Source organism: Phyllobacterium brassicacearum (genome assembly GCF_003010955.1).
Lineage (GTDB): Bacteria > Pseudomonadota > Alphaproteobacteria > Rhizobiales > Rhizobiaceae > Phyllobacterium > Phyllobacterium brassicacearum.
The window spans coordinates 54764-106727 of sequence record NZ_PGGO01000008.1 but is presented as its reverse complement, the minus strand read 5'-3'; the positions used below and the strand labels follow the sequence as shown (position 1 = coordinate 106727).

Genomic DNA, 51964 nt, shown 5'->3' with positions numbered 1-51964 from the left:
AGCGAAACTGTTTCTGTGATGAAGTATGCAGCGGACTTTGGAGGAAGCTTTGTGGGGGTCAGTGGCATAGACGCGACTACCCTCCGCAAGGCTGTCCTGCGCCCCAGCACCCAGAAATCGATCGAAGAAATCGATGCCTCAAAAATTGCGCCTCTCGTCGCGGCCATGTCCGCGTCTGCAGGAGGCCTTTTCGAGGGATTTTTCCAGGGGTGGAATCTCGACAACCTTCCACCGGAGGTCGACGAAGAAGCCTATCAACCCTCTTCGGGTGACCGACGCGAAGCGATTCTCCGCGCGATTCGGGCGCGCAACGGCCAAAGCAAATTCAAAACTGATCTTATCAGACGATATGGCGCCCAGTGCATGATCAGCGCGTGTACGCTGATGCCCGTGGTCGAAGCGGCCCATATCTGGCCGTATCGTGGACCTGAAGACAACCATCCGGCCAACGGTCTTCTGCTGCGAGCCGACCTGCACACGCTCTACGATCTCGATCTCCTGGGCATAAGTCCGGAGACGTTCGAAGTTGAAACTGCAGACGGGCTACTGGGGTCGGATTACGCTTCGCATGTTGGAACAAAGCTGCTCGTCTCAGGAAAAGCGGCGCCATCCCGCGAAGCGCTTGCCCTGCGATGGGCCGCATTTCAGCAAACGAAAAAGGCGCTGCTACCGATTTGACCGGCATGAGTTCCAGTCGGACATCTGACGTTCTTTCACAAGTGAGAGAAAATTCCCGACATTCATCAACCACTCCCGCTGCCTTGGCCTGTATGTCTCATGCATGGCGGCGGGCAGCACAAGCTGCAACCTGGCCTTCTGCATTTCATCGGTCTGCGTCTCGGAAATACCCGGCTCAAGTGTCAGAAGATGTTTGATCTCAATCCGGTCGGCTTCTGCAAGCACCTGCCGCCAGCGATCCCTGCAGGTTGTCTTTGCACCGAGCATGATCAGGTCGGTGGTTGGCCATTCAGGGTCATGATAGGCTGCTTCATCCGGAAACAGAAAATCTGGCCCATTCCGCTTTTCGGTAGTGGCTTCGCGCTTGTGTCTGATGGCATGAAGCCGGAGAATCTCTTCGATGTGATTTCCCAGCGCATAGCCGGCGCGAGACTTCCTCCTATTCTGTACGCTGAGCGAAAATCCGACGAATGCATCAACGTCAGCCTTGCCGTCGAGCATAAAGCCCTGTTCCAGCCTCCTGCTCACAATATGCTTTTCGAGTGTCATGAAGAGACGCTCTTCCAGATCCATCCATTCAACGAGCGCAAGGTCGGGATCGGCAAGCGCGTCGATGCCTCTGGCGGCGTTCCGGGCAAACGTCGAGAACTCGCGCGTTCCTGGAAACTTTTCACCGAATTTTTTCAGAAGCCGATCCAGCCACTGATCGGCGGTCGAAACAACCTCAATGCCGATAAGCTCCAGGATATAGCGGGATGTAAAGTCAAGGCCGCGCCCTGTCGTCTTACGGAGGTCTTGCTGTACGATCTCGAAATCGGCTGTGAGCTGCAGGCCAAACAGCCATAGAAGCTGCTGTTCGATCGAGCTGCCGTGCGCGCACATCAAGGCGAGTAGAGAGCCAGATTTTGGTTGACAGAGGAATAGTGTATCTCCCTCTTTGGCGCGGTAGACAACACTTTCCACCTGCTTCGGGTAGTACAGGCGGTACTCCGGGTCACGGTGATCTTTCTTCTGTCTGCTGTCATACCAGGTTCCGGTCAGGTCGATTCGTTCGGGCACCTCTTCGTCACTGAGCCAGACGTAGCTGACGGGCAGAACGGTTTTTGTCGCCGGCGACCCTAGGAAGGCCCTGAAATCGCTTACTCCCTGAAACTCGTGACCGCGCGAAACCTTGCGGTCAACTTCGGTGCCTTTCAGAACCTTGGCCCCCACGCCGACAAAATAATCAGACAACGATCCCTGCTTCACGCCATTCCCTCTTCGAGGATTGATCGTATCTCCTGACACCGGATGTCTGAAGTTAGCCACCGGACTGTGCGATCGATCGTTTCGTCTAGTCCGATCTGACGGGGACCGCGGATCGCGCATTCCCAAATCGTCAGCTGCCGCCAGTCGAGCGCCTCAATTTGGGCACTGACCACATTGTCCCGCTGCTGGTTACGAGCGATTTTCTCCAACCAGAACTCCTGTCTTGTGCCAGGCATTCTAAAAAGCGAGCAGTTATGCCCATGCCAGAAGCAGCCATGTACGAAGATAGCCGCGCGGTGCTTCGGAAAGAGCAGGTCGGGCTGCCCGGGAAAATTCTTCGCATGGATCCGGTAGCGGAAGCCCCGCGCATGCAGCGCGCTCCGGACCAGGAGCTCGGGCTTTGTGTTTTTCCCCCTGATACCGGACATCATCCGGCTCCGGGTCTTCGAATCTACGATATCAGGCAACAGCCCTCATCTTCCTGCGGGTTGATTTATCCGAACGGACGGCAGCTTTGATAAATGGCTCCATGTGCCGCGCTACAGCCTCCACCACCGGCACTACCACGGCATTACCAAACTGGCGGTAGGCCTGTGTATCAGAAACCTCTATCTGGAACTCCCGTTCGCCGGGCTTTTCGAACCCCATCAGGCGGGCGCATTCGCGGGGCGTCAGACGGCGAGGATTTTTCCGTTTCTGGCTGACAAGTATTTCCGATCCGTCTTTATGATAGCGGGCAGACAACGTTCGCGCCACGTCGGAGCCACCCACGAGGCCAAATCCGAAACCATTACCCTTTAGCCGATGCTTTTCCGCATACTTCTGCAGATAGCTCCAGAGGTGGTCGGAAAGCGTGTAGCGGTCAAGCACCCTCCCCTTTACTCCTCCAATAAACCGCTCATCAGGACCTTCGCTGCCGTCCTCCGGATGAAGGATGGATGCAAGTCGCGGCCCCTGCATCGGATCGGGAACCAACAGGTCATCGAAGTCGAATTCATTGTCATCGCGAAACCCGACGATGAATATTCGCTCACGGTGTTGTGGCACCCAGGACCTTGCGTCGATGGTGCGCGTCTGGATCTGGTACCCAAGATCTTCGGTCAGCGTCTTCATGATGACATCGAAGGTGCGGCCCTGATCATGACTTTTCAGGTTCTTGACGTTCTCCAGAAGGAATGCCTTCGGGCGGTGATGCTTGATAATGCGGGCGACATCAAAGAACAGGGTGCCCTGCATGTCGCACTGAAAGCCATGCGGGCGGTTGAGCGAATTCTTCTTGGAAACCCCGGCCAGCGAGAATGGCTGGCACGGAAAACCTGCGAGCAAAACATCGTGCGAAGGGATCTCCTCAGCCTCAATCTTGGTGATGTCTCCTTCAACTTCATGATCATCATACCGAAAATTCGCCTGATAGGTTTGCTTGCTGAAGCGGTCCCACTCCGAGGTGAAGACACACTTGCCACCAATGGGCTCAAACCCGCGGCGCAACCCGCCGATCCCGGCGAACAGATCAATGAAGGTAAACGCGTGCGTCGTCTGGTTTGTAGCAATCCGGCTGTCCGCCAGTGAACGGAGCGTCTCTATGACTGGCCTGCGCGGCCCTGTCCCACCACTTTCGGGGCGGTAGGCTGAATGCTCATCAAATCCCACGCGCTCGGCGGTCTCCTCTATGGTAGGGCCGGCCTTCTGTCTCAGCTCTGGAAATGTGGACATGGAATCTCTTTCGGCAGGAATCGCTGGGAGTATTTATGACACAGTGACACGAGAACATTTAGGGAACAATTAAAAAGTCAGAAAAGAATCCACAGAGATTCAATGCCTTGTATTCGCAAACGACTCGCTCTCAAACTCACCGATTCCCAGGAACATCTCTATTCCAGACATCCGCACGAAGCCACTCAGACTGGCCAGATGGAATGCATCGGTCCCAAGGCGTAACGTCCGTCAAAACACACCGGGCCTAACAACGATGCCTCTTATGCCTTTCTCAGCCATGAGAGTATTTCGGGTTCACCAAATACAACAAGATGCGCTCGTGCACGTGAGAGGGAAACATAGGCCAGTTCTGGTTCGTCGGCGATCTCGCGCGTTGCCGCTAGAACAACAACCCGTCGCTCGAGCCCTTTAAAAGCGCGGACTTGCTCCACCTGCACGCCTTCCGGAAAGGCGGAACGGTTTCGGATGGAGGAAAGCACGGAGGCATTTACACCGAGAATGGCGATGTCTTCGGGCGCAATTTTTTCCTGGATGATGAGACGGCGGACTGTGTCGACGACAAGACCTGATAGCCTATCGCTGGCACATTCATTCCATTCGACGGCTATGCCCTCAGGGCCATCCGCCGTGACAGGAATACCCCTATAGAACAGCGATGCGGCATTGTGGATATTGCGTGTATTTCGCAAGTTCCTCGTAAGGTGAATCGGAACTATTCTGAATGCTGTTAGTTCACCGACGATATCTCCGTAAACGCTCTGGTTCGTATCGAAAAATGCATGAAGAATTGCGGTTTCCGGCTGTGCCAAAATCTCTTCCAAAGCGATCCACCAGTGAGTGCGGAAATCCTGAGCTTCGTCCACGATTAGCGCCTCAAATCGGAGAGACAAATCTCCTCTTATATGGGCGAGCATTCGTTCTATGGCTTTCTCCAGCTGCGTCTCTCCTTCGCCGCATACTTGCCCGGTGATATAGGCGCAGAGATCGGGGAGAGCGAATACTGCCACAGTCGACTCAGTGTTGGCGAGGCGCTCCTTGATATGAGCTGCCAGCGGCCTGCTAAGGCAGATCAGGGCAGTTTTCAGACCTTGCCGCGCAAGGCGGACGGCGTCTTCGATCGCCACGATCGTCTTGCCCGTGCCTGCTCCTCCGCCAGCTGCCACCCTTGAAAGGTGTCCCACCGCATCGAGGATGTGAAACTGCTGCGGGGTCAGGGTGTTGATGGCGCGATCGTCATCATCGAGGTAATGCCCGAGTGGAGCTCGGAGCAGAAACGGTGACGCCAGAAGCTCTTCGAATGCACGAACGCCGTCGCCTCCGAGATCATCCGCCATACCACCCGAAAGCCGTTCCCTCACCCAGTGATCTATATTGTCCAGTTCATTACGGCAGCAAAAAATTTCGCGTGCACCGTCGGCCCCAAGATTGTGAGGAGGTTCGATAGTGTCCGTAAACACCACCCCATGCCGCATGCGTATCTTGCGTCCCACCGGCCAGTGCTTCTGACGTTTTGCCTGTTTGAGAAGTTCATGCTTTGAAGAAACTGCCTGGCGTATCGGGTTTTTGATGATGCGCCGGATCCGATGGCGATCGGTGCTTAGCCATCGATCGATTTCGGGATCAAAGGAAATTCCACCGCCCTTGACCTCGATAGTGAGGTAGCCGTGCGCAGGATGCAGAACTACGAAATCACATTCGCCGTCCTTTTCTTCGCCTGTGGGCGACAGCCCAAGCCAGGGGCGGCTATAAAACACGACCCATCCGCTGCCAAGTTTTTTTTCGAGCAGATCGTAAACCCGGACCTCTGCGCTGCGTAGTGCATCCTCGCGAATCTGCGCCGGCAACACTGCTGGCCACATACGTGCCATCAAGCGTCCCTTTTGAGAAAGGAAGTGAAGAATCCTGTTTCGACGGAATCCGGTTTTCCCACAAGCATGGCGCGATCGAGAAAGCGGTTGAACTCCTCGCAGGACGTCTCGGGTGCCAGAACACAGGAATGGCATGCCGCAAGTGAGAGGCCGTCATCGGACGTCAGCATGTCCTCAATGCAGAGTGGATCAGATGAACACCATGTCTGCGCCTTCAGCGCCGCACGGATGCTGCGCTCCATGCGCAGAGGATCGCCTTCGCGCTGAAGCCCACCAAGAGTGCCGTCGTCGTCAGTCGTGGCCGTGTACACCAGCACACCTGCCATCGGGCTCTCGCCAGAATCTACGTAGAGACGTTCTCGCAAGGCCGTAGAGGAATAACCGCAATCCAGTGTCAGCTGGCGCATCAATGCGTGTGCAAATGTATGCACCAGAAGAAAACGCGGCGTTATTTCTCGTGGCGATGGTGTGTCAGCTCCGTATCTTTCAATCCATTCCGCTCGCCAGCGATCATCAATTCTGGACGCGCGGTTCTGTACGGAGGTCAGGCTTTCCCAGCGACATAACTCACTTTCGTCAAATTCGAGGAAGACGCCTTCCCCTCGTACCTCTATCGCAGGCAGCCACTCGAGCCTTACCGCTGAGAGCGGCGCCACATTTGGTCCTTTGGCATCTCCAGGTGGTACAATACGGGTGAAACCAGTCATTGCCCGAACTTCGCGTAGGCGGGTCGCCTTCACGAGCCGTGAGAACCAGGGTCGCAGCCCGGCTGGCACGGTCTGGGGACGGATTTCGAATTCTCGATCAAGTCCATGTACCTGAACCCCGCCCGTGAACTGGCGATACTCTTCCAATCTTAGGTTGTCGGTATTGATTGCGTCCTGCGCATTCAGCCGCCGCTCGATTTCCTCGCCCAGCTGATCCGGCGTAAGTTGAAGTTCTGCGAGGACAGGAGCCAGATCGCCCCGCCCTAGCATCCTGATGTACAATGGACGATCCTCGGGTAACGTATTGATGATGGGATCCCAGTGGACGCCGAGAGCTTCCTGGAGGCGATCAGACCAAGGTGGAATGCTCAGGGCCGACTCAATCACGGGGAAATACAGGTTCGAGGCACCGCGTTGTACCGCCCGGGGCTTGTGCTTACACGTCTCATTTGCTCCGGAAATCCATGGACGTCGGCCACGACAGTCGGGAAATCTCCTCCAAGTCTCTGCTGAGAAAATACCGTCCATGGAACGCCGCGATTTGCATTTTGGGCAACTCAGGATGAGTCCTGCCAGACCTGGCTGTTCGGAACGGAGCGTCAGAAATCCCTTACGGTTTCCGCATTCCCCGGTGTGTTGCACCCATGAGTGCCATGGAAATTCATCAATATGGCCAGTTTCACAGGCCATCACGAAACGGACAGGAATGACATAGACATTCTGCCGCCCGGGCGCCTTGCGGGTACATTCCTGGCAGAACCGTCCGGCGCGTCCAGGTTCGTCGCCCCAAAGATCTTCCGGTCCGATGCGGTCACATTGGGGGCATTGAAGCCATGACGGAAACCGAACCGCGACCAGAGCTTTTTCCGCATCCGAGTCTTTCGCGGGGTCCCGGACCGGCGGCAGGCGAAAACCCTTGACCTTTAGTTTTTTCTGAAGCCTTTCTTCTCTGATCGCCTGTTGGTTGAGCATTCCTGCCGGCGCGAAATTCCGATCCCATTCATCGAGGCCCGCGGCCACGGCAGAAATGGTCGCACCACCAGCGCGGAAGTCGATGATAGCCCCCGGTCCAAATGTGGCTGCCGCAGCACTGCGGCGCAGTTCACCCAGATCATTGCGTGGCATCGGGCCCTCTCAGTCCTTCTACAAGCCGATAGTTAGTTGCTGGCTCAACGCCACGCATTGTGTTGGGGGTTGGCCAAGCCTGTCCAACTGCGCGTCCAGCCGCACGCATGGCCGCAGCAAGTTCAGCTGCTTGGAGCAATGAGGTTCTTGGATATTTGCTCCAGTATTGTTGCGGCGAACGGCGGATCCACCTTTGCAGACGGGCTTTCAGCTCAGCCTCCACGTCGGCTTCGAACGGATCGACTCTGCGCGCGCGCGCCGCAATCTGCGCAATCATCCGTTCCGCTGCCTGGATCGAATTATCATCGAGCACTGGACTGCGCAGACGTTGCGGAATGAGATGTCGCACGACCGCGACAAGAACAGCATGCAAGGCGCGATCCCTTGCCCGCGATGCAAACGGCGTAACACTGGTCGCTTCGACCTCGCGGTAAATCGTAGAATGCCACGTTCTGAACGTCTCGAAATGGGATCGATCACGCGGCTTGGCGTTATTTAGTACAGCCACTACCAGGCCAGGTACCCGGCTGCGGCCAACGCGACTGGTAGCCTGAATATATTCTGCCATAGTTTTTGGCTGACCATTGACCACCATTAGTCCAAGCCGCGCGATATCAACGCCGACGCTGACCATGTTGGTAGCAAGAACCACGTCAAGCGCCTCGTCGTGTCCCGCAGGATTTTTGAGGGTCTCAAGCATCTGACGGATTTCGGCCTGTGAAACGCGGGAGGTCAGTTCCTGAACTGATCGCAGCGCGCGCGCCGCTTCGCCGCACGCGTTGGCGAACAGCCGGATCGTGTCATGAACGTCATCCTGCATGAGGACGAGCGCGCCGCCGAGTTCGCGCAATGAGTTGAAATAGGCAACCAGTGTCCAGTAGGCATCTCGCTGGTTTTCCCCGAGGCCGGCCAGTGCCGTCTGGAGTAGTGAAGCGGATACGGCCTGGAGAGTGAACTTGGCTGAGCGGCCAGCCGTGGAAACAGCGAGGTAGCGCCGTCCTGGCAGAATCCTGTCCACCACCGTAAAGCCGGAATTGTCCGCATTCAGGCCGGGAGGAGGAAACTGGCAGGTAGTCCGGTCAAAGAGGGCAAGCACCTGTTCGGATGCACGGCGGATGGTCGCAGTCGAGCCAATGATCTTCGGTTTTGTTCCGTTTGCAGAGAGAATAAGATCAAGAGCCGACTCATAAAGGCCGGACATCGTTCCGAGCGGTCCGGAGATGAGATGCAGCTCATCCTGGACAATGAGCTGGGGCTGCGCAGGCCCGCCCACTGCAAACAGAGATGCGGTCGCCGCATTGCGCACGATTTGCGCGAACTTGTCGATTGTGCCGATCAGAAGTGTAGGACGAAACGCATAGAGGTCTTCGTCGACGGTCCAAACGGGCAGCGTTTGGTCAGAAAGGATGCAGCCGGAGTTCTCGCAGCGGACCATTACAGAATCGATCGGCTGCGCCTGGGTGTAGGCGAGTCTTTCGCTGCAGCACGGGCAGTGGAGCAACTGTTTCGGCGTGGGCTTTGAGGAATCTGTGACGCTATCGAATGCCATCTGACGGCTGTTCGGAGTAGCGCCTTCGCCAACCCAGAGGCCAATGGAAAACTGTTCCTGCCCGAGTTTCCCCGCATAGGGTGTAGCTATTTTCCCGCGACGTATGGCTTCGCACGCGCAGATCATCGCTGCAGCGCGGATAAACTGCTGGGTCGTCAGAAGCCGCAGCGTGTAACGCATAATGACCGCGACGCCCGCACCGTCGTCAGGACTTGACGCGCTCAGGCGTCGATGGAAGGCCACGAAGGCAATAAGACCGAGATATGCTTCCGTCTTTCCGCCGCCTGTCGGAAACCAGAGAAGGTCCATCACCGCGCGATCGGGGTGTGTGCCGTCAGCCGCGCTTTCAAGGGCCAATAAGAAGAAGGCCAATTGGAACGGACGCCAGCGAAGGGGCTCGTGCTCAGACCATTCTCGCTGCGTCGCCATGGCCAGATTGGCGAGACGGAAGGACGCGCAGGCGGCTTCCGACGATGCAAGGAAGTCGATACCCGCAGCCATGCGGCCGAGGACGCGACGAGCTTCCCGAATATGGCCTTCTGCAACGGATACGAAGGGCGCGGAGAGCTCGGAGATCTTTCCTTCCTGAAGCGTGATCCATCGCGCATATGCACGGGTCAGGCGTTGCAGCCCGGCGATGAGGTCTGGTGTGGCCGAACCAGCCAGCCAAGATGCGGAGAGCGGATCTTCGGCATCCTGCGCAATGCCCTGAAACACTTCATCGCCGTCTGGGCTGACGGCTTCTACAGTTGCTTCAGGTATCCAGGCAGTGCGGACGGCGAGCGCCGCTTCCAGATCATCTGGATTGAGTGTCCAGTCTGCGGAACAGGTATGGCCGGCAGCAAATTCGCGTGCCTCCCGGTAAAGGAGCGCTGACGACCAGTCGTCATCATCGACCGGAGCGCGGCGACTGGGCCGGGCGATGAGCCTTGTGCCCGTATCAGGCAGGATTTCGAGCGTCACCTGGAACAGAGTCGACTGCTCTGCGGCGGAGCGGTTACGTTCCTCGGGAGTGAGGTCATTCACGAGCGTCATGGTGGCAAGCATGCCATCCGCGAATGGCACTGAGCGGACGTTGACGCGCAATCCCGTGACTTCACCCGATGAAAAGGAAACGTCGCGCGATCCGGACTCCAAACCGACAGGGATCGGATCTGGAACATGCTGCTCCCGCCTCCATACGCTTTTCCCTTCGTGGTCGATTTCCCGGTACATGCCAAAGGCAAGCTGAACTGTAACCGAAGGACAAGCACCGTCCGGTCCAACCGCCGCAAACGAGACACCAGCAGTGGACGGGCGACGCATCGGAACTGCGTGCGCCTGGGCTTGGTCTTCGGCATCGTCGCTTCCGTCGTCTCCCCCAGGAGCAACCGACAAGCGTTCATCTTCCTCGGGTGCAACGGCAGTATTTCTGGGCCAAAGAATCCCCGTCAGATAGACGTCTGACGGACGCGCTGTCAGGATTTCGTCGGGTGCACGTGGACCAATCAAATCCTCGCGAAGCCGCGTCAATACCGTTTCACGCGCTTGGATTGCCTCAAGGCTCGTCATGTCTTTTTGTCCCCGAGTTTCGTTCGTGAGAAACCAATCAGCATCGGAGCGAGCAGGAACCCACTCGAACACCAGGGCTCATGCAGTTGCTCGCGCCGAGGATCATCCGGCCGGACCGCAATGGTGCGTATGCCTGCAGATCGGATGAACGGCAGATAGCTTGGCGGCGGCCAAGTACCGCTCATATTGGCGATCGTGGTCAGGTCATCTTTGAGCTTCCGTGACAACACGCCGACGCGCTCGTTGTCCCTCGTCTTGAGCGCCAGGTTCCACCCGACGGTCTTGTCCGCGGAAGCGAATAACCTTTGCTGAATTGGCTTCTTGATCAACACTCCTTGCGCCTCAAGGGCATCGGCCTGTGTGGGAAACGCACTCTTTCCAACAAGTCCTTCAGCGTCAATGTCATAAGAACGGCCGACCTCGATTTGCACACCGCCGCGCACGAATTTCCAGACACGGCCCTCAGCTTGGGAAGAATGCGTTCCGGGAGAATCGCCGATCGAAAGGCGTTTACGGGCGCGCGTTGCCCCCACGAACATGACGCGGATTTCCTCATTTGCTTCTTCGTTGCTCCCCTCTCCAACTGTCGGAGGAAGGTAGAGACAGACTTCCTCAGCCTCCCGCCCCTTGCTCGCATGAATGGTGCCAATAATGGGACCTTGCTCCCCAAATTCTGGGCTCGTGAAGGGAACCGGAGGATTCGAACGAGCCAGAACGGCTCGCAGGTGATGAAGATCAATGACCGTATCGCTCTCACCAGCCGCCTCGAATAGCAGCGTCCAGGCCTCGTCTATCGATGGGATACCATGGCCGTTCGCGATCCGCTCGTGCCAACGAATATGGAATTCGCTGCGCGTCAGCTTCCTCGCAATGTGATCCCAGAAAAGCAGGCCAACCCATCGAGGGACGCACGGAGGCAGCCCCGACATGCGTAACCGGTGCGGGACGTCCTGATTGTAGCTGGAGGCTATCAGGACATCGCATCGCCTCCGCATCAGCACGAGTGCAGCCTCTGACAGTTCAGCAAGACGAAGATTTTTTGTAGGCCCAACATACTCGTGTGCCAGACGGACTATTTCTCCACGAACCTGTGCGCCACGCTTAGCGGCCGACACGCTGTCGTCGAGTACTTTCTTTCTGACGCCGATAAAAATTTCGAGCAGTTCGGGAGAATTCGTGCGGTGGACCTGAGATAGCGCGGCCCGTCCGAATCCTCGTGCCACGAGGCCATCCAGCAGCCGCACCCCATTGCTGCCGGACAGAGCGTCATCTTCGGTAAACCCATAGATGGCCTGCGCCTGATCCGCGAATACCGTCACTCCACATTCGGCATTCAGTACATCGACAATTGCAAGTACGAACTCTGCCCGCGGACCGATTATGTCCTGGGCTTCATCAACGATCAGATGACGGGTGCGACGGAGGTCATCGCGGACATCTTCATCTTTGAGGACCTTTGACAGGGTCTTCTGAATGTTATGGTCATAGTTACCTGACAACGTTGCTTCGGCGGAGAATCCCGACTGAATACTCCAAGCGTAGGAATCCAGTGTGGCAATCCGCACCGATTCCGCATCTCCTGCATCCTCAAGCGTTGCGGCGAGACGATTCCTGATTTCGTGAACGGCTGTGCGCGCAAAGCTGACAATCCAGATGCGCGAGGCGGGTACACCATTTTCGATTAACGATGCTACGCGGTGGCACGCGACGTGTGTTTTGCCGGTACCGGGACCGGCATCGACCAGAAGGCGATCTTCTGGCGCAGCGCGAATGACCGTTTTCTGCCCATTGTCAGGATCATCCTGATATCGAGGGTCTGCGGTGACCAGAATCTCTTCCGAACGGACATCATCGTTGCCAACTTGATGGATCGGAAGATTGATTGGATGAGTCATATTACCCCGAAGCGCGGCCAGCGCCGGCTATATTTGGAGGCGATCCACACGCCACCTGCAGGAGGGCCCGCGTTACTCTCGCAAATTCCCTGCCGTCCCGCGTTACAAGTACCTTGGCTACCTTCAGCAAATATGGTCCCCACCCCCCGTCGCCTGTTGCCCGATCTGAGATAACACTACCAGTGGGAGGATTGGCAACTGGCTTCGGCAAATTGCGTTAATTGAAATTCGACCGGTGTCATGTTTCCAAACATCTTTACCAGAGCCCTGCGACCTCCTCGCCACGTGGATCCCACTAAACTGGGCCCCAAAGCGGTCACGCCACTGCAACATGGGGCTGGACGTGGTGCAATCTAATGCCATGATAAATACGCAGGCGGCGTAAGCCCACGGCATGACGGTCTCGAACTGGCCGATGAGCGTGGCGCCGTTGTACTTGGCGGACAGCGCCCAGTCCGCCGCTGTGTAAGCAGTCTGCTCCTGTGCCTTGACCGTTTCCATGAGAACCCTTATTGGCGACGTGAACTGCCCAATCGCCATGAAGGCGAGCCACCCGCGTATGCCGGTCAGCTCACTGTCCGGCGAAGTAGTGTCGATGAATGCCAAGTAACGTCTCCAATTGTTGATAGGGCATGATTGACCTCGGTCACGGCTGCGGACACAGCCGTCACAGTGGTTAATCAGTACGAGCGGCGCATCGCGGCATAAACGCCAAGCCGTTGCCAGCGCACTTGCTCCGCGTTCATGCGGCACTGGATGTAAATGTCGGTGCCTAGCTTGGCGCCGTAACTCTTGCAGGATTTGTCAGCAATTATGTCAGCTGAAACGCACCCTGCCAGCGGCAGGATAAGAAGGATGAGCAGGATCTTACGCATGATCAATCACCGTCGCTATTCAGTTCGCTCAACTCCGAGCTGATCGTATCGAGGTACTGCCAGATGTCAGAGTAATAGCGGCCATGGTCTTCCAGTGCAGTGTCGAGGCGCCCGACGATGAGGTATGTCCTATATGCCAGCTCGTTCCGAAGAGCGGTAACTGCTCCAACCACGAGGAAGAGCATGAGCACGACGACAATTGCCGACATACATATCACCATGCCGACATTGTGATTGATCAGGTCGATCATCTCTTCCTCCACTTGAACAGTTGCTGGATCAGGAAGAACCCGAATCCGAGCGTCGCCCCAAAGAACACGCCACGCTTGTTGATGCTGAGCCTGACCTTGCGGCCGACGGTCATGGAGGGAATGAGCGTCTTGCCGACACTGATGCTGAGGTTGCGCGACAGGCGGACGCGCTTGCGGAATCCTATACGCATCAGCGCTTTCCCTTCGTCAAGTAGTTGATCATGTACTGGCCTGGCACGATCGCCGTGTCCGGTCCGAGCTTGCGGATGGTGAAGTCGGGATCGTACTTGATCGTAGTCCGGGTGCCTTCACACACGTCTGCCAGCACGTAACTGGTGACGCTGTCCATGTTCAGGATGGCCCAGCCGATGATGGCGAGGCCAGCCAGCCCCGCGACCGTTTCGAGTATGTCTTTCATGTGCATTCGCAGAACACCCAGACAGCATCGTGACTTTCGTTACACAGTGGCAAATTGCGGATCATCGTACCTGCCTTCCGTAATGGTCCATGCCCACGCCAAGCCCATAGGCGTTTGGCGTGACTTGCAGCATCGGGTCGTGTGGTACGGCGCGTCCGTACTGATCCATTCCCATGCCAAGGCCGTAGGCATTCAACTGGACGTTGCCGGAACCCAGCCCAGACCCCGTCGTCGGCTGCATGCCATTCATGGCCGTTTGACGGGCAGGATAGTAGCCTGAACCGTTCGCTATGCGATAAGCTAGCGCGTCATTGAGCATGGCCTTGGTCTGCGGGCTGGTGGCGCAGCCGGATAGCGCCACAGCCGCAGCTATGGAAGCGATCATCATTTTCACCTTTAGTTGTGTCCCGTCAAAACCCCTCACTATGAGGGTCAATTGTGCAAACGTGCAGTTCGCAGGCGGACGTTTCCACGACCGCGCGGGTTTCTCATTAGCAGTATGAATAGACTCGCGCTTGCGTTTGGCTGCCAATCTTATGTGTTGAGACGCCAACCGGGGCCTAGTTAGATTCGGCGAATTCGTCGTGCGCTAATGGCGCAATGCGGACAGCTATGTCGGCCTCATGCCCCGGGGTTTGAGCTGTTTCGGCTCGAATTCAACTGCGTCATGCGCCGAAAAGCTCGATAAGTGCAATTACTCGCCCCGAATTGGTGATCTTCTGAACAACGCCTCCAATCGGGTTCATGCTGTCCGTCACCAAAATGCCCACTCCTTTCGGCAAATGCATTTCCGTAGTCACCTTTCCGATCTCGCCTCTTCCTTGCGGCGAAGGAACGCGGCGCAGGTTCATCAACCCACGTGTTTAAACCTTAACTTAGGTAACGGGCGTAAGAATGTTTTTGGACGTTTCGGCAAGATTAGGAGGCTGGCTTTGTCCACCAGGACATCACTTTCGCAAACTCTCCATTGCGGCGGCGTATACTGCGACGGCGTGGAAATCCACAAAGTCAGCGTTTACGTTCGCTAGGTCGGCAGCGGGATACATTTTTTCCCCATATACCATCTTCTGGGCCCATTGAGTACGATTGGCAATCTCGTCGCCTAATAGATTGCGTATGCGAATTTCTGCCCGGTCATAGAAATTGAGATCCCGCTCACGAAGAGCCGCCTCTACTGCTATTTCTAAGTTCGCGCCTCTTTCTCCGCGCATAAAGTATGTTATTCGAGAAAGTTCGGCGATGTTGTACATGGCTGGTCTGATCGCAAGCGTCATTTTGTCGGGTGATGCAGATACTGCAAAAGTAGCCGATGAGGTCGATACATCTATACTTGCCATATTAATGGCAAACGCTTTAGAAATTTTTACAAGCAGATCTGATTTTGCCTGTGCGTTGATATTAGACGAAAAATATACGGTATTCGTGAAATTCACCTTTCCGTGTAATACTTCTTCCACTAAGAAATACTCAGGAACAATACCGGACAGCAGTCCGTCGATTATACTGCACTTCTGATTGCGCTTATCCCAATCCTGAAGGGACGCCCCGTCAGGCTCTGAGCGATCGAGGGACAGCGGTGTAACTGTGATCGACGAGGTGTTTGAAAAACGAGCAACCCCTCCCGCCTGCACATCAGCAATCCGTTTGCTGAGAACGACACCGCCGATTTTTGCATCGACGTTGGAGGAGACGTTCAGGCCTTCGATATAGTCTTGAGTACCTACATAATTCCCAGGTCTCTGCTTTTTATAACAAGTCCTTAGATAGGGCTTTTCATCATCAATTCTGATCACGAAACCCGGGAAGATTGGATTTTCTACAAAAATAGGAAAAGCTCGGTACTTCCAGATAAATATCTTGGTCATTGCCGCCTTGTACTGTTGAATAAGCTCGACAGCGTGTGCCGACCCTGCACTCAAGGTCCTTTCCAACTGGGAACCGTTTTGCTGTGTGCTCCTTCGCCGATGCCACTTCTTCCTTTCGGTAGATGCGCGCAGCGCGGGTGTCATCGAACTCCATATCGATTTCGGCGAGAAAGATCGCTTCGACATGATCTGCACAAATCTGCGCGGGCCGGCCGTCAACGCCAAGGATGCACTCAACACCGTCGCAGGCGCGAACTTTGAAGAAGTTCATGTCAGCTTGGGACAGCCCCACAAACAAGTACCGCGGCATTAATGCGCTTTCCCGCGTAGTGTACGTATGCGTCCGCTTGTTCTTCACTTCCATGCGGCGCCGCGGGTAATAGACGTCGTAGCCGGCCTTGCGGACATTCTCCGAGGCTTTCACTTCCGCCTTCACATTGGTCCGCACGACGTACCAGTGCCTGTCTTTGTCTATCACCGCTTTCATCAAGTCTGCCTGCTACTGAATGAGATTTTGAGCGGGCTTCACCCCTGCCCGTGCCATGATCTCGCGCATCTGCCTGCGGTACCGCACCTCATCGCAGAGCTGTGCCGTTGAGGGACAGAAAGCCTTGTTTGCATCCTTCACCTCGCCCTGGCGGAAGCGCTCCACAGCAGCGAGCACATCGACGCACTCAAAATCCTCAACGGCTTCGAGGTAGGCGCGGAGCTGCAGGTCAGGGTCTGACATGGGCGATTGCGGGAAACTGCCGAACAACTTGGTCAATGATTTCGTCGCCTCGATCTTCTCCGAATTGTTCATTTTCCTGTAGCTCCTGAATGAGTAAACGTGCTGCGTCTGTTGATTTCCGAACATGGACAAATCCATTCGGTTTTCGCGCGTTTGCGCGTTCTGAAAAACCGGCAGGTTTTTCATCTATTCTGTTCTTATCTTTTCTAATAAAGGCGCTTGCCTCAGGCTTGTCTTTTAAACCGTTGTTTTCATTCAATTCAGCTTCGTTTTCGCGCCGATCAGACTGAGATTTCGACCGAGTTTCGTAGCTGTTTCGAGCGGATTTCACGTCTCTTTTTGCGCGCAAATTGGAGAGATAACCGTCTTCAAATTGGATCTTATTCTGCTCTACCAGACCGTCGGTGAGGCTCGTAGCCTTGCGGATTGAACAGCCAAGAATGCCCGCAAGATGTCGATCATCACGCATCGTTTCACCGCCGCGTGCATAAATCAGATCGAGCAGGACAATGTAGGCGCCAATCAGTTCTGGCCCCATTCCCTGGACACCGTCAATGAAGGCTCTAGGCTCGTGTTTGTACCATTCCAAGCCGTGTTTCACGCCGCACCTCGATCACGTTCAGCTGCGCGCCGATAATCGGATGCAGCTTGGTTCAAAACGTTCAGCTCGCGAGAAACACGCTCAATGTCATGATCCGGTCGCTTGCTTCGACCAGCCGAGAAGTTCTCAAGCCAAACATGCTTTCCATAAATGAGCTTGGAAAGCTCGTCAGACATCTCCTCACTGCTCAAGCGCCGCGTCATGCCGCTTCTCCGAACTTGCCAGTTTCATTGCCCCACACCGTCCAACCTGGGCGGTTGGTGCGCGAGAAGAGTTCAATACGGGATGCGTTGGGCATCAACCGCTCGGCCTCCCGATAGGCTTCTTCAGGCTTGCGCGAATGCTCGCGCGCCTTGCCATGGATGACCGACCGCGTTGATTTGGTGAGCTTCGGTTCGCCCCGTTTGACGATGATGAATGGCTCATGGGAACCGCGAAGCCCATAGCCGGTACCGAACGACAATTTGCCGTTCTTGGTCATCTTCACCCAGACACCCTCGGTGCAATACTCGAAACCCCACGCCTTTACGGTCGTGAGCTGCTGCGGAAGCATCGGGGCCGTGCACCAAAGCCATAGAAGACAGTTGGGTGCGGCCAGATCCATGACAGGCATTGCGTTGATTTCTTCCAGGGCCATGGTGTCGTAGCGCGCCTGGGCGCTCTTCCCCTCGCCTTTCGGTGATCGCACCACAAAGCGCCAGGGTGGGTCGGCCATGATCATCTCGAAACTATGGGGATTTATGTGGCCGAACGGCCAATCGAACAGATGCATCAGATTCTCGCGATGAAGAACAAAGGAACGATGAGCCAAGCGATCGCTACGAATAGAAGCCCGGCGCCGACGGCGACGTGCCAGAACTTGGTCGGCTTGTCGGGACTGTACCGGTTGCTCATGACGGCTCCCAAATTGGGGATCCCTCGATCTCGATTGTTGTTATTGGACCTCCGGCTTTTTCATCGTCGAAAACACCAATGACGAGCCTTCCGGTGAACCAAGCGAAGGTGTCGAGGTTCGTGCGGCCAGCGAACAGCAACGGGCCATCCTCAGACTGGTGGTGGCCGTGCACAACATGTCGATTACCGTGTCCGATTGCATAGCCGTCCGGGTAGATCATCCATTGCATTGTTTGTGCGGATTGCTTGTCCAGGGGAATAGTTTCGTCAACACCGGCATGAACAAAGATGCGATGATTATCGACGTAGATGAGCGGCAGAGATTTCAGCCAATCAATATGCTCTTGGGGTATCACGCCAACGTCAGCCAATTCACCAACCTTCTGGCCATATGACATGAGAGTTGCGCCGCCACCGTTTGGTAGCCACCACGAGCCAACCAGTTCTGGCTCCGCACGTACGGTCAGCATTATCTCTTCATGGTTTCCCTGAAGGCAAATCCACTTCCAGCGCGGGTCGGATGGCCCGGCCATGAGCCGTTCAATGACTTGGCGCGACTGTGGTCCTCGGTCGACATAATCCCCGGTGAACACAACCGTCCCGCCAGAGTGATTGCCTTGCTCGATACTTTCGATTGCGGCGAGTAAGAGGTCGTATCGCCCATGCAGGTCGGCTATGGCATAGGTCTTGCTCATTTCACGATCCTCTTTTTTGGCGCTTCGGTCTCCGCGGCCCCAGCCAAATCCGTTGCATCGGTGTGACCGGCAACAAGATCAGCAAGCCACAGAGCTTTCGAATTAGGCGCATGTCGTGCTCTTTCAGTTTCGTAGAGTTGGTCAGCTTTTGCGGATGCCTTCTGATAGGCTTCTGCAATGGATGCGAAGCTGGAGAGCATCATGTCTTTCATGTCGTGCCGGTTGCGCAGGCGAAGCAGAATGGTAGCGGGAGCACCCCATTTCTGTTGCGCTCGATGCGCTGCAGCCTCGATTGTATCACCCATTCCCCGATACTCGCGGCGCAACAGGAAATCGCCCATTACGCGGGCTTCGTTGACGTACACATCACTCATTTTGTCGTCCTCGACAGAACGTTTGTTACCCATGACAAAAACTCTCCGATACGGTTGCTCTCATGGTGAACAAACGCACGGATGGATCGGAAACAGACACAGAAGCGACGACTGAAGTCAGCGAAAGCGATGGGGATCACGACGCTGATGGATTTGAACTGATTGGAGTTCTCGCTGAGTGCATCCTGTCCCGCGCAAAGGCGAGGAAAAAGACGGAGGAAGCCAACGCCGTGGCTTCCTCCGTCAGTTTTTGCAGCCAGCATAGAGGGGAACAGGGAGGAGTTGGCTGCAATTCGGTTGTAAAGGTGGACGTCCGGGCGCGCATTCTCAGGAACGGCGTTAGTTTGGCCGGACACGCCAACGAGAATTTCCGGACGGAACAACCGATCAAATGAGGCGCGGTCCGTCATGCTGCCCTCGCCAAGATCGGTGGAAGGCCATCGGCGATGCGCAGCTCGTCGACAAAGCGCATCAAGCCGCGCCGATCGAACGTGCGACGGAACTTGCCCTTTGAGATGACAAAATTGTAGCGGTGGCCGTTCAGCCTGTAGCCGTGCTTTTCGAGATAGCGGCGAACGGCAAGGAAGTCGCTGTTGTCGCCCTGGGCGAACACGCGAGGACCGCCGTGCTTATCAAGCCATTCGCTGATCAGCGTCGAGGTCGTCATGCAACCTCGCTTTCCGGCGCAATCAGTTTCGCACAGGAGTAGCAATGCTTCAGACCGGAAGCGCCACAAGCATCGGGTCTCTGACAATAAGGACGGTAGTCGCCGATCGACTTCGTCTGATCTTTCAGAAATGCCGGTGGCGCGTAATTGGCGGGGAGGTCAGTCGAAACCGCCTCCCCTTCGCTGCGGCCCTCACGATCCGCAAGCTTCCCGGTACCTGTCCCGGCTTGGGAGGATTCGGCCTGCGGACCTGCTTCCGGGGAGGACTCATCGTCATTCGAGGGCCTCTCGTGTATCTCTGCGGCGATCAGGGCCATACGACCAGTCTCGGTTTGCAAACCGGTGGCAACCGTCTCGACGAGCTTGGCGCTAACCGGAAATTCTTCAGTGTTTTCTCGTGCGCACGCTGGCGCATGCGCCCGCCCGCCGGTTTCGTATGCTGTCAGGTACAGATCGAAGATCGCTTCTCGCTCGTGCATGGTGTCACGGCCGACCTTCTGGACCTTGCGGAGGTGTCCCACCACGTTTCCGAGCGCGGTCTTGTCAAAGCCCCTACCCTTGGCCTCGGCATAGACCTCGCGAATGTCCTCGCCGAGCGTGTCCTGCTCTTCCTTGAGGCGAAGAATGCGGTCGATGAACTGTTTGATTTCAGCTTCCGCGCTCACGCTGCGTTCTCCTCGATCGGGAGAAAGTCATCCGCCGAAAGCTTCAACCCTATGTCATGGGCAGCAGCAAGCAACGCAGGGACATGTTTGAATGGAATGGTGCCGCCGGTTCCGCCGGATTCCTTCGATCGCATCCAATTTGAAACGCGCGTTCGATGAACCCCGGCAATTGAAGCGACTACCGAGGGGCCACCGAGACTTCTAATGATAGTGCGAGCTGGTTCCATATCACCAAATGTAGCGAATATAGCAACAAATGCAAGCGATATTGTAGCGAATATGGAAAACGACAGTTTAACAAGGAACAGCTATGCATTCTACATGTTGTCAGAATGGCTACAAACTGCTCTCAATGATTCTGGAGTATCGCAATCAGAGCTTGCTCGTTTGCTGACGGAACGCCTTGCTCGTTCGATAGACCGTGCTGCGGTCAATAAGATGCTCAAAGGATCTCGCACAATTTCTGGCGAAGAGCTCTTGGCCATAGAAGCAATTACGGGGACTACAGCTCCAAAAGAGATTCACGTCCCTCTCAAAGGAAAGGTCGGAGCCGGGGCTGCTGTGTTCGCGATCGACGATGGTGGCGACGATACTGTCGAAGCGCCGGCCGATGCTCGACACGGCACCGTAGCAGTTCAAGTGTCTGGGGATTCGATGTTCCCTGCCTACGAGGACGGCACCATCCTCTACTACTCGAGACTGCTTCCTCCTTCCGAGCTTGTGAATAAACGAGCTGTGGTGCAGCTGGGCGATGGTCGCATTTTCGTGAAGATAGTCCGTCCAGGCGCCGATACAGCGACATGGACCCTTACAAGCATCAACGGTCAGTATGCCGATATGATGGATCAGGTAGTCGAATGGGCCGCGCCGATCGATTGGATAAAGCCACGATAAAACGCCGGACATGGAATGAACGAAACAATCATCACAACTCCAAAGGAGAAATTATGCCGGACGCGATGAACAGAACAACTGAGGGTGAGCTTTCGGCAATCGTACTGCAAATTCTTGCAGAATCTGCCGACGGTCAAGCAACGTTCGGCATGCTGGTGGACGCGATTCCCGCGAGAATCAATTTGACGGCAGCTGATTTAGTCCAATCCGACACTCGCCCAGCTGAAGCAGTCTGGGAGCAGCGCGTGAGAAACATTAAGTCTCATAAAGATGCTGAAGGCAACTACATCGCCGAAGGATATTTGGAGGAAATTCCTGGAGGTCTTCGAATTACTGAAATTGGCCGCGTCCACGCGACCAATGCAGCTTAACCTTGATAGTCACTCTGCTTTTCTAACTTCTTTCGACATGGCGGCACCCACATCAAGCGAGGGACAACCACGCTTGATGTTTTTTCCCACACGAACCACGCATAGCCTGTCGCAGTCGATGCCTTTTGATCAAGTCGGCCTTTTACCATAGGAACTCGCTCAGAAAACTGAGCAAATGCCGTCGGTGGGTTTTCTCTAAAGATGCCCTCGTAACGCCCCACACTTTCGAGAAATACAGTACGGGCGAGAATTGCCACGCCCTTGCGCGCCACGGTCATTGCTCGATCAACAAATTCTTCTGCAAGCCGAAATGGTGGGTTCGTGATAACCCAGTCGTGTGACATTGCCTCGTAAGGAAACGTCAAGAAATCGCGGACTGGAGCAAATCCGTAGGAATAGGCGTCCGCAGAGTCTACTTGAGAGAAATATTCTGCGAGCGGCCTTGCCATGTATCCCCTGCCTGCAGCTGGCTCCAGACAGGTCAACCCTCGAACTTGATCGACGCCGACGATATGCTCGATTAGCGCGCGGGTGGCCCACGGTGGCGTCGGGAAATCGTCAGCACTATCTTTTGCTTCGTGACGTTGAGCCATTACCGCGTGTGACGTATTTTGCATCTTTCGCTCCTTGAATCACCAATGTGGGCCGATATGGTTAATGACAGATTAGGACCGCCTCCGGGCGGTTTTTTTGTTGTTCGCCTAACAGATATATCGCGCCTATTAGCAGGGCGTCAAATTTTGTTTCTAATATCGCTACACTAAGATTGACAGTATGTAGCGATATACGCTACAACACATCCATCAACAACGGATGGATGCCATGAACACCTCCATAGACCCAATGACCTTCTCGGACCTCGGCCTTCAGGTTGTCGCCGCGATCGCGCTGATCCTCATCTGCGAGTTCGCCAAGCGGAGATTTTCGAAATGAATGTCATCAATCACGAATTCCGTACCGCCGATGAGATTGCCACTGAAACCGGCTTCATCATTGAGAGCATCGCCGACGCGCTGCGCAACTATCCCGACACCAATTCAAAGCGGTTTGCTTGCCTGGCCGCGGCTGATGGCAAGGCTTCGTTCTGGGTCCGGACAGGCTTCGGCAACACCGCATCCGCGCTCTTGACAGACCAAGCCAACCTGACCGGCGATCTGGAAACAGCAATCGCACTGGCAAAGCTGCCGCGCACGTCATGGACGGTTTACCAGCAGCTGGAAGCGCTGATCCCGCTCAACCGGAAGGCAGCGGAACAGATGGTCGAGCAATATTCCATGCTTGGCTACATGCGCGACGTCAAAGAGCTGGCGCGCGAAACTCACATCATCTGCAACGGTTTCAAATCGAGGGTGAACTGATGGCCCGCTCCCAAACTCCCACAGAAGCAATGATCTCAGCCCTGCAAGAGGCGCATGAATACTTCGCCGAGCGCGCCGATGCCGATCACAACGGTATTTCCTACGTTCCAAACGCGGAAATGCGCCTGCAGGTGGAGATCGAGGAAGCCCTTCGCAGGGCTGGCGCTCCGACTACTTCGCTCGCCGTCCCTCTTCCGATCGTTCCTGGCTTCGTCTTTGACGGCGAAGATCGCAGCAGTGAGGCCATATAATCATGTCCAGTCACAGCATCGAATTCAAAGTAAAAGCGTCGGACATAGATGCCGAACTCGCCAAAGAATTGGTTGAAGCGCGTAAGCGTGTCGGTGAACTGGAAAATTCCTTGGTAAACCTCTACCAGGTATCGGACCGGTAGGCCATCTGTGACATCAGCAGAACCAACGAACGCGGCAGCAAGGCGACGGTCTATCCACGGTGGGAATTCAACAGCATCGTATTTACGACGGTTGTTGAATTGCCGGAGAAGGCCGCGACGAGACAGCCCGTCTACATTGACCCGAAGACAGTCAACTTGCTCATGCATGGCAAGCTCTTGACCGATGCGGAGAAGCGCAAGCTGCTCATCAATATCGGCGTCGATCTCAATAGCCTGTCGGGTGAAACGGCAGGTGCAGCATGAACGCGCCTCGCTCCACCACTCGTGACGCCTTCATCCGTGCCGCCATTCTTTGGGCGAACGGGTTCCTTTGGACGGTCTGCTTTTATTTGGTGCAGCGATGAGCGCCGCTACCCGAAGCGTTTCCGATATCGTCCGCGATGCTTTGCAGCAGGAACTGAAAACCCTGCTGTCGCGGTGCACGGAAGCGCAGACCGCTTTCTTCCACAGTCTGTATCCGGGCGGCATCGAAAGCCTGAGCGAAGACAAGCTTCGCAATGCGATCCCGCTCTGCCAGCGCACCATCGCCAGAAATGAAGGTGCGATATGACGGCCGCAGAAATCTGCATCGCCGCCGAACTGGCATGCATCGACCGGCTTTCCCGCGAAGATGGCCTGAAACACATCGAAGACCGCCTGCTCAAAGAGCCGAACGATTCCGTTCGCCGAGCTTTGAAGCGCGCCTATCACTCACTTTTCGAACGGAAGGAACTCGCATGAGCGATGCATCGCACACATTGCTCCGTCAAACAGAGGCAGTGAAGCGACTGCTGGCCAGCCTTCGGGAAAGTGGTGACGCCGACGATCAGGAGATCGTCGAAACCGCCATCGAAGGTGAGACTTCGTTCTTCGAAGCCATGGCTGCTGCGATGGATGCCAATGATGAGGATGATGTCCTCATCATTGGGCTCAAGGCAAAGGAAGAAGCCTACGCCGGCCGTCGCAGGGCCATCGAACAGCGCATCGAACAGCGACGCGCCGCCATGGAACAGGCGATGATGGTCACCGAGCAGGAGAAGATCACCCTGCCGACGGCAACGATCTTCCTGTCCAAGCGCAAGCCCAACATCGTTATCGACAATGAGGCGGACATTCCCGCCACATTCTGGACCCTGCCGAAGGTCGAACCAAAGCTCGACAAGAAGGCGCTCAAGGAAGCGCTTGAGGCCAAGGAAGAAGTTCCAGGCGCTCACCTCGACAACGGTTCCATCTCCATCAACATCAGGAGGAAATAATGAACGCCGTTACTCCTTACGCGCATTCGACCAAACAGATTGCCTTGATCCAGAGCACCGTTGCCAAAGATTGCAACACCGCTGAATTCAATCTCTTCATCGAGGTTGCGCGTGCAAAGGGTCTTGATCCGTTCCTCGGTCAGATCATCCCGATGATCTTTTCCAAGGACAACGCCAAAAAGCGGAAGATGACGATCATCATCAGCCGTGACGGCCAGCGTGTCATTGCGCAGCGCTGTGGCGACTATCGTCCTGCCAGCAAGACACCAACCTATGAAACTGATCCGGAGATCAAGTGCCCGACCAATCCGCACGGCGTCATCTCGGCGACGGTCTACCTGTGGAAGCAGGATCCGAAGACTGCAGAATGGTATGAGGTGGCGGGACAGGCGTTCTGGGATGAGTTCGCGCCGCTGTCCTATGCAGCGAGCCAGTACAACAAGGTCGATACCGGCGAGACTTGGCCAGACGGCAATACCAAATATGAAAAAACGTTGAAACCAGATGCCGTAGCTTCCCTCGACGATAGCGGCAACTGGTGCAAGATGCCCCGCCTCATGATTGCCAAGTGCGCAGAAATGCAAGCGCTACGCGCCGGATGGCCTGAACAGTTCACCGGCCTCTATGACGAAGCCGAGCTCGACCGCGCAAAGATGCTGGACCTAACCGCCTCCGAGATTGTCGAGCATGAGCGCGAGGAAAACCGGATGAAGCTCATTGCCGGTAATGACGCCATCACTGTCACTTGGGGCGATGGATGGGCACTTGAAAACGTACCGGTAGGACAATTCTTTGATCGTGCCGTGCAGTTCATCAACGAAAGCGATCCGGTGACCGTCGCAAAATGGGCTGATGCCAATCGCGAGCCGCTGCGGACATTCTGGGCAAAGTCACCGACCGACGCGCTTGAGCTCAAGAAGATCATTGAGGCGGCCGCCAAACGCAAAGCCCCTCCTTCTAACATCATGGATCAGCCGGAAGCGGTTCGAAACATGATGGCCGGTTAGCAAACCAGACAAGGGGCGCGAATGCCCCGGAAGGGTTAGGACAATGACTGAACGCCCAAAAGTGAATGACGATATGCGCTTGGCTGCAGCTGTACTGATTGCCGAGCAGCTCGTGCAAGCCGGTCACGTCGAAGCATCTGAGCTGGAGCAACATGCTGCCGACCTGGCTCAGTACGGGCGGGATTCGTCGGACGGTTACGAGTTGGCGAAGGATCTAGAAAACCGAGCCTATTGGGACTGCAATCTCGACATGGCGACCATTCTCGACGGCTATTCCAGCGCGCTTCGCAGCGAGGTGGAAAACGCTCAGAAGACTTGGGCTGGTGAGAACAATATCCAGCCTCCATTGCTGATTGGCACCCGGGTATCAATCAGGGGCTTTGACGGCGAACTACAAGGCACCATAGACGGTGTATATGCGCATGGTCCGGCAAAGTTCACCGTAAAGCTCGATGGTGAAACGGGCTCATGTCGGCGCATCATCAACTTTGAAGATGCGAAGGTGCTGGAGACAGCGCCATGAACAGTCGCCCTATCTCATTCCAGTACGAAGGCGAAGGCATTTTCAAGCCGTCGAGCGGTTTTTACGCAAAGCTGGCGGACGAGCATTTCGTCATCGGCGAGCATTACAAGCTGCTCGAGCATCGTGAGCGCTCGGATAATTCACACCGTCACTACTTCGCTTCGATCAAGAACGGCTTCGATAATCTGCACGACTCCATGCTTGGCGAATATCCGACGGTCGAACATCTTCGCAAGAAGGCGCTGATCCGCACCGGATACCGCGATGAGCGGTCGATTGTCTGTGCTTCGAAAGCTGAAGCCGAACGGGTAGCCGCCTTCATTCGCCCGATTGATGATTATTGCGTGGTCGTTCCGCTCAACTGTGTTGTCCACGTCATGACAGCGAAAAGCCAGTCAGTGAAGGCGATGGGCGCCGCTGAGTTTCAGAAGAGCAAGGAAGCCGTCCTCATCTTCATCGATGACCTTCTGGGTGTCGAGCATGGCGCTACGGCGCGAAGCGAGGCTGCGTGACCTCCGTTCCCCTCCACGCCCCCTACGAGTTCAGGCGCTCTCGCAAGCTCGCAGAGCAGTACGACGCAACCCATGCCCGCTTGAAGGGCGAAGTAGCCGCTTGCGAAAGCGTTCTCGCCAAATATCTCGACAGCGTTCTTACTGCTGAAAAGTGGGAGTTGAACTGATGATGCACACCTTCGAAACAAAGCTGGAGCAATCCATCCATTGCGGCGACGATCACTCATTCGATCTTCAAATCAAGTTCGAATTCACGAAGGGCGAGCCCGAATCCGGTGCTGGCTACCTCGCCGATCCTGCTCACTACGATCCGGGATCAGACCATGACGTGACGATCAAGAGCATCATGCTCATTGTTGGCGACCAGCCGGAAACCATTCCGGTCTGGATGGATACCCTGATCCGCAACGATCACGACTTGCGCGGCAGCATGATCGAATACGCGTTGGAGCAGGAGTCGCGTTGATGGCTATGGCAATCCGCAGGCCTGCGACGGCGTTTTCAATCACCAAGCCGACCGTCGCGAAGAAGCCGCGCCAGAAGATCATGGCGCACCTCGCTTTCATCCGAACCCTGCCCTGTCTTGTGACCGGCGCTCGAGACGTCGAAGCCGCTCACATCCGCTACGGAAACATGCGTTGGGGAAAACGCTCAACCGGCATGGCCGAAAAGCCTGATGACCAGTGGGTAGTTCCTCTGTCGACCAGGATGCACCGCGAGCAACACGACTTCGGCGACGAAGAATTGTGGTGGCGCGAAAAGGGTATCGATCCTGTTTTGGTCGCAATGGCGCTGTGGCGCGCGACCGGCGATGAACAGGCTGCTGAATCCATCATCAGAGAAGCGAGGCGAACATGAACTCACAAGCCGCCTTTGACTTCATGCGCCCAGCCTTTGCGGTCAACGAACCGACGAAATTCCGCATTGACCTCACCGACAAGCTCTATGGACCGTACTGCGAGATCTGCGTGATGCAGAATGATGACCGCACCTGGGCGAAGAAGATCGGTTACCAGATAAGCTATATGGGCATGGGCGGACCGTTTTATGGTGCCTACATTACCGCTGAAGCGGCGCTAGAATCCGCTGTCGAGTATTTCCGGCAGTCATTCCAGCGTACTCTCGACAACCCGTGTTCCGTCCAATCTGACAAAGATCGCGTCCATCTGCGCCGATTTTTGGCCTGGCTCGATGAGGTTTCAGAATGACCGGAACCTTCCCCGCCTCGCCGACGCTGGACGAACTGATCAAAGAAGCCAAGCGCTGGCATATCTTCCACAGATCTCGGGGAAAACTGGGCCAGATTGAATCGCTGGCAGCTCAAATACGCATCAGAGCGCTGAATGATGCCAAGGCTGCGGTGGATAGCGGGGACAAACCGCATGGGTAAGATTGACATCATTCGCAACGTGCCGCGCATTGGTCTGAACAGGACCGAGGTTGCGCTTGCTATCGGTGTTGCGCCTAACACCGTGGATGAGATGGTCCGGGAGGGAATGCTTCCCCGCCCGCGTCGATGGCATTCACGGAAGTTCTGGCGTATCTCCGAGCTTGAAGCCGCAATGGCAGAATGGCCTGTCGATGGGGAACAGGAGGTCGACGTTTCGAATTGGAGGACGTCGGCATGAACGACGTGGCGACAATCGATCTACCCTATATCGAGTTCAATCCGAACCGCCACCGTAAAGAACGCTACTATTTTCGCGCGAATGGGAAGCGCTACGGCAGACTCCCCGACAATCCGAGCAGACAAGAATTTACCGATAAATATTGGGAGTTCCGAAACTTATTCGAAGGTGCCTTGGCTTCGCTTCAGGAGATCGCCATCGCCCAGGAAGTGCCGCTCGTTGCCAAGCCGGGAACATTTCACTTCCTTTGTGTCAACTACCTTCGAAGCAAGGCTTTCGAAAAGCTGGATGCAACAACCCAGAACAAACGCCGCTCCATAATTGACAGCATGCTTCTGGAGCCTTTGACCGCCGCCGACCCGCGCCTGTTCGCTCACATTCCCATACCAGCCTTTGGAGCCGAAAGCGTTGAAACGCTGAGGGATCGCAAGAAAGATACGCCTTTCGCTGCTGACGAACGTCTGAAGGTGCTGCGACAGATATTTGAAGCGGGAAAAACCGCCAAGCCACAACCATTGGTCAAAGTGAACACGGCAAAGTTGGTCGAATCGTTTCGAGTAAAGACTGAGGGCCATGCGACCATGCGCGATGACGATATCGCAAAGTACGTCGAGCGACATGGGACACAATCAAAAGCCGTCCTAGGCCTGACCATTCTGATGTACACCGGCGTCCGAGTGTCGGATTTGGCCCTCATCGGTCCACAGCATCGCCGTGGCGACGTTTTGACCTTCCGGGTATTCAAGGGGCGCAATAAGAACCCAACGACGCTGCAAGTACCTGTGCATCCGATTCTTGATGCCGTTCTCAAGCTCCACCCGGTCACAGACCTTTCATACATGGTGACCGAGTACGGACGTCCATTTTCCATCAAGGGATTGGGAAATCGCGTGTCGGATTGGTTCACCCAAGCCGGGCTCCCTCACCTCACCGCTCATAGCGTCCGCAAGGGGCTTGCCACGAACATGGCCGAAAACGAAGCGACTGATTTGATGCTCGAGGGAATGTTCGGATGGAAGGACGCCAAGACGTCGAAAATCTACACCCGGAATGCGCAGCGTGCGCGACTTGCCAGACAGGCAGTTTCGAAGATTGATTGGGGTGAAAGCGGGAACGTTCTAACCGAGGAAACTGGCGATGAATCGGAAAATATGCCAGAAATAGCAAATGGTTCTTGATCTATCTTCATTCCAATATCTTGAAACAAACAAGACGCGCCACGGCGGCGTCCGATACTATTTTCGCCGCTCGGATGTTGGAAGAATTCGGCTTCCCGATCCAATCGTCAGTCCAGACCTTTTCAAAAAACTGCATGCCAAATGCATGGAAAACCCAAGGCCAATTGCTGTGCGGTTGCCTCACCCCACCCGCAAGAAGAAACGACATAATCCACTCTATCGAGCTATCTGGCTTGCCAAGGCCAGGGCAAAACAGAAGGGACGCTCATTCGAACTTACCGCTGGTGGGCTATTGGAGAAGCTTGAAGCGCAAGAATATCGATGCGCTGTCACTGGAATCGAATTCGCAGTTTCAGGTTCCGACGATTATGCATCTTCCCCGTACCGGCCGAGCATAGACCGGATCGACAGTACGAAGGGCTATACGAGAGACAACTGTCGCGTAGTGATTTTGGCACTGAACCTGGCACTCAATGAATGGGGTCTGGAGACGTTTATGACCATCGCTAGGAAGGCCATTTCGGGAACAAATTGCCCCACCTAAAGGGTGGGGTGCGGTTCTAAACTGCCCCACCTAGAAAATTCATAAACAAAATCAAATGCTTGTAGTGGAGGTAAGGTAGGGTGGAGGCCTCGCCCGGAATCGAACCGGGGTGCAAGGATTTGCAGGCTTCTCCCCGATATTGATATTAAAGGGTTTTTTGATGCTATGTCGCATCCATGTTGCACTCAGGTCAGAAGTGCTGTTGCAGCATCGGCCAATTCTCCGCCGTCATCACCTCTCGGGAACAGGTGGCCATACACATCCATCGTCATGACAATCGAGGCATGTCCAAGCCGTTCCTGAACCATCTTGGCAGGCATTCCGAGCCCTCCATCCTCTTTCCGGTTGATAAGCCAGCTCGCGTAGAAATGTCGCAGAGCGTGAAGGCCGGTGTACTTTGCCTTGACGATCGGCTTGCCGTTCCTGTCGATCTTGCCGATATCGATCGTCACCCCTGCCCTGACCATTGCCGGTTGAAGGCCCTTGGTCACGACATTGGAATGTGAGCGGGATTCGCCGTCAGGGTTGGCAAAGACGATCTCCTGCTTGCTTCCCTGCTTGAGCTTCAGTTCCTTGAGCGCATTGGTCACGAGCGGCGGCACCGGAATGGTCCGCGCTCCGGCCTCGGACTTCGGTGGCCCTACTTTCCTGAACTGGTCGACGCGTTGACGGACACTGATCTCACCACGCTTGAAATCGACATCCTGCCAGCGTAGCCCGCGCAGCTCAGATGAGCGCATGCCGGTGAATATCACGGTAACCAGCAATGGCCGCCAGTGCGCGTCCAGAGCGGCAACCAGCGATTTAATCTCCTCGCGGGTGGGTATGTCTGTCCCGACCTCCAGACGGCCCTTCTGTCGCCTCTCTGTGCGTCTCTCGCTGCTGTTCCTACTCCCGCGGATATCCCTTACCGGGTTGCGAGTGGCGAGCCCGCGCTCGCTGGCGTCGGCCAGGATGGACCCGAGCGACGTGATAATCTTCTTTGCCATCACCGATGACCGGCCGTCTTTCCGCAACCTGTCCTCAAAGTCGCGCACTGCCGGCACCGTCAGCTTTGACAAGAGCGTGTCGCCGATCATCGGTTTGATATGATGTTCCAGGTGGCTCTTTCGCTGGTTTATCGTGGAGCGTCCCAAGCCAGCTTTCTCGCCCGAAGCGAGCCAAAGCGAACCGGCCTTTTCAACTGTAACGCTGGCCCTGTCAGCGACATGAACGCCTTCCCTGACCTCTACAGTCGCGGTAGCGGCGAACTGGTCAGCCGCCTTCTTGAGCTTGAAGGTTTTCAGCCGGCGCTTGCCCTTGGTATCGGCATAATCGACCACCCAGGCGGTTTTCTCTTCACCTTTGGCATTCGTCCATGTGCGCTTGCGAGTCGACATGCTTAGTCCTTGTCTAAGGGATTGCCGAATGGGTTGCTATCGGAAATCGGCTCATGTCGTCGGTCCAAACCGGCCTCATATCCCAATTTGTAGATCTCCAACTCTTCGTCCGAGAGGTTGCCCAATCTCTTCCGCTCGGCCGGCGGAATTGCATATTTCTCAGGGCGTCCAATCAGGCTCATTGTGCGGTCTTCTTCTTCGTCGTATTCAGATTGATAGGTTTCGGCCTCATCCTCTCCGCGCTTGCGCTGGTACTCCTCCCAAAGGCCCACCACTGATTCGCGTGTCTCGATATCTACCCCAGTGACTCGACCCGAAATTATTCCTTCGACTGTTTTCTCAAAGTCATTGATGAACTGCGCAATGCGCGGATCTGACTTACCGGCGGCTAGAACGTTCACCGCTTCAGCTAACTGGCTAAGCCGATCGTTTATGGGCCATTGCTCGGGCCACTGCCGCTCAAGAACGCGCACAATTTCACTGTTAATGCTGGTGCCTCGCCGCTCAGCATAGGCTTTGATCCTATCCCTGAGTCCGTCTGGTAGACGCAGCATATATTGATCTGCACCCCGTCCCGCTTTCGCCATGCTCACTACTCCACGTATTTTACATAGCACTGTCTTAGGTTTCGCTTGACGTCAACCCTATTACTGTATTACCCATATTACATTCTTACTAGCGAAAGGTTGCAAAAAATGACATCGACTTCCGCTGCAGCGCAGGGAATGGATCTGGTTTGGGGAGCAGGCGAGATTGCTAAGATCATAGGCCGCTCGGCACGTTCGACCTTCCACATGCTGGAAACGGGCGAACTCCCAGCCAAAAAAGTTGGTGGCCGGTGGGTAGCCGAACGCGGCCAGCTTATCGCTTTCTTCATGGCGAGCGCCGCATGAGCGTCGCGGAACTCACCCCTCCCGAGCACGAGCATTCCGATATCGTAGAGGAAGCCGCCCGTTTTTACGCCACCACGCCTCGCGACTACAACCAACCCGGCGTTGTCGTTTTGCGCGAGCGCTTCGGCTTGACGGCGCTGCAGGCCTGTGAAGCGCTCAGGATGGCCCAGCTGATCAAAGCGAGGTCGCTATGAGCCATCTCCATTGGATGCCCCTCTATATCGGCGATGAACTCGCTGAAACCTCTCACCTGACCGCCGAGGAGTTTGGGGCATATATCTCCCTCAAGATGCATTACTGGCAACATGGCGGGCTCCCCGCTGACGACAACCGGCTTGCAAGAATAGCGCGAGCCGGTGCTGATCGATGGGCTTTTGTGAAGGATGCTATCCAGTCTCTCTTCGAGGAAGATTGGCGTCTCGACCGGCTCGAACAGCAACGGGCAACGGCAGAAGAAACCCACATGAAACGATCTGAGGCCGGTCGAAAAGGCGGCAGACCAAGGCGAGATGAAAAGCCGGGCAATAAGCCTAGCTTTTCTGAGGAGAAAGCCGGGCCTAAGCAACCACAACCAGAACCACAACCATATTCAAAACCAAATTCACAATCACAGCCAGACGAAGATTGGGCTCTAGAGGAAGAAGAGTTAGCGTCTACGCGAGAAGTACCATACCCCATTCCAGCAAGCATCGAGGCGGGCAGAGCGCTACTTGTTCGAAAGGGCATATCTCACTATCGAATGAATGATGCACTCCGGCGGCTAATGGCTGGCTGTCTGTTCCCTTGCGATATCGAGAGCTGGCAATCGGAAGAGCGAGGTGCGGCATGAAGCAGCTCAATCTTTTCGAGTGGGCCGAGACGCGTCCGTCCAATGTCATCAATGCGGTTCCGGCACTCATCCGTAAGGCCGCATTGGAAACGGTATATCAAATCCCGCGACCGAATGGTGAAGGCAAGGTGATCCAGATAGGGAAGGCCGCCGCATGACCATTCACGAGACCGATCTCCTCATGGGTAATAAGAATATCGCCCGCTTCCTTGGCCTAACGCCACGGCAGGTCTCTTGGCACGACGAGCAAGGGAACCTCCCCACGTTCCGGATGGGTCGTACAGTATGCGCCAGGAAGTCAACGCTCATGCGGTGGATCGAGGATCAGGAGAAGGCAAGGCGAGACGTGAAGAAGCCGCATTGACGGTTTTGTCGCGCCCCGCTCCGGACTCCTGTATGTTTGGAACAAAGCAATGGGAGGTGCGTATGACGGAAGCATCGGGATTGTTCCTTGTCGGCGAGGGTAAAACTTACCAGCTCGGGCAGATCAGAATAACCTTCAAGCCTACTACTCTCGGAGACTATAGCCTCTGCGAGATGAGCAATGCTCCCGGTTCAGGTGCGGGGCTCCACCGTCACGCCTACGACGAGTGGCACATCATCATCGAAGGCAGCTACGAATGCCGCGTTGGCGAAGAGGTTCGCACGCTTGGCCCGGGAGATATGATGTTCGCCGCCGGAGGGACTCCGCACGGCATTAAGAACCTCGGTCCAGGTGTCGGACGACAGTTGGGGATCACTTCACCAGCAGGTCTGTTTGAGGCATTTGTTGCAGAAGTTGTCGAATCCCAGGTCGATAGCGGTAGTGCTTCAAGACAGGGCGCGCCATCCTTCAGGGACATTTGTGCAAAGCACGGAATCGAGATGATCAATGCCTAAGAGAACTATTCCGGTTTCGCTGTGGATCTAGGTTGAACGTGAAAGGGGGGCCGGAACTGTACCCGGTGGAACAATTAAACAGGGCTGGCAGTCAATCCTTATGGAGGCAATTGTCGCAGAGTCCATAATCCGCTGCTGTGGACTGCCATGGTTCAAAAAGCTGATTACAATGAATGCAGCTGATCGCAGACGACGACTGCTGCTCACCCACGCCTAGTTTTCGCAAGCGCTCGTCGCGTTCCTGTTTCCATCGTGGTGTTTGTTTATCGCTCATTGCTGTGGCTCTCCTCCAATTCTACCAGCGGTTTCTACCGTAGTATGGCTCACATGCAATCCCATCGCCGTCGCGGTCGAGGTGCGGCGCGTATCCCTGCTGGCCACGACGCGCATTGTCGACACCGATTGCGCGGGCGGTTGCGCAATTTCGCGGCGCGGCTTGAAACACGTTGTTCACGTGCCATCCATTCGAGCTGCCAGCGCCAAACTGTTGCAACAGGAACAGGGCGGCGAAAATGCCTGCGATGGTCAGCATGCGGGTAGTAAACAATCGAAATGAGTGCAGATACCATGATGACTGCCGCCGCCGTCGCGGCTTGTATCCAACGACGTTGTTCTCGATATGCCAGGGGGACTGCGTTCGTTTCGGTGGCACGGACCTTCTCCTGTAGAGTCTACTGATACCACAACCTTAAATTGAATCAATCCTGCGACGTGGGCGCGAAAAGGCTTTGACGAGCGTATTTTCTGCGAAGGAGGGAGAATCAACATCGTGTTGAATTTGGACCCTTGCAACAGTCTGTAACATTGCCTAGTAAGTAACATAGCTAAAGCAACGTTACGAATGAGGGCATTGCAATGAAGGTTTTCGGCTACGTTCGGGTGTCGACAAGCGAGCAGGCGGCCAAGGGTGACAGCCTGGAAACCCAGAAGGCGAAGATCCTCGGCTATGCCATGATGCAGGGCTGGGAAGTGTCTGACGTCTTCGTAGAAGCCGCTGTATCGGGCTCGGTGCCGCTCGCCGATCGACCCCAAGGCCGGCGCCTTCTCGGCGTCGTCGGTAAAGGCGATATGGTCATCACTCCCAAGCTGGACCGCATGTTCCGAAGCGCATCCGATGCCCTTGGAACGCTTGAGGAATTGAAGGCTCAAGGCACTGGCCTGGTGATGATCGATCTAGGCGGCGACGTCACCGGCAACGGTATATCCAAGCTCGTCTTCACCATCTTGTCTGCCGTGGCCGAGAACGAGCGGGAGCGCATCCGGGAGCGTATCCGGGAGGTTAAGCGTCACCTCGCGTCTCAGGGCATCTACGGAGGCGGCAAGACCCCTTACGGCTACGATGTCATTGACGGCCGGCTCGTCGAGAACACGGCACAGCAGGCCATTATTCAGGCTATGAGGGATGCCAGGGCCAATGGTGAGAGCTTCCGGAAGATAGGCGAATCCCACGGTCTGCAGGCCATGACCGTCAAGCGTATCCTTGATCGTCACGTTGACTGAGGGTAAAATCACTGTCCTGTAAAACGTACCGCTACGTGTTTATACGGGCCACACCGTAATGCCTGTTCCCGCCATTGAAGTGCCTACGAAACCCAGTCATTTCTGGGTTTATGAGCACACATCGAAACCAGATCGTCAGTAATTCCACTCGTAATCGCTCTGCGATCTCGAACGGATCGTGGCTGCTTGAAGGCGTGGACAATCGGAGCGCTTTGGGTCGCCGGTTCCGTGACCTCTGCATGTCCTTCGCGGATGACATGGGCGGGGCTGCTTCCCTGAACGAACCCCAACGGGCACTGGTCCGACAAGTGGCCGCAGTTACGGTTGAAAGCGAGAAGTTGCAGGCTTCCATCGTCAAGGGCGAGGCCGTCGACCACGAGAACCTTGTTCGTCTGAACAACCTCCAGGCCAGGCTCGTCAAGCAGCTCGATATCAAACCCAGGGGCAAGGGCAAGCCCAGCAAATCGCTTGCCGATATCATGCAGGAGGCTGCCGCTTGAACATCATGCAGGCTTGCCGCCACCCCGAGATCTTTGCACCATGGTTCCGGAAGCCGGAAACCTATCGGGGCTGGTTTGCCTTTCTGACTGCGTTGTTCGGCCTTCCCATGGACGACGAGCAGCTCGAGCTCTACCAGAAGCATACCGGCCGCAAGGACGCGCCGACAGACGCGCAACGGGAGGCCTGGCTTGTCATCGGGCGCCGTGGTGGCAAATCGTTCCACATGGCGCTGATTGCCGTCTATTTGGCTTGTTTCTTCGACTACAGGGAATACCTGGCACCGGGCGAACGGGCTACCGTTCTTGTCATCGCCACCGATCGCCGGCAAGCCCGCGTGATCCTGCGCTATGTCCGGGCCATGCTCGACAACATCCCTGTGTTTCAAGAGATGGTGCAGCGGGACACGGCCGATTCCTTCGATCTTGACAACAGCACCACAATTGAAGTGGGCACCGCGTCGTTTCGGTCGACGCGCGGCTATACCTTCGCGGCCGTTCTCGCTGATGAGCTCGCCTTCTGGCGCACCGATGACGCGGCCGAACCCGACTATGCCATCCTTGACGCCATCAGGCCTGGCATGGCCTCCATACCGACTTCGATGCTGCTGTGTGCCTCTTCGCCTCATGCGCGCCGCGGAGCGCTCTGGGATGCCTTCAAGCGGTTTTGGGGTAAGGATGACGCCCCGCTCGTCTGGCGAGCCTCCACGCGGGAAATGAACCCTACCATTCCGCAATCGGTTGTCGATCGGGCGCTTGAGCGTGACCAGTCCTCGGCATCGGCCGAATACATGGCCGAGTTCCGCACCGATATCGAGCAGTTCGTCAGCCTTGACGTCGTCGAGGCGTGTGTCACGCCTGGCGTGTTCGAGCGTCCTTATGTGTCTGGCGTCCGTTACCGCGGCTTTGTCGACCCGAGCGGCGGCAGCAATGACAGCATGACCCTCGCTATCGGTCACAATGAAGGCGACCGCGTTATCCTCGACTGTGTGCGGGAACGCAAGCCGCCCTTCAGCCCCGAAGCCGTTGTTCTGGAATTTGCCGAGACCTTGGATCGTTACCGCATCCGGGAAGTCGAGGGCGACCGTTATGCCGGTGAATGGCCGCGGGAGCAGTTCCGCAAGAAGGGCATCAGCTACAAGATCGCTGAGAAGACCCGATCGGATTTGTATCGCGACATGTTGCCGATGCTGAACAGCGGCACCGTCGACCTTCTCGATTCCGATCGGCTGGTCAACCAGATCGTAAACCTCGAGCGCCGTGTGATCCGTGGCGGGAAGGAATCGATCGATCACGCACCAGGGGGCCATGATGACCTGGCAAACGCTGTAGCCGGCGTTCTCAACGCGTCGGTGAAGCCGCGCCACGTCACCATCAGCGAAGAACTCAGGATTTGAAAGGATCTCACCATGAAGCCGTCCCACACCACAGAAGTTAAACCCGGCGTCACCGTCGACATGAGCGACTACGGCCGGCAGCCAGACACGGCGCCCACCGACATGTCGCACCAGAAGCGCAACCTTGCCAAGGCGGCAGCCAGCGTCCGCGGCAACCTCAAACTCGGAGGCAACAGCGATGCTCAATAAGGATTCGAAGTTCCCCGGCAAGGACCGTTCCGACAAGGGAAAATGGATCGGCCCGTGGTTGCCGCAGTGGCGTGATCAGGGGGACACCGGCCCGTTCACCATGCTGCGGCAGCTCTATGGCGAGATCCAACAGGCATCGGAAAGCCTGAAGGCGAAGCAGGCGCAGTTGAAGCAGGCGGGCAAATACACTCCGGCCGGCATCTCCGACAAGCTGAGACAGGTGGCCCGCGCCGAAACTATCCCCGGCATCAGAACGGCAGCCGCCGAGCAGGTGCGCAAGTATCGTCGCGAGATCGATTCCCGCCGCGCGGCAATGAAGCCTTTCGACAGTGACCCGAAAGACATCGTCAGCGAAATGCGGCGCCAAGAGGTGCGGGCCTGGCTTCGCACAATGAAACCGGACGAACGCACAAAAGCTGTGCGGGGTGCATCTGATCCGTTGATCAAGGAGGCAGCGCTTAGCGTTCCCGTCGAGTTGACCGGCTTGCTGCAATCGACCCGTGATGACCTTGCCCGCGAACTGATCGAAGCTCGCTACGGCGACGAGATCGAGGCTCTGAACGAGCTGGACGAGGCCGTGAAGACGGTCGAGCGGGCTGTTGACGGCGCCCGCGACGATGTCCGCGAAGCCCTTGGCATGGTCGAGCACGATTTCAACGCTGAATTCCGCGATGTCGAGGACGAGATCGATCGTCTGGCGGAGATTCGCGCGTCCAAGCCCCAGCCCAAGATCGACTTCGATTCCGTCATGTCGAGCGTGAAGGCCTTGAATGTCGATGAACAGGAACAGCTGGTGAATGCAATCCAACTTGAACAGAAACGCGCCGATGACCGCGCCTTTCGTGACGAGATTGCCAGGCTCAGCGGCAAGGCCGCCTAACACAAAGGAAACATCTCCATGGACACGAACAGCATCGAACTTACCGACCTCGCCAAAGGCCTCCTGCGGGCCTCCCTGGAGGACATCGCAAACACCACTCTGCCGGCCGCCGAGATCGCGAACCGGATTGACGGTCATTTCGACCGCTATCTCGAGAAGGTGGCGAACATCGAACGATCGGGCCAGAGCGGCGCCGGCCAGCGTGAGGCCTTTGAAACGGCTCGTGCTTTCGCTCGCGAAGTTCTCCGGATCTCGCGCATCGAATCCAACGTTTCGGCCAAGGCGGCCTGACGAGATGCGGTCCCTGTCGCTCCACGGTCTCAGTGCCATGGGTCGTGGCTTCCCCGCGGCGGGGGCCGCACCCTTTGACGCGATCACGGCCATAGCCACGTTTAAGGACAGCATCGAAGCGTGCCAAGCCATGGCCGATGAGTTCCGCCGCGCAGTCCAGCAAGCCACGAGGAGCTGAAGATGAGGGAGCTGAAGATGAGCTTGACAGATGCTCTCAAGTCTAATCCGTTCGCGCCGAGAACGGTGAGGGACACTTGGTGTTTGTGCTCAAGACCATCAAGCAAAGCCGCGGGAACATCGACGAGTTGCGATCGGAGACTATCGGTGCCGTATCCGATATCGTCCTGCAGCGGCCGGACTGGTCAGAGGATCGTGCCGGCGACTTCATGGCAGCATTTGATGATATGCCCCTCGGCGCGATGCGTGAGCAGGCTGTAGCGCTTCGGCCGTGGCCAGTACGGGCAACATTGCGCACGCTGATCTATCTTGAGCTACTTCGCACATTGGATAGGCCCATGCAGGACGCCGCGTAGACAGGAGGGACAGTCGATTTCTCGTGCGTCCGGACCTTGGGGAGCGGAAAGGAGTCGGTGGAGCATCCCCCTATCGCATGGACTGATCAGCTAGGTTGCTGGATAGACCGCATGATGATGATCTAGCCAAACAATGTAGAAGCAATTATCAATCAGAAGGCCATGAACCCGACCATCCTGATTGGCTGAGATCGAGAATTGCCAGGGTGTATAGATGGCATATTGCTCGTTGAGATGGGCGAAGCCATTGGGTCTCGCTGTTTTGTCCCAATCGATCGGATGCACTCGGACCGCGCTGCTCCGATTGGATGTGAATTCGCTCACCTTCCATGAGGAAAAACCCTTGAGCCTATCCATCAAGGCACGCGTATAGCCATTGCGAAAAACGCCCGGGCAGACCTCTTCGTCGGAGTAGTCGAACAACTTGAACGAGAAGCGCAAAACATCGCTGTCCACTACCTCTGTGCGGATGCCGGATGCGCCCTTCTTGGGGAGAATTGATTTAGTTATCTTTGGCAAGGTCGCGGTAGAATTGCTTGGTAGTGGCTTTGCTGATGTAGTTTTCGCAGACTTCATCTGCTGGCAGGTCGCCACGCGCCTCGAGCCAAGGCGTTTCTTTATGGGTCATGCGTTCCAGAGCTACTGCTGATTCGCTTCCAAAGATGTCGATGATTTCATCGAGATGTAGCTTCAGAGCTTCTTCCACCTCCGGCCGAACTACTTCTTTTGTAATTGGCATCCATCGGTATTCTTTAAAACGATGATACTGACTTATAAGCACCGGCCCATGTACCCACGCCTTGAACTTTTCCTGCGTGATATCAACGTCATGCAAGGCCAAATGCCATGCGTCTGCATAGAACATCAGCTTCTGTAGTTTCAGTGGTGTTATGACTTCTCCTCGCTCGCGCGTCTCGGCCAAGAGATAATCCGCGAGAAGATTCGATGCGTCCTGAGCCCCCGGCGCAAACATGGTAATCTCCCTCATAATTGGGCTATGCGATACCATCTACCATGAAAAGAGTAAAATCACTTCTTAATGGGGCTAATGCTTCTCGGCCCGAAGCCTCACGCCTGGCTGTCCATGGTTGAGAAACTCAACACCAGCCTGTTCTAGCACGCCTGGACCGTCTGAACATTCTGCGCTCTGCCGACAATGGATGCTTAGCCGGTTGGCAGATTTTGACCAAGGCTTCTGAGTGCCGTCCAACGATGATTGTCTGTCAGTTCATTGCGGTAGGCGTTAAGAACGTTGCTTGGGATTGGTTGGCTAGCTGCCTTCCTAGCTGCGAGGATCTGGTCCGCCCGTGGCATCGTAAAAAGGTTTGGGAAAAAGAGGTCGGCGGCTTCCCTCAAAAAACTTCCCACCTTTTCTGGAAAAATCGCGGAGTACCAAGCCAAATAGATACCCATAATGATGTGGCTTCGGCCAGCCGCCATCATGTAATCAATGCAAGCCGTTTCGAGCATTGCGTCACAATCGGTGTCCGTAATATCGGGTTGCGTGGCGTCTGGATCTCTGTCGGCATGTTTGATGAAATTGCGCGGCAAATTGATCAAATCTTTGATTTGGCGAGGTGTGCTCCCCTGCGATTCCGCTATCTCCCTGATCATGCGCAGCCGGTCTGCTTTTTCCAAAAGCGTGTTCGAAATCTCCCAGGCGTTAGTCGCCAGTGAATAAACAGCCAGTGGCTCCTTAAGATACCAATGGATATGAATGGCGGCGAGTAGCTGCCGACGGGCGGCATCAAGCTTATTCATAGCCCTCAATCCTTCCGAAGCAACAGTCGAGCGCCGGTTCCGTTGCCGTTCGTTATTTCAACGTTAAGCGAACCCGCCAACGCCTGACGCGCGTCTGAGGGGCGCTGTGGGGCAAGCTAGACTACTTCGCGAATACACGGCATCCTTGCATTTCGGGGTAAAGACATGGGACAAATCATCGGGTTTGATCCGCGGAAGCGTCGAAAGTGGAAGACCGGGCGTAACGCGCCGGCTCAGCCGAGGCCTTATGTTCGCAAGCGACCAGCGCCTAGGCAGCGCATTTCGATTCCCGGGATTGCCATTGTCGCGGCAATGCTTTTTTTCGCCATTTCAGAGCACTTCTCACCATTCCCTGGCTGCAACATCAAAGGCAACATCAGTATCCCTAGCGGGGAACGGATCTATCACGTCCCTGGCCAGAAATTTTACAGCCAAACGAAAATCACTTTCCTGAAGGGCGAGCGGTGGTTTTGCTCCGAGGAGGCAGCGCGCGAGGCTGGGTGGAGAAAGGCCTACAGATAGTCTCCAAAAGACAGCCGGAGCAACAAAAAAGCCAGGTTAACCCGACCTTCCTCGACTCGGTTGTTCGCCCGAATCAACGAATATGAGATGTGCGTCCTTCCGGATGATTTGTTGTTCATTCGATCGAGTATGCAGCAATAGTATTGTTCATAATAACTGAACAGTAGTATCGTCTGATCTCCGAGAAAAGTTCAACAGGCGGCTCGAGCAAATGGCTAATCATCGTTGCGATATATACCGCGTGGCCCGCCAGTGCGGGGTGATATTGCGGGACTCGTTTGAACATGGCCCGACCAGCCGGAAGCCTCGGGAATGCTTCTGCAAGCCAACCTTGAAGGAAATAGGCCAGGAACACGGCGAAGCGCACCTTCGTCTTGTCCTGCAACTGATCGTGGGAACGCCGGCAAACGCAATCGAGCTTTATGCCGGTATCATCAAAGCGGTTTCCTCGCTGCTGGCCCGCAATCCGGATTTGATCGGGCGCCGGACGCTGCTGCAGGACTTCGACGCGATCGATCTCGGCTCGTTGAGACGGAAGGCGGAAATGATGGAAGTCGGTATTGCAACCCGGCCACGTGCTGCGGGTGCTTCTGACCTTGCGGTTTTTCAGACCCATGCATGACGATCTGTTGAGCTGGATCGAGGCCGACTGCCTGGCGAAGGAAGCCGCGTGACCTTAGTCGGTACCAGATAGGTCGTCTGGAACCGGTATTGCGCCTTCGTTTTTTTGCCCCTTTTTTACCGCCTGCTTGGCATTTGCGATTGACTTGACCCGCTCCAGTTTCAGCTGACGCTCGTGCTGGGACACGTACCACTCATCAAATAACATCTCGATCAGTTCTATCATCGCTTGCGCTTCATTGGGTTCTACTTCAACGATCAGGCTGATGTCTTTCTCCATATGAGCGCCTATGTTGCCGATCTGCCGAACGGCATCGATTGCTTCCATCGTTTCGGCTTCCACGCCTCGAGGTGCCTGGTCGGCTTCTACAAGTTTACGCAATGCAGAGATTTCGTCGTTCAGGTTGCCTTTAGCGATCCCGCAGAAGTCGCGGATCATTCCCTGCAGGCATCGGCGGGAAAGTGTGGCCGAGGCCTTCGGACTGAGGTCTTTGATAAGGCATGCCTCTACATAATCCAATCGCAAGACCTGAGGTATATAATCCGGCTGGGGTTTAGCGTTAGAGGTGGGCCTGAGTAACCAAGTTTCAATTGGATGTCCCAATCTGATGTGATCGGAGTTGGGCCCCCTTTTGATGCGAATCAGCTGAGCAGAAAGTGTCACTTCTTTGCATTGATGGTTTGTGCAACGGATAGCGGTCCAATCGAGGCCTAACATTCCGTGGGCCGTGTCTCCGATATCGAGGTGAGAACGCCTACTGTCGTAAGTACGGGTTTCTACAATTTGAGACCGACCACAATGCGGACAGGTCCAGTCAAATGCATTCATGTTAGGCTCCCCCTGCAGTTCCCATGTTGCATCCATGTTGCATGGATTCGCCGTGCCTCCAAGAAAATCGTTGTAAATCAATGGTAGTCACTTGCAACATGATGCAACATGAAATCGCTCTTCGCCAACTTGGTGAACAGCATAACCGTTTGATTTTATTGTGGAAATTAGTGGAGGCCTCGCCCGGAATCGAACCGGGGTGCAAGGATTTGCAGTCCTCTGCGTAACCACTCCGCCACGAGGCCTCAAGTCGACAGGCTATCAGGATAACCCGTTGAATTCACGGATTGGTTCAATATGGAAGGCGGCGAGGCTAGTCAAGCCATTCCAGCGCATAACCCAAAAAATCGGATTCGTTCTTCAAAAAGTGCTGCCGCACAGGGTTGTTGGGGTTCTAGCCCGCGATGCGAACCGCTCTCTGACCGCTTCAAAGGGAAAACCCCTCGCCTAGTCCTCGGACTTGTCCGAGCCAAACCAGCCGCCCTTCCAGCGCCGCCCGAGCTTGACCTCGATCTGACGCCGCTTGCGCCGGACTATCGCCGAATCGTGGGACAGAACCACAAGTCCTAGCGGTACCATCCAAAATCCGAGTATGGGAAGAAAGCCCAGCGTGCCACCGGCAATCAGCAGGCCGCCCAGCGTGCGACGCATTGCCACCGATTGCGGCACGGGAACACGCCGGCCAAAGATGCGCAGGTGCCTGCGCCTGTGGTGCGTACCGTGCGGATGATGCGCCGCATGCGGTTGTTTATCGGTATCGTCGGGCCCTTCCAACAACATCTTCTCTTGCATTAAAACGGAAGTCTCAGACCCCGATGTAGGAAGTGCATCGCTTCATGTCATCATTCTGTTATGCACATTCATCGAAAAAAAACGAAATGGTCCTTTGCAAAAGCCAAACCCTTTTGCTATAGGCCACTTCGCTGATGACTGAATAGCTATTCCCCGGTAGCTCAGTGGTAGAGCAACCGGCTGTTAACCGGTTGGTCGCTGGTTCGAATCCGGCCCGGGGAGCCACTATTCTGGTACGTTGCAAATTGTCATTGGCCTAATCCCCAAGTTTTCTTCAACGTACCATGAACCAATCTTGCCAGAATGCGTTTGACTACTGCGCCACATGGCGAGACAATTTTGTGAGTCGGGTCTACTACCCGGCACGGAGGCCCGGACTTCTCAAGATGCCCGGCAAACCTCACTCAAAAGGGACGAATGAACTGATGTACAGTCACTTTGCATTAATCTTGGCGATGCTCACTGCGGTCGCATGGACCGGCGCGCTCGTTTACCTGGTTAATCGGTGGGATCACCACCGGAAGTGAACTAGATCCTCCAGTCGAAGCCGCAAGCGTCACAGACTGGGGAATTGGCGACACTCAAGCCAGCCGTTCAGGCTGCAAAGAGCTTTTGGGCCATGAAGCCCGGCCGTCGGCAGGCTTTCTCTCGAGATATACGGCGTCGCTTGCCTCGCAAGGGTGCCTGTCGCCGGCCCTGCTCGTCGCATGGCGAGGAACGGCGGCTTTCCGTTGGGTATCCGGCATTGGCGTGATGACGCTTCCGCCGTTCCAAATTGGTTTTCCGGGGCGGTATCCTGTACTGCTTCCATGTCGGCCGCTAATCTCTGGCAGGTTAAAGAAAGCGTAACCCTTGGTGCCTATGCCGGATCAGGTGAAAAACGGAGGTGCACGATGATCCACCAATGCGCAATGATTGCCGCGTTCCTGATCTTGTTTGCTCTGTTGGGCGCCCTGGCATACTTCGGTCAAGACGATCCGCTTCCGAGCAGAGCCCCCATGCCAGCCGTGGAAGCGCCGCCGGCATCCTGATTGGGCTCAGGATTCACTAATCGGAGCCAGAAGCGGCGGCTGCTCTCCACATCTTTGGCGTCACTTCACAGCGACGACAACCTTCCCCTTCGCACGACCCGTCTCGACATAGTCCAGCGCCTCATTGGTCTTCTCGAACGGGAAGACCCGATCCACTACCGGTCGTATGGCACCCGCCTCGATCAGGGAGGTGATCTGACCAAGCTGCGCACCGTTGGCCGTCATGAAGAGAAAGGAATAGCTGATGCCTTGGCGTTTCGATTTTCTCCTGATGCCGAAACTCAGCAGGCGCATGACCAGTTGAAGCGGCCAGCCGAAACCATTCTCTTTTGCGAAATCGGGGTCCGGCGGACCGGAAATCGAGATCAGCTTCCCGCCCGGCTTCAGCACCCCAACGGATTTCTTCAGCGTATCCGTCCCGAGGCTGTTCAATACGACGTCGTAATCCTGCAGGACCTCTTCAAAGTTGTCCTTCTTGTAGTCGACCACGATATCTGCACCGAGGCATTTGACGAGATCGATATTTACTGTGCTTGTGGTCGTCGCCACATATGCCCCGAGATGCTTAGCAAGCTGGATCGCGATCGTGCCCACGCCGCCCGAGCCGGCATGGATCAAGACCTTCTGCCCCTTCTGTAGGTTAGCTCGCTCCACAAGCACCTGCCATGCTGTCAGGGCGACAAGCGGAATCGATGCGGCCTCTTCCATCGTCAGGTTGTTCGGCTTCATCGCTACATCGGCCTCGTCCATGGCGATATACTCGGCAAATGTCCCGATGCGATCCTGGGCCGGACGTGCGTAGACCTCGTCACCGGGCTTGAACCGCCGGACATTGGCCCCGACCCGGACCACGACGCCCGCTACATCGTTGCCGAGGACCAGCGGAAGGCGGTATGGCAGGATGAGCTTGAACTCTCCGTCTCTGATCTTGGTATCGAGAACATTCACACTGGCGGCGTGAATCTCCACCATCACGTCGTTCTCCCGCAGCTCCGGCTCCGGACTTTCAGTGAAACGCAGGGCACCGCCTTTCGCATAGCGATCGATCAGGAATGATTTCATCACACTAACTTTCGTTTCTGTGGAGAGCCGGAAGCACCAGCAATGCGGCGAAGCACGCTCAATCGGCAAGCCTGTTGAACTTCCGAAGATTCTTGTCGACGAACGACTCGGGCAGGAAGCGGCGCAGAAAGCGGACCCGTCCTGCAGCTTTGCCGGCAGTGTAGCGTCGTTTGGGTGACGCCGCATTGGCTGCCCTCACGACTGTTGCGGCAACCACCTCGGGTGCATCGCCCTTCGCGACGATCTCGCGCATCAACCTCTCTGCGTCGCCGCGAACCGTATCGTAGACGGCGAGCGGCCGGTCCGGTCGCGTGATATTCTCTTCGAAGGACGTGCGGGTCACGCCGGGCTCGACAAGCACGATGCGGATGCCCTGCGTCCGCACTTCATGGTCGAGAGATTCCGAATAACCTTCGATAGCGTGCTTGGTCGATGCGTAGAGCGCATTATAGGGCGCGGGGATCAGTCCGAGTATGGAACTGAGGTTGACAATTCGGCCCCTGCGCTGGCGTCTCATCACGGGCAGGACTGCATTTGTCATTCGCATGATGCCGAACATGTTCACGTCGAACACAGCCTTCGCCTGTTCCGTCGTGGATTCCTCAGCCCCGCCGAGCAGCCCGATGCCGGCGTTGTTGACGAGAAGATCGATCTGCCCTGTGCGGCTTAGAACCTCGTCCACGACCGTCTGTACCGATGCGTCATCCGTTACATCGCAGATCAGCATCGTGGTGCCATCCGGCGTATTGGGCATCGGCTTTCGGCTGGTACCGAATACACGGTAGCCATCGCGCCACAACGCTTGTGCCGTTACCAGCCCAATGCCTGAGGAAGCGCCCGTGACCAGGGCGATACCGCGTTCTGTTTTGCTCATTGCCTTTTGCCTTCATTTTGTCATGGAATATCAATGAATAATCAGTTACTATGATTTTAGTAGTAAGTCACTATCAAAAAGATATCAACATGAAGAATCTTTCAAACCAGCCATGCCTGATCGCCCGGAGCCTTGCGCTTGTGGGGGATGCATGGAGTATGCTGATCATGCGGGATGCCCATGCGGGCCTCACCCGCTTTGATGAATTCCGCAAGAGTCTCGGGATCGCGCCGACGATGCTCACGGCGCGGCTTGCAGCTCTGACTGACGAAGGGCTGTTGGAGAAACGCCGCTATTCCGACCGACCGCCACGGGACGAATATGTACTGACGGAGGCCGGCCGTGACTTTCTGCCGGTCCTGTTTGCGATCGGCGCGTGGGGACGCAAGCATCGCAGCGGCGGCAACGTGACCCGGTTCTTCGACGCCGAAACCGGAACGGAGATCGATCCTGTCACCATCGACCGCGAGACCGGCGCTCCGGTCGGAACACGTCCCATTCGCATTGCCGCACCCGAATGAGCCGCCCATTGAAGCCAGATCAATTGGTCCCGAGCCTGGCGCCAGCTCTAGAGGAACCTATTGTGCAGCGTTACTCCTTGGTCCTTTCCTTGAAGACACAGGATCAAAACATTGAGCCGCAAGGGACTTTACCTGATAGTCGGAGCCCTTCTCGTCACTGTTATCGGCCTGGGGATCTATGTGTACCGCGAAGAAACCAGGCCCGCCGGAATTGAACTCTAGATTGGCGAGGGCGGCGTTTCCATCGAAGAGAATTGAGATCCAGGGTCGGGACACCCTAATGATTGGACGTCACCTTAATCATATAGTTCCCGGCCTTGAGCGGCCTGCGTGCGACCCTGAGTTCGTCCACCACAATCTCGAAATAGCCTGCGCGGTCGTCGCTCAATGTGTAGTTCCTGCCTCCACCAAACCTGCCGATGACGGTCCCAACTGCAGCAGTCTCCGGGATCGTAGCGGCTGAAAGTGACACAGTTTCCCGGGGTCGCTCCTTTACTGGAATGGACCGGACCGTTTCCACTGGCCCGGGCACGGGGATGGAAGTATCGATGGACGCCGGTCTCAGCGCTTTCCATCCGGACCAGTCGTGAATATTCGTCCAGTTATAGGCGGGAAGCCCGGAATACATCGCGGCCGCCGCGTTCAGGTCTGCCAACACCGCGGCTTTTGTCTGCTTGCCCCTGGTATCGCCATAGGAAATGCCCTGCCCCACACCCGCCACAGTTTCGATCGAGTTTCCGATTTGGATTGATGGCATGGCGGCAGCCGCCTCTGCTTCATACCGGATGCGATCGACAAGTTTCGCTGTGCTCGTCACATAGGACATGACGCAAATCACGTCGATATAGCGGGCGAGATGCAGGAATATGTTCTGGCCAACCGGTCCTGCCCCGTCATTATGGTCATAAGTGCAGGTGATCGACTCACCGAAATAGTCATCAAACCAGGTCGGAAGTGCAGAAGCGAAAAGCAGCCCATTGTTGGCGCAGCGTGCCTTGCATTGGCGATGCATCTCGACCCAGTCGCGCATGAGATTTTCGCGGTCGAGGGCAGCGGTCGATTGCCAGACGCCCGAACCGGCGGTGGCTGAGAGTACTGACGAGGCGATGCCATTGTGGAAGGACTTGAATGAGCCGGTGTCTGGCGGCTCGTTGTCGATCTGGAATCCGCAGAACTTTTGTGCCGTGCTGGAAGCGGCATTGAAGGCGGCGACAGCATCAACATTGGCTATCAAGCCGGGCAAACCGCTGCCATCGGAAAAATAATCCCTGTCACCATCCAGTCCCCAGCAGCGGATGCCGAGTGCATTGGCACTTGCGTTGAAACCGCGCATGGCTTCCGCATTGGCATGGATAAGCTCCTCCGTCACGAAACAGTACAGATCCGTGATCGAGCTCTTAATGCACTCATTGAGCAGGATGTTCTCTTCGTCGGCGCTCCCGATCACGGCCGAGACATAGTTCCACACCCACAGGCCGCGCCTTGGCGTCTCGGCGGGCGATGCCGTGATTTCGGGGGAAGAACCCGCGGGAGCTATTGTGATTGTGAATTCTGTCGTTACGACCCGGTGTTCACCGGCACTAGCCTGCCTTGACGCGCCCGGACCAAGCCCAAGCGCGGCAGCTATCAGTAACGTGCGGCGATCAATCCTGTTAATGTCATTACCCCGTCAGCCAAAGCGATAGCTTGAATTTAGAGCCCCATCACCATCGCCGGCAAGTACCATGCCTTGCGGAAACGATCAGACGTGTTTCGGCGGTTCCCGCACCTCGTCGGGATTAGGCAACGGCATTTCGTCCGGCAGTTGCTGGGGCGGGGGCTCCTCTACCGGGATTTGCCCAGGCATCGGATTGGGTTCGGGCGGCAATTCATCCGGCCGTGGCGCCGGACCAGGATCGACCGGCCGATTCGTATCTGGCCCTTGATCGGGCATTGGTTTGGGATCACCCATGACAATTCCTCCTTTCACGGGTTCCAACTCCCTTGCACGCCCAAATGTTCCCTGCCTGTATTCTTGCACAGCCACCTGGTTTGTGCTCGAATCGCCGGCGTACCCAGAACTCCATTGATTTGCCGAACAGCCATGTCCTTTCGATCGCCACAAAGCATCTCTGCCCGTTTCGACCGGAACAGTCCGCCGAGCGCCATCGATATGGAGATCATCGCGGAGACGGCCGCCGCCCTCGGTCGCGCCGGGCAAAAGGTCGAGCAGACGCTGGAGAAATTGAACGGCGCTGCGGAGCACGAGCGGCAATTATGTCTCAAGGCGGCTGCGCAGGCCGTTCATGCCTATTTCATCCAGCGCGAATTGTGCGGCCTGCGCAATCACGATGATCCCATTCGTCACTATGGCATTCCGCGCGCTGTTCTTGTCCGCCTTGGCGCGGCCTAGAGACTCTTGTGCTTGCGTTGAAGGCTTTCGGGATGAACGTGAAACCTCTACCTTGCTCCAGACCGTCCCCAGGGAGCGCATAGTTCTGGCATGACCCACGAGATTTTGACACCCGCCGAGATGGGCGAGGCAGACAGGTTGACGATTGCCACCGGCCCCGGCGACGGTTACGGCCTGATGCTCAACGCCGGCACCGCCATCGCCAGTCATCTCCTCACCCATCATGGCGATGCGGCTGAATCCCACATCCTGTGCGGACCCGGCAACAATGGCGGCGACGGCTATGTCGTCGCCCGGATTCTGGCTGAAAGCGGTGCACGCGTGCAGGTCTGGTCTAGCGGCGCCCCCAAGTCCGGCACCGACGCAGCGCGAGCACTTCAGGTCTGTCCTGTCCGGCCTCGCCCCATCGACGAGTTTGAACCAACGTCTGGCAGCCTCATCATCGACGCCCTGTTTGGTGCCGGCCTCGACAGGCCGGTGACCGGCAAGGCTGCAGCTGCAATTGCTCGCGCCAATGACGCGCCAACATACCGCCTGTCAATCGATATCCCATCGGGTCTCGACGGAGCGAGCGGCCAGATACTCGGTACCGTCTTCAACGCGGATTGCACGATTACTTTCTTCCGCAAGAAGCCCGGCCACCTGCTTTACCCCGGGCGAAAGCTGTGCGGCGATCTGATCGTCGCCGATATCGGCATCCGGGAAAATGTCCTTGCCGCCATAAAGCCCAGTTGCTTCGAAAACACGCCCGATCTTTGGCGGACATTTCTTCCCGCACCCGACGCCGCCACCCACAAGTACGAGCGCGGCCACGTCGCGGTGTTTTCCGGTGGAGCGACTTCGACCGGCGCAGCCAGGCTATCGGCGCTTGGTGCTGCGCGAAGTGGCGCCGGCGCGGTCACCGTGTTGTCGCCGGACGAAGCCCTTGCCGTCAACGCCGCCCACCTCACCTCGATCATGCTCAGCCGATGCGATCACCCGCTCGACCTGGAGTCGTTCATCGAGAAACGCCGGCCCTCCAGCTTTGTCCTCGGCCCGGGTTTCGGTATTGGCGACAAGACGCGCGCATTCGGTCTTGCCCTCTTCCGCGATCTCACGGCCAGACTGGTTCTTGATGCCGATGCCATCACATCCTTCCGGGACCATACCGACAATCTTTTCAGCGCAGCGCGAAGTGCCCCGCAGGTCCGGCTGGTGGTCACGCCCCACGAGGGCGAGTTCAAGCGGCTGTTCCCGGATCTTGTCGAGAGCGCTACTCCATCCAAACTCGAACGCGCCCGCACTGCGGCCGCCCGTGCCAACGCCATCATCATCTATAAGGGCGCCGATACCGTGATTGCATCGCCGGATGGCCGCGCTGCAATCAACACAAACGGGACACCACTTCTGGCAACAGCCGGTTCCGGCGACGTTCTTGCCGGTCTTGCCGCGGGTTTGATGGCGCAGGACATGCCGCCTTTCGAAGCAGCTTGCGCAGCGGTCTACATCCATGGCGCCGCCGCTCGCCATCTGGGCTGTGGCCTCATCGCCGAAGACCTTCCGGCCGCCGCCGGAAAGGTCATTGGCGGCCTTATTGGGGCTTTAGTTGACCAATAATGCGGGAACCATCCACGAAATGGTCCGTTGATTGTGATAGCGAAAACGGCGCCTAACAAACCGGGAGTGAATATGAAACTGTCTTTGCGGCTGACCGCCCCCTTCCTGATGCTTGCGTTGAGCGGGTGCGCCGGGATCGACTATGCAAAATCGAACTATGGCGGTTATCCGAAACAGGAGTTCAAAACCGCAGGCGGACAGTCGTTCGAGATCATGGACAATCCGTCGCGGGGGCGCCTGATGATCGGGCCCGGCTCCGGCGGCGGTGCAACAGAAGGCTTCGTGAAAAATCTGGGAATGGGCGTCGCCAACAGCCTTGTTGCGACCCCTCCGGTCGTCTATCGCGATGCCGCCGAACAGTTTCTGCGCAGTACAGGCCGCAATTGCACGGCTCAGGACGTGACGGCCATCATGGAACCGCGCTACGAGGTCCGCTATCAGTGTATGGGCGGACGGACAAACCAGGACAGAATGCTTGGCCCGGCCTAGGTTGGCGAGACTTCATCAAATGAAGTCGATCCTGTTAACCCGGTCTTTACCATGATCGTTCACCTTGTACCCAAGCGCGATTTGTGTGGCGTACGCGCTTCCAACTTTTTCACTGCGTCATCATTTTGTCGTAATGACCGGCTAATGATGAACCATAGCGAATAGTTTAT

At 56.2% G+C, this 51964-nt stretch carries 79 protein-coding genes and 2 tRNA genes (1 of these 81 only partly in view); 41 read left to right on the top strand and 40 right to left on the bottom strand.

Annotated elements, in window-relative coordinates:
• Window positions 1–678, top strand: the 3' portion of a protein-coding gene (locus tag CU102_RS12590; protein WP_166648496.1) for an HNH endonuclease. 324 nt of this gene lie to the left of the window's left edge; 678 of the gene's 1002 nt are visible here — the last part of the coding sequence; the start codon falls outside the window, past its left edge; it ends in the stop codon at window positions 676–678.
• On the opposite strand, the gene CU102_RS12585 is transcribed toward CU102_RS12590, so the two are convergent.
• The 26 genes from CU102_RS12585 to CU102_RS12465 form a co-directional block, all read right to left on the bottom strand.
• On the bottom strand, window positions 667–1926 hold the full coding sequence (locus CU102_RS12585; protein ID WP_106711448.1) for a type II restriction endonuclease: 1260 nt from the start codon (window positions 1924–1926) through the stop codon (window positions 667–669). The two genes, CU102_RS12590 and CU102_RS12585, sit on opposite strands and share 12 nt — an antisense overlap.
• Window positions 1923–2393: a very short patch repair endonuclease gene (locus CU102_RS12580; RefSeq protein WP_106711447.1), complete on the bottom strand. Its 471-nt coding sequence runs from the start codon at window positions 2391–2393 to the stop codon at window positions 1923–1925. The genes CU102_RS12585 and CU102_RS12580 overlap by 4 nt, the downstream gene beginning before the upstream one ends.
• On the bottom strand, window positions 2386–3639 hold the full coding sequence (gene dcm / locus CU102_RS12575; protein ID WP_106711446.1) for a DNA (cytosine-5-)-methyltransferase: 1254 nt from the start codon (window positions 3637–3639) through the stop codon (window positions 2386–2388). The genes CU102_RS12580 and dcm overlap by 8 nt, the downstream gene beginning before the upstream one ends.
• Before the next feature lie 263 nt (window positions 3640–3902).
• Complete coding sequence (locus CU102_RS12570) at window positions 3903–5510, bottom strand: nuclease-related domain-containing DEAD/DEAH box helicase (protein ID WP_106711445.1); 1608 nt, start codon at window positions 5508–5510, stop codon at window positions 3903–3905.
• The gene (gene drmB, locus CU102_RS12565; RefSeq protein WP_106711444.1) at window positions 5510–7342 is read right to left on the bottom strand and encodes a DUF1998 domain-containing protein; all 1833 of its coding nucleotides are present in this window, start codon (window positions 7340–7342) and stop codon (window positions 5510–5512) included. The genes CU102_RS12570 and drmB overlap by 1 nt, the downstream gene beginning before the upstream one ends.
• A complete protein-coding gene (locus CU102_RS12560) occupies window positions 7329–10442 on the bottom strand; it encodes a helicase-related protein (protein ID WP_166648495.1) in 3114 nt (1037 codons plus the stop codon). Before CU102_RS12560 ends, drmB begins: the two co-directional genes overlap by 14 nt.
• Entirely contained in the window at window positions 10439–12337 is a 1899-nt protein-coding gene (locus CU102_RS12555) for a UvrD-helicase domain-containing protein (RefSeq protein ID WP_106711443.1), read from the bottom strand. The genes CU102_RS12560 and CU102_RS12555 overlap by 4 nt, the downstream gene beginning before the upstream one ends.
• A 123-nt stretch (window positions 12338–12460) precedes the next feature.
• Complete coding sequence (locus CU102_RS12550; RefSeq protein ID WP_106711442.1) at window positions 12461–12943, bottom strand: hypothetical protein; 483 nt, start codon at window positions 12941–12943, stop codon at window positions 12461–12463.
• Window positions 12944–13017: 74 nt separating this feature from the next.
• Entirely contained in the window at window positions 13018–13212 is a 195-nt protein-coding gene (locus CU102_RS12545) for a hypothetical protein (RefSeq protein ID WP_106711441.1), read from the bottom strand.
• A 2-nt stretch (window positions 13213–13214) separates the two neighbouring features.
• Entirely contained in the window at window positions 13215–13463 is a 249-nt protein-coding gene (locus CU102_RS12540; protein ID WP_106711440.1) for a hypothetical protein, read from the bottom strand.
• Window positions 13460–13654: a hypothetical protein gene (locus CU102_RS12535; protein WP_106711439.1), complete on the bottom strand. Its 195-nt coding sequence runs from the start codon at window positions 13652–13654 to the stop codon at window positions 13460–13462. Before CU102_RS12535 ends, CU102_RS12540 begins: the two co-directional genes overlap by 4 nt.
• On the bottom strand, window positions 13654–13887 hold the full coding sequence (locus CU102_RS12530) for a hypothetical protein (protein ID WP_133624610.1): 234 nt from the start codon (window positions 13885–13887) through the stop codon (window positions 13654–13656). Before CU102_RS12530 ends, CU102_RS12535 begins: the two co-directional genes overlap by 1 nt.
• Before the next feature lie 55 nt (window positions 13888–13942).
• Window positions 13943–14269: a hypothetical protein gene (locus tag CU102_RS12525; RefSeq protein WP_106711437.1), complete on the bottom strand. Its 327-nt coding sequence runs from the start codon at window positions 14267–14269 to the stop codon at window positions 13943–13945.
• A gap of 277 nt (window positions 14270–14546) precedes the next feature.
• Complete coding sequence (locus tag CU102_RS12520) at window positions 14547–14732, bottom strand: hypothetical protein (RefSeq protein ID WP_106711436.1); 186 nt, start codon at window positions 14730–14732, stop codon at window positions 14547–14549.
• Window positions 14733–14828: 96 nt separating this feature from the next.
• Complete coding sequence (locus CU102_RS12515; protein ID WP_133624608.1) at window positions 14829–15746, bottom strand: hypothetical protein; 918 nt, start codon at window positions 15744–15746, stop codon at window positions 14829–14831.
• Window positions 15661–16233 carry a transcription termination/antitermination NusG family protein gene (locus CU102_RS12510; RefSeq protein ID WP_106711434.1) on the bottom strand — a complete coding sequence of 191 codons (573 nt, stop codon included), beginning with the start codon at window positions 16231–16233 and terminating at the stop codon, window positions 15661–15663. The genes CU102_RS12515 and CU102_RS12510 overlap by 86 nt, the downstream gene beginning before the upstream one ends.
• A gap of 12 nt (window positions 16234–16245) precedes the next feature.
• On the bottom strand, window positions 16246–16476 hold the full coding sequence (locus CU102_RS12505) for a hypothetical protein (RefSeq protein ID WP_106711433.1): 231 nt from the start codon (window positions 16474–16476) through the stop codon (window positions 16246–16248).
• On the bottom strand, window positions 16463–17077 hold the full coding sequence (locus tag CU102_RS12500) for a DUF1376 domain-containing protein (protein WP_146146468.1): 615 nt from the start codon (window positions 17075–17077) through the stop codon (window positions 16463–16465). The genes CU102_RS12505 and CU102_RS12500 overlap by 14 nt, the downstream gene beginning before the upstream one ends.
• Window positions 17074–17280 carry a hypothetical protein gene (locus CU102_RS12495; RefSeq protein WP_106711431.1) on the bottom strand — a complete coding sequence of 69 codons (207 nt, stop codon included), beginning with the start codon at window positions 17278–17280 and terminating at the stop codon, window positions 17074–17076. Before CU102_RS12495 ends, CU102_RS12500 begins: the two co-directional genes overlap by 4 nt.
• Window positions 17277–17849: an MT-A70 family methyltransferase gene (locus tag CU102_RS12490; RefSeq protein WP_106711430.1), complete on the bottom strand. Its 573-nt coding sequence runs from the start codon at window positions 17847–17849 to the stop codon at window positions 17277–17279. The genes CU102_RS12495 and CU102_RS12490 overlap by 4 nt, the downstream gene beginning before the upstream one ends.
• Entirely contained in the window at window positions 17849–17971 is a 123-nt protein-coding gene (locus CU102_RS30825; protein WP_280951896.1) for a hypothetical protein, read from the bottom strand. The genes CU102_RS12490 and CU102_RS30825 overlap by 1 nt, the downstream gene beginning before the upstream one ends.
• Window positions 17968–18666 (bottom strand): metallophosphoesterase family protein, encoded by a 699-nt coding sequence (locus CU102_RS12485; protein ID WP_106711429.1) that lies wholly within the window; start codon window positions 18664–18666, stop codon window positions 17968–17970. The genes CU102_RS30825 and CU102_RS12485 overlap by 4 nt, the downstream gene beginning before the upstream one ends.
• Window positions 18663–19040, bottom strand: a complete 378-nt coding sequence (locus CU102_RS12480; protein ID WP_245425316.1) for a hypothetical protein — start codon at window positions 19038–19040, stop codon at window positions 18663–18665. The genes CU102_RS12485 and CU102_RS12480 overlap by 4 nt, the downstream gene beginning before the upstream one ends.
• Window positions 19037–19450, bottom strand: a complete 414-nt coding sequence (locus CU102_RS29405; RefSeq protein ID WP_133624662.1) for a hypothetical protein — start codon at window positions 19448–19450, stop codon at window positions 19037–19039. The genes CU102_RS12480 and CU102_RS29405 overlap by 4 nt, the downstream gene beginning before the upstream one ends.
• Window positions 19447–19707 carry a hypothetical protein gene (locus tag CU102_RS12470; RefSeq protein ID WP_106711426.1) on the bottom strand — a complete coding sequence of 87 codons (261 nt, stop codon included), beginning with the start codon at window positions 19705–19707 and terminating at the stop codon, window positions 19447–19449. Before CU102_RS12470 ends, CU102_RS29405 begins: the two co-directional genes overlap by 4 nt.
• A complete protein-coding gene (locus CU102_RS12465) occupies window positions 19704–20372 on the bottom strand; it encodes a DUF2312 domain-containing protein (protein ID WP_106711425.1) in 669 nt (222 codons plus the stop codon). The genes CU102_RS12470 and CU102_RS12465 overlap by 4 nt, the downstream gene beginning before the upstream one ends.
• A gap of 204 nt (window positions 20373–20576) precedes the next feature.
• On the opposite strand from CU102_RS12465, the gene CU102_RS12460 reads away from it, so the two are divergent.
• Window positions 20577–21266, top strand: coding sequence for a LexA family transcriptional regulator (locus tag CU102_RS12460; protein ID WP_245425315.1), 690 nt, complete (start codon window positions 20577–20579; stop codon window positions 21264–21266).
• Window positions 21230–21637 (top strand): hypothetical protein, encoded by a 408-nt coding sequence (locus CU102_RS12455; RefSeq protein ID WP_133624660.1) that lies wholly within the window; start codon window positions 21230–21232, stop codon window positions 21635–21637. Before CU102_RS12460 ends, CU102_RS12455 begins: the two co-directional genes overlap by 37 nt.
• Here CU102_RS12455 and CU102_RS12450 read toward each other — a convergent pair.
• Window positions 21634–22254, bottom strand: a complete 621-nt coding sequence (locus CU102_RS12450; protein WP_106711423.1) for an SAM-dependent methyltransferase — start codon at window positions 22252–22254, stop codon at window positions 21634–21636. The two genes, CU102_RS12455 and CU102_RS12450, sit on opposite strands and share 4 nt — an antisense overlap.
• A gap of 312 nt (window positions 22255–22566) precedes the next feature.
• Here CU102_RS12450 and CU102_RS12445 point away from each other — a divergent pair, with 312 nt between their 5' ends.
• The 18 genes from CU102_RS12445 to CU102_RS12385 all read left to right on the top strand — a co-directional run bounded on the left by CU102_RS12445 (window position 22567) and on the right by CU102_RS12385 (window position 30037).
• A complete protein-coding gene (locus CU102_RS12445) occupies window positions 22567–22995 on the top strand; it encodes a hypothetical protein (protein WP_106711422.1) in 429 nt (142 codons plus the stop codon).
• Entirely contained in the window at window positions 22995–23246 is a 252-nt protein-coding gene (locus CU102_RS12440) for a hypothetical protein (protein WP_106711421.1), read from the top strand. The genes CU102_RS12445 and CU102_RS12440 overlap by 1 nt, the downstream gene beginning before the upstream one ends.
• Window positions 23247–23248: 2 nt before the next feature.
• Entirely contained in the window at window positions 23249–23389 is a 141-nt protein-coding gene (locus CU102_RS29850; RefSeq protein ID WP_166648544.1) for a hypothetical protein, read from the top strand.
• 99 nt (window positions 23390–23488) lie between these two features.
• On the top strand, window positions 23489–23653 hold the full coding sequence (locus tag CU102_RS29845; RefSeq protein ID WP_166648543.1) for a hypothetical protein: 165 nt from the start codon (window positions 23489–23491) through the stop codon (window positions 23651–23653).
• 97 nt (window positions 23654–23750) lie between these two features.
• Window positions 23751–23960 carry a hypothetical protein gene (locus CU102_RS12435; RefSeq protein WP_106711420.1) on the top strand — a complete coding sequence of 70 codons (210 nt, stop codon included), beginning with the start codon at window positions 23751–23753 and terminating at the stop codon, window positions 23958–23960.
• A complete protein-coding gene (locus tag CU102_RS29840; protein ID WP_166648542.1) occupies window positions 23957–24130 on the top strand; it encodes a hypothetical protein in 174 nt (57 codons plus the stop codon). Before CU102_RS12435 ends, CU102_RS29840 begins: the two co-directional genes overlap by 4 nt.
• On the top strand, window positions 24127–24645 hold the full coding sequence (locus tag CU102_RS12430) for a siphovirus Gp157 family protein (RefSeq protein ID WP_106711419.1): 519 nt from the start codon (window positions 24127–24129) through the stop codon (window positions 24643–24645). The genes CU102_RS29840 and CU102_RS12430 overlap by 4 nt, the downstream gene beginning before the upstream one ends.
• A complete protein-coding gene (gene bet / locus CU102_RS12425) occupies window positions 24645–25652 on the top strand; it encodes a phage recombination protein Bet (protein WP_106711418.1) in 1008 nt (335 codons plus the stop codon). The genes CU102_RS12430 and bet overlap by 1 nt, the downstream gene beginning before the upstream one ends.
• Before the next feature lie 43 nt (window positions 25653–25695).
• Entirely contained in the window at window positions 25696–26175 is a 480-nt protein-coding gene (locus tag CU102_RS12420) for a hypothetical protein (protein ID WP_106711417.1), read from the top strand.
• Window positions 26172–26687 carry a hypothetical protein gene (locus CU102_RS12415; protein WP_106711416.1) on the top strand — a complete coding sequence of 172 codons (516 nt, stop codon included), beginning with the start codon at window positions 26172–26174 and terminating at the stop codon, window positions 26685–26687. The genes CU102_RS12420 and CU102_RS12415 overlap by 4 nt, the downstream gene beginning before the upstream one ends.
• Entirely contained in the window at window positions 26684–26854 is a 171-nt protein-coding gene (locus CU102_RS29835; protein ID WP_166648541.1) for a hypothetical protein, read from the top strand. Before CU102_RS12415 ends, CU102_RS29835 begins: the two co-directional genes overlap by 4 nt.
• Complete coding sequence (locus CU102_RS12410) at window positions 26854–27153, top strand: hypothetical protein (protein WP_106711415.1); 300 nt, start codon at window positions 26854–26856, stop codon at window positions 27151–27153. Before CU102_RS29835 ends, CU102_RS12410 begins: the two co-directional genes overlap by 1 nt.
• A complete protein-coding gene (locus CU102_RS12405; protein ID WP_245425314.1) occupies window positions 27153–27545 on the top strand; it encodes a DUF968 domain-containing protein in 393 nt (130 codons plus the stop codon). The genes CU102_RS12410 and CU102_RS12405 overlap by 1 nt, the downstream gene beginning before the upstream one ends.
• Window positions 27542–27895, top strand: coding sequence for a hypothetical protein (locus CU102_RS12400; RefSeq protein ID WP_106711413.1), 354 nt, complete (start codon window positions 27542–27544; stop codon window positions 27893–27895). Before CU102_RS12405 ends, CU102_RS12400 begins: the two co-directional genes overlap by 4 nt.
• Window positions 27892–28077, top strand: coding sequence for a hypothetical protein (locus CU102_RS12395; RefSeq protein WP_106711412.1), 186 nt, complete (start codon window positions 27892–27894; stop codon window positions 28075–28077). Before CU102_RS12400 ends, CU102_RS12395 begins: the two co-directional genes overlap by 4 nt.
• Window positions 28070–28315, top strand: a complete 246-nt coding sequence (locus CU102_RS29830) for a hypothetical protein (RefSeq protein WP_166648540.1) — start codon at window positions 28070–28072, stop codon at window positions 28313–28315. Before CU102_RS12395 ends, CU102_RS29830 begins: the two co-directional genes overlap by 8 nt.
• Window positions 28312–29493: a site-specific integrase gene (locus tag CU102_RS12390; RefSeq protein ID WP_166648539.1), complete on the top strand. Its 1182-nt coding sequence runs from the start codon at window positions 28312–28314 to the stop codon at window positions 29491–29493. Before CU102_RS29830 ends, CU102_RS12390 begins: the two co-directional genes overlap by 4 nt.
• Complete coding sequence (locus tag CU102_RS12385) at window positions 29483–30037, top strand: hypothetical protein (RefSeq protein WP_133624658.1); 555 nt, start codon at window positions 29483–29485, stop codon at window positions 30035–30037. The genes CU102_RS12390 and CU102_RS12385 overlap by 11 nt, the downstream gene beginning before the upstream one ends.
• A gap of 185 nt (window positions 30038–30222) precedes the next feature.
• On the opposite strand, the gene CU102_RS12380 is transcribed toward CU102_RS12385, so the two are convergent.
• Both CU102_RS12380 and CU102_RS12375 read right to left on the bottom strand, forming a co-directional pair.
• On the bottom strand, window positions 30223–31416 hold the full coding sequence (locus tag CU102_RS12380) for a tyrosine-type recombinase/integrase (RefSeq protein ID WP_106711409.1): 1194 nt from the start codon (window positions 31414–31416) through the stop codon (window positions 30223–30225).
• Window positions 31417–31418: 2 nt separating this feature from the next.
• Window positions 31419–32003, bottom strand: a complete 585-nt coding sequence (locus CU102_RS12375; protein ID WP_106711408.1) for an Arc family DNA-binding protein — start codon at window positions 32001–32003, stop codon at window positions 31419–31421.
• 108 nt (window positions 32004–32111) lie between these two features.
• On the opposite strand from CU102_RS12375, the gene CU102_RS12370 reads away from it, so the two are divergent.
• From CU102_RS12370 to CU102_RS12350, 6 genes are all read left to right on the top strand, one after another.
• Window positions 32112–32309: a MerR family transcriptional regulator gene (locus CU102_RS12370; protein ID WP_106711407.1), complete on the top strand. Its 198-nt coding sequence runs from the start codon at window positions 32112–32114 to the stop codon at window positions 32307–32309.
• Complete coding sequence (locus tag CU102_RS12365; protein ID WP_106711406.1) at window positions 32306–32503, top strand: hypothetical protein; 198 nt, start codon at window positions 32306–32308, stop codon at window positions 32501–32503. The genes CU102_RS12370 and CU102_RS12365 overlap by 4 nt, the downstream gene beginning before the upstream one ends.
• Window positions 32500–33138, top strand: coding sequence for a YdaU family protein (locus CU102_RS12360; protein WP_106711405.1), 639 nt, complete (start codon window positions 32500–32502; stop codon window positions 33136–33138). The genes CU102_RS12365 and CU102_RS12360 overlap by 4 nt, the downstream gene beginning before the upstream one ends.
• A complete protein-coding gene (locus CU102_RS29825) occupies window positions 33135–33296 on the top strand; it encodes a hypothetical protein (protein ID WP_166648538.1) in 162 nt (53 codons plus the stop codon). Before CU102_RS12360 ends, CU102_RS29825 begins: the two co-directional genes overlap by 4 nt.
• Window positions 33293–33502 (top strand): DNA-binding protein, encoded by a 210-nt coding sequence (locus tag CU102_RS12355; RefSeq protein WP_106711404.1) that lies wholly within the window; start codon window positions 33293–33295, stop codon window positions 33500–33502. Before CU102_RS29825 ends, CU102_RS12355 begins: the two co-directional genes overlap by 4 nt.
• Before the next feature lie 62 nt (window positions 33503–33564).
• Window positions 33565–34017: a cupin domain-containing protein gene (locus CU102_RS12350; RefSeq protein ID WP_166648537.1), complete on the top strand. Its 453-nt coding sequence runs from the start codon at window positions 33565–33567 to the stop codon at window positions 34015–34017.
• Window positions 34018–34312: 295 nt separating this feature from the next.
• Here CU102_RS12350 and CU102_RS12345 read toward each other — a convergent pair whose 3' ends face one another.
• The gene (locus CU102_RS12345; RefSeq protein WP_245425313.1) at window positions 34313–34669 is read right to left on the bottom strand and encodes an excalibur calcium-binding domain-containing protein; all 357 of its coding nucleotides are present in this window, start codon (window positions 34667–34669) and stop codon (window positions 34313–34315) included.
• Between the two features lie 203 nt (window positions 34670–34872).
• On the opposite strand from CU102_RS12345, the gene CU102_RS12340 reads away from it, so the two are divergent.
• The 7 genes from CU102_RS12340 (at window position 34873) to CU102_RS12315 (ending at window position 39304) form a co-directional block, all read left to right on the top strand.
• Window positions 34873–35517 (top strand): recombinase family protein, encoded by a 645-nt coding sequence (locus CU102_RS12340; protein WP_106711401.1) that lies wholly within the window; start codon window positions 34873–34875, stop codon window positions 35515–35517.
• A gap of 110 nt (window positions 35518–35627) precedes the next feature.
• The gene (locus CU102_RS12335; protein ID WP_106711400.1) at window positions 35628–36017 is read left to right on the top strand and encodes a hypothetical protein; all 390 of its coding nucleotides are present in this window, start codon (window positions 35628–35630) and stop codon (window positions 36015–36017) included.
• Window positions 36014–37411, top strand: a complete 1398-nt coding sequence (locus CU102_RS12330) for a terminase large subunit (protein WP_106711399.1) — start codon at window positions 36014–36016, stop codon at window positions 37409–37411. The genes CU102_RS12335 and CU102_RS12330 overlap by 4 nt, the downstream gene beginning before the upstream one ends.
• 12 nt (window positions 37412–37423) lie before the next feature.
• The gene (locus CU102_RS29820; RefSeq protein WP_166648536.1) at window positions 37424–37600 is read left to right on the top strand and encodes a hypothetical protein; all 177 of its coding nucleotides are present in this window, start codon (window positions 37424–37426) and stop codon (window positions 37598–37600) included.
• Window positions 37590–38480, top strand: a complete 891-nt coding sequence (locus CU102_RS12325) for a hypothetical protein (protein ID WP_106711398.1) — start codon at window positions 37590–37592, stop codon at window positions 38478–38480. Before CU102_RS29820 ends, CU102_RS12325 begins: the two co-directional genes overlap by 11 nt.
• An 18-nt stretch (window positions 38481–38498) precedes the next feature.
• Window positions 38499–38771 carry a hypothetical protein gene (locus tag CU102_RS12320; RefSeq protein ID WP_106711397.1) on the top strand — a complete coding sequence of 91 codons (273 nt, stop codon included), beginning with the start codon at window positions 38499–38501 and terminating at the stop codon, window positions 38769–38771.
• A gap of 257 nt (window positions 38772–39028) precedes the next feature.
• The gene (locus tag CU102_RS12315) at window positions 39029–39304 is read left to right on the top strand and encodes a hypothetical protein (RefSeq protein ID WP_133624656.1); all 276 of its coding nucleotides are present in this window, start codon (window positions 39029–39031) and stop codon (window positions 39302–39304) included.
• Window positions 39305–39394: 90 nt separating this feature from the next.
• Here CU102_RS12315 and CU102_RS12310 read toward each other — a convergent pair whose 3' ends face one another.
• The 3 genes from CU102_RS12310 to CU102_RS12300 all read right to left on the bottom strand — a co-directional run bounded on the left by CU102_RS12310 (window position 39395) and on the right by CU102_RS12300 (window position 41065).
• Window positions 39395–39760 carry a hypothetical protein gene (locus CU102_RS12310; protein WP_208113877.1) on the bottom strand — a complete coding sequence of 122 codons (366 nt, stop codon included), beginning with the start codon at window positions 39758–39760 and terminating at the stop codon, window positions 39395–39397.
• A 46-nt stretch (window positions 39761–39806) separates the two neighbouring features.
• Window positions 39807–40277 (bottom strand): Panacea domain-containing protein, encoded by a 471-nt coding sequence (locus CU102_RS12305; RefSeq protein ID WP_106711572.1) that lies wholly within the window; start codon window positions 40275–40277, stop codon window positions 39807–39809.
• A 191-nt stretch (window positions 40278–40468) separates the two neighbouring features.
• On the bottom strand, window positions 40469–41065 hold the full coding sequence (locus CU102_RS12300) for a hypothetical protein (RefSeq protein ID WP_106711395.1): 597 nt from the start codon (window positions 41063–41065) through the stop codon (window positions 40469–40471).
• Window positions 41066–41242: 177 nt separating this feature from the next.
• Between CU102_RS12300 and CU102_RS30360 the strand changes: the two genes are divergently transcribed.
• Window positions 41243–41587 (top strand): sunset domain-containing protein, encoded by a 345-nt coding sequence (locus CU102_RS30360; RefSeq protein ID WP_425351544.1) that lies wholly within the window; start codon window positions 41243–41245, stop codon window positions 41585–41587.
• Between the two features lie 331 nt (window positions 41588–41918).
• Entirely contained in the window at window positions 41919–42209 is a 291-nt protein-coding gene (locus CU102_RS30355) for a hypothetical protein (RefSeq protein WP_245425312.1), read from the top strand.
• Window positions 42210–42263: 54 nt separating this feature from the next.
• Here CU102_RS30355 and CU102_RS12285 read toward each other — a convergent pair whose 3' ends face one another.
• From CU102_RS12285 to CU102_RS12275, 3 genes are all read right to left on the bottom strand, one after another.
• The gene (locus tag CU102_RS12285; protein WP_106711571.1) at window positions 42264–43037 is read right to left on the bottom strand and encodes a DUF4145 domain-containing protein; all 774 of its coding nucleotides are present in this window, start codon (window positions 43035–43037) and stop codon (window positions 42264–42266) included.
• A gap of 171 nt (window positions 43038–43208) precedes the next feature.
• Window positions 43209–43282: transfer RNA gene (locus tag CU102_RS12280), tRNA-Cys, on the bottom strand.
• Between the two features lie 202 nt (window positions 43283–43484).
• Window positions 43485–43811 (bottom strand): hypothetical protein, encoded by a 327-nt coding sequence (locus tag CU102_RS12275; RefSeq protein WP_483428624.1) that lies wholly within the window; start codon window positions 43809–43811, stop codon window positions 43485–43487.
• A gap of 168 nt (window positions 43812–43979) precedes the next feature.
• Between CU102_RS12275 and CU102_RS12270 the strand changes: the two genes are divergently transcribed.
• A tRNA-Asn gene (locus tag CU102_RS12270) sits at window positions 43980–44054 on the top strand.
• An 866-nt stretch (window positions 44055–44920) separates the two neighbouring features.
• Here the strand turns inward: CU102_RS12270 and CU102_RS12255 are convergent.
• Window positions 44921–45922: an NADP-dependent oxidoreductase gene (locus tag CU102_RS12255; protein ID WP_106711391.1), complete on the bottom strand. Its 1002-nt coding sequence runs from the start codon at window positions 45920–45922 to the stop codon at window positions 44921–44923.
• 58 nt (window positions 45923–45980) lie between these two features.
• On the bottom strand, window positions 45981–46796 hold the full coding sequence (locus CU102_RS12250; RefSeq protein WP_106711390.1) for an oxidoreductase: 816 nt from the start codon (window positions 46794–46796) through the stop codon (window positions 45981–45983).
• Between the two features lie 89 nt (window positions 46797–46885).
• On the opposite strand from CU102_RS12250, the gene CU102_RS12245 reads away from it, so the two are divergent.
• Window positions 46886–47317 (top strand): winged helix-turn-helix transcriptional regulator, encoded by a 432-nt coding sequence (locus CU102_RS12245; RefSeq protein WP_106711389.1) that lies wholly within the window; start codon window positions 46886–46888, stop codon window positions 47315–47317.
• Between the two features lie 277 nt (window positions 47318–47594).
• On the opposite strand, the gene CU102_RS12240 is transcribed toward CU102_RS12245, so the two are convergent.
• Together CU102_RS12240 and CU102_RS12235 are read right to left on the bottom strand one after the other, a co-directional pair.
• Window positions 47595–48785, bottom strand: a complete 1191-nt coding sequence (locus tag CU102_RS12240) for a hypothetical protein (protein ID WP_106711388.1) — start codon at window positions 48783–48785, stop codon at window positions 47595–47597.
• Window positions 48786–49058: 273 nt separating this feature from the next.
• Window positions 49059–49268 carry a hypothetical protein gene (locus CU102_RS12235; protein WP_342588760.1) on the bottom strand — a complete coding sequence of 70 codons (210 nt, stop codon included), beginning with the start codon at window positions 49266–49268 and terminating at the stop codon, window positions 49059–49061.
• 132 nt (window positions 49269–49400) lie between these two features.
• On the opposite strand from CU102_RS12235, the gene CU102_RS12230 reads away from it, so the two are divergent.
• The 3 genes from CU102_RS12230 to CU102_RS12220 all read left to right on the top strand — a co-directional run bounded on the left by CU102_RS12230 (window position 49401) and on the right by CU102_RS12220 (window position 51794).
• Window positions 49401–49709, top strand: coding sequence for a DUF6665 family protein (locus CU102_RS12230; RefSeq protein WP_106711387.1), 309 nt, complete (start codon window positions 49401–49403; stop codon window positions 49707–49709).
• Window positions 49710–49799: 90 nt separating this feature from the next.
• The gene (locus CU102_RS12225) at window positions 49800–51305 is read left to right on the top strand and encodes an NAD(P)H-hydrate dehydratase (protein WP_106711386.1); all 1506 of its coding nucleotides are present in this window, start codon (window positions 49800–49802) and stop codon (window positions 51303–51305) included.
• 72 nt (window positions 51306–51377) lie between these two features.
• On the top strand, window positions 51378–51794 hold the full coding sequence (locus CU102_RS12220) for a hypothetical protein (protein WP_133624654.1): 417 nt from the start codon (window positions 51378–51380) through the stop codon (window positions 51792–51794).
• Window positions 51795–51964 lie beyond the last annotated feature (170 nt).

Excerpts from the sequence above, each read along its gene's own strand:
- dcm (WP_106711446.1), bottom strand. The coding sequence starts at position 3,639 with ATGTCCACATTTCCAGAGCTGAGACAGAAGGCCGGCCCTACCATAGAG.
- CU102_RS12375 (WP_106711408.1), bottom strand. The coding sequence starts at position 32,003 with ATGGCGAAAGCGGGACGGGGTGCAGATCAATATATGCTGCGTCTACCA.
- CU102_RS12430 (WP_106711419.1), top strand. The coding sequence starts at position 24,127 with ATGAGCGATGCATCGCACACATTGCTCCGTCAAACAGAGGCAGTGAAG.
- CU102_RS12460 (WP_245425315.1), top strand. The coding sequence starts at position 20,577 with ATGATAGTGCGAGCTGGTTCCATATCACCAAATGTAGCGAATATAGCA.
- CU102_RS12510 (WP_106711434.1), bottom strand. The coding sequence starts at position 16,233 with ATGAAAGCGGTGATAGACAAAGACAGGCACTGGTACGTCGTGCGGACC.
- CU102_RS12385 (WP_133624658.1), top strand. The coding sequence starts at position 29,483 with ATGGTTCTTGATCTATCTTCATTCCAATATCTTGAAACAAACAAGACG.
- CU102_RS12325 (WP_106711398.1), top strand. The coding sequence starts at position 37,590 with ATGCTCAATAAGGATTCGAAGTTCCCCGGCAAGGACCGTTCCGACAAG.
- CU102_RS12560 (WP_166648495.1), bottom strand. The coding sequence starts at position 10,442 with ATGACGAGCCTTGAGGCAATCCAAGCGCGTGAAACGGTATTGACGCGG.
- CU102_RS29840 (WP_166648542.1), top strand. The coding sequence starts at position 23,957 with ATGACGGCCGCAGAAATCTGCATCGCCGCCGAACTGGCATGCATCGAC.
- CU102_RS29825 (WP_166648538.1), top strand. The coding sequence starts at position 33,135 with ATGAAGCAGCTCAATCTTTTCGAGTGGGCCGAGACGCGTCCGTCCAAT.
- CU102_RS12480 (WP_245425316.1), bottom strand. The coding sequence starts at position 19,040 with ATGAGTGATGTGTACGTCAACGAAGCCCGCGTAATGGGCGATTTCCTG.
- CU102_RS12435 (WP_106711420.1), top strand. The coding sequence starts at position 23,751 with ATGAGCGCCGCTACCCGAAGCGTTTCCGATATCGTCCGCGATGCTTTG.
- CU102_RS29850 (WP_166648544.1), top strand. The coding sequence starts at position 23,249 with ATGTCCAGTCACAGCATCGAATTCAAAGTAAAAGCGTCGGACATAGAT.
- CU102_RS12490 (WP_106711430.1), bottom strand. The coding sequence starts at position 17,849 with ATGCATCTGTTCGATTGGCCGTTCGGCCACATAAATCCCCATAGTTTC.
- CU102_RS12530 (WP_133624610.1), bottom strand. The coding sequence starts at position 13,887 with ATGCACATGAAAGACATACTCGAAACGGTCGCGGGGCTGGCTGGCCTC.
- bet (WP_106711418.1), top strand. The coding sequence starts at position 24,645 with ATGAACGCCGTTACTCCTTACGCGCATTCGACCAAACAGATTGCCTTG.
- CU102_RS12235 (WP_342588760.1), bottom strand. The coding sequence starts at position 49,268 with ATGGGTGATCCCAAACCAATGCCCGATCAAGGGCCAGATACGAATCGG.
- CU102_RS12450 (WP_106711423.1), bottom strand. The coding sequence starts at position 22,254 with ATGCAAAATACGTCACACGCGGTAATGGCTCAACGTCACGAAGCAAAA.
- CU102_RS12455 (WP_133624660.1), top strand. The coding sequence starts at position 21,230 with ATGGGCCGCGCCGATCGATTGGATAAAGCCACGATAAAACGCCGGACA.
- CU102_RS12365 (WP_106711406.1), top strand. The coding sequence starts at position 32,306 with ATGAGCGTCGCGGAACTCACCCCTCCCGAGCACGAGCATTCCGATATC.
- CU102_RS12515 (WP_133624608.1), bottom strand. The coding sequence starts at position 15,746 with ATGACCAAGATATTTATCTGGAAGTACCGAGCTTTTCCTATTTTTGTA.
- CU102_RS12285 (WP_106711571.1), bottom strand. The coding sequence starts at position 43,037 with ATGAATGCATTTGACTGGACCTGTCCGCATTGTGGTCGGTCTCAAATT.
- CU102_RS12445 (WP_106711422.1), top strand. The coding sequence starts at position 22,567 with ATGAATGTCATCAATCACGAATTCCGTACCGCCGATGAGATTGCCACT.
- CU102_RS29405 (WP_133624662.1), bottom strand. The coding sequence starts at position 19,450 with ATGACGGACCGCGCCTCATTTGATCGGTTGTTCCGTCCGGAAATTCTC.
- CU102_RS12420 (WP_106711417.1), top strand. The coding sequence starts at position 25,696 with ATGACTGAACGCCCAAAAGTGAATGACGATATGCGCTTGGCTGCAGCT.
- CU102_RS12355 (WP_106711404.1), top strand. The coding sequence starts at position 33,293 with ATGACCATTCACGAGACCGATCTCCTCATGGGTAATAAGAATATCGCC.
- CU102_RS12220 (WP_133624654.1), top strand. The coding sequence starts at position 51,378 with ATGAAACTGTCTTTGCGGCTGACCGCCCCCTTCCTGATGCTTGCGTTG.
- CU102_RS12545 (WP_106711441.1), bottom strand. The coding sequence starts at position 13,212 with ATGCGTAAGATCCTGCTCATCCTTCTTATCCTGCCGCTGGCAGGGTGC.
- CU102_RS12525 (WP_106711437.1), bottom strand. The coding sequence starts at position 14,269 with ATGATGATCGCTTCCATAGCTGCGGCTGTGGCGCTATCCGGCTGCGCC.
- CU102_RS12340 (WP_106711401.1), top strand. The coding sequence starts at position 34,873 with ATGAAGGTTTTCGGCTACGTTCGGGTGTCGACAAGCGAGCAGGCGGCC.
- CU102_RS12570 (WP_106711445.1), bottom strand. The coding sequence starts at position 5,510 with ATGGCACGTATGTGGCCAGCAGTGTTGCCGGCGCAGATTCGCGAGGAT.
- CU102_RS12535 (WP_106711439.1), bottom strand. The coding sequence starts at position 13,654 with ATGCGTATAGGATTCCGCAAGCGCGTCCGCCTGTCGCGCAACCTCAGC.
- CU102_RS12360 (WP_106711405.1), top strand. The coding sequence starts at position 32,500 with ATGAGCCATCTCCATTGGATGCCCCTCTATATCGGCGATGAACTCGCT.
- CU102_RS12245 (WP_106711389.1), top strand. The coding sequence starts at position 46,886 with ATGAAGAATCTTTCAAACCAGCCATGCCTGATCGCCCGGAGCCTTGCG.
- CU102_RS12405 (WP_245425314.1), top strand. The coding sequence starts at position 27,153 with ATGGCTATGGCAATCCGCAGGCCTGCGACGGCGTTTTCAATCACCAAG.
- CU102_RS12255 (WP_106711391.1), bottom strand. The coding sequence starts at position 45,922 with ATGAAATCATTCCTGATCGATCGCTATGCGAAAGGCGGTGCCCTGCGT.
- CU102_RS12470 (WP_106711426.1), bottom strand. The coding sequence starts at position 19,707 with ATGACGACCTCGACGCTGATCAGCGAATGGCTTGATAAGCACGGCGGT.
- CU102_RS12495 (WP_106711431.1), bottom strand. The coding sequence starts at position 17,280 with ATGACGCGGCGCTTGAGCAGTGAGGAGATGTCTGACGAGCTTTCCAAG.
- CU102_RS12410 (WP_106711415.1), top strand. The coding sequence starts at position 26,854 with ATGATGCACACCTTCGAAACAAAGCTGGAGCAATCCATCCATTGCGGC.
- CU102_RS12380 (WP_106711409.1), bottom strand. The coding sequence starts at position 31,416 with ATGTCGACTCGCAAGCGCACATGGACGAATGCCAAAGGTGAAGAGAAA.
- CU102_RS29830 (WP_166648540.1), top strand. The coding sequence starts at position 28,070 with ATGGGTAAGATTGACATCATTCGCAACGTGCCGCGCATTGGTCTGAAC.
- CU102_RS12335 (WP_106711400.1), top strand. The coding sequence starts at position 35,628 with ATGAGCACACATCGAAACCAGATCGTCAGTAATTCCACTCGTAATCGC.
- CU102_RS12300 (WP_106711395.1), bottom strand. The coding sequence starts at position 41,065 with ATGAATAAGCTTGATGCCGCCCGTCGGCAGCTACTCGCCGCCATTCAT.
- CU102_RS12350 (WP_166648537.1), top strand. The coding sequence starts at position 33,565 with ATGACGGAAGCATCGGGATTGTTCCTTGTCGGCGAGGGTAAAACTTAC.
- CU102_RS12540 (WP_106711440.1), bottom strand. The coding sequence starts at position 13,463 with ATGATCGACCTGATCAATCACAATGTCGGCATGGTGATATGTATGTCG.
- CU102_RS12250 (WP_106711390.1), bottom strand. The coding sequence starts at position 46,796 with ATGAGCAAAACAGAACGCGGTATCGCCCTGGTCACGGGCGCTTCCTCA.
- CU102_RS12225 (WP_106711386.1), top strand. The coding sequence starts at position 49,800 with ATGACCCACGAGATTTTGACACCCGCCGAGATGGGCGAGGCAGACAGG.
- CU102_RS12390 (WP_166648539.1), top strand. The coding sequence starts at position 28,312 with ATGAACGACGTGGCGACAATCGATCTACCCTATATCGAGTTCAATCCG.
- CU102_RS12440 (WP_106711421.1), top strand. The coding sequence starts at position 22,995 with ATGGCCCGCTCCCAAACTCCCACAGAAGCAATGATCTCAGCCCTGCAA.
- CU102_RS12415 (WP_106711416.1), top strand. The coding sequence starts at position 26,172 with ATGAACAGTCGCCCTATCTCATTCCAGTACGAAGGCGAAGGCATTTTC.
- drmB (WP_106711444.1), bottom strand. The coding sequence starts at position 7,342 with ATGCCACGCAATGATCTGGGTGAACTGCGCCGCAGTGCTGCGGCAGCC.
- CU102_RS12305 (WP_106711572.1), bottom strand. The coding sequence starts at position 40,277 with ATGTTTGCGCCGGGGGCTCAGGACGCATCGAATCTTCTCGCGGATTAT.
- CU102_RS12230 (WP_106711387.1), top strand. The coding sequence starts at position 49,401 with ATGTCCTTTCGATCGCCACAAAGCATCTCTGCCCGTTTCGACCGGAAC.
- CU102_RS12555 (WP_106711443.1), bottom strand. The coding sequence starts at position 12,337 with ATGACTCATCCAATCAATCTTCCGATCCATCAAGTTGGCAACGATGAT.
- CU102_RS12400 (WP_106711413.1), top strand. The coding sequence starts at position 27,542 with ATGAACTCACAAGCCGCCTTTGACTTCATGCGCCCAGCCTTTGCGGTC.
- CU102_RS12320 (WP_106711397.1), top strand. The coding sequence starts at position 38,499 with ATGGACACGAACAGCATCGAACTTACCGACCTCGCCAAAGGCCTCCTG.
- CU102_RS12520 (WP_106711436.1), bottom strand. The coding sequence starts at position 14,732 with ATGAACCTGCGCCGCGTTCCTTCGCCGCAAGGAAGAGGCGAGATCGGA.
- CU102_RS12485 (WP_106711429.1), bottom strand. The coding sequence starts at position 18,666 with ATGAGCAAGACCTATGCCATAGCCGACCTGCATGGGCGATACGACCTC.
- CU102_RS12395 (WP_106711412.1), top strand. The coding sequence starts at position 27,892 with ATGACCGGAACCTTCCCCGCCTCGCCGACGCTGGACGAACTGATCAAA.
- CU102_RS30825 (WP_280951896.1), bottom strand. The coding sequence starts at position 17,971 with ATGAGCAACCGGTACAGTCCCGACAAGCCGACCAAGTTCTGGCACGTC.
- CU102_RS12505 (WP_106711433.1), bottom strand. The coding sequence starts at position 16,476 with ATGTCAGACCCTGACCTGCAGCTCCGCGCCTACCTCGAAGCCGTTGAG.
- CU102_RS12370 (WP_106711407.1), top strand. The coding sequence starts at position 32,112 with ATGACATCGACTTCCGCTGCAGCGCAGGGAATGGATCTGGTTTGGGGA.
- CU102_RS29820 (WP_166648536.1), top strand. The coding sequence starts at position 37,424 with ATGAAGCCGTCCCACACCACAGAAGTTAAACCCGGCGTCACCGTCGAC.